General features: G+C 72.5%; 57 protein-coding genes and 1 pseudogene (2 of these 58 only partly in view). 31 read left to right on the forward strand and 27 right to left on the reverse strand.

All coding sequences use genetic code 11. The annotated features are described in order from the left end of the window. Window positions 1-483: the 5' portion of a DUF2243 domain-containing protein gene (locus LRP67_RS18790; RefSeq protein ID WP_231271682.1), read on the reverse strand. It extends 51 nt beyond the left edge of the window; the window shows 483 of its 534 coding nt (coding positions 1-483); the start codon lies at window positions 481-483; its stop codon lies off the left edge, out of view. 165 nt (window positions 484-648) lie between these two features. On the opposite strand from LRP67_RS18790, the gene LRP67_RS18795 reads away from it, so the two are divergent. The 3 genes from LRP67_RS18795 (at window position 649) to LRP67_RS18805 (ending at window position 3,480) form a co-directional block, all read left to right on the forward strand. Then, window positions 649-1,092 carry a GreA/GreB family elongation factor gene (locus tag LRP67_RS18795; protein ID WP_231271683.1) on the forward strand — a complete coding sequence of 148 codons (444 nt, stop codon included), beginning with the start codon at window positions 649-651 and terminating at the stop codon, window positions 1,090-1,092. A 57-nt stretch (window positions 1,093-1,149) separates the two neighbouring features. Further along, window positions 1,150-2,610 (forward strand): serine/threonine-protein kinase, encoded by a 1,461-nt coding sequence (locus LRP67_RS18800; protein WP_231271684.1) that lies wholly within the window; start codon window positions 1,150-1,152, stop codon window positions 2,608-2,610. Between the two features lie 63 nt (window positions 2,611-2,673). Beyond that, window positions 2,674-3,480 carry a thioesterase family protein gene (locus tag LRP67_RS18805; protein ID WP_231271685.1) on the forward strand — a complete coding sequence of 269 codons (807 nt, stop codon included), beginning with the start codon at window positions 2,674-2,676 and terminating at the stop codon, window positions 3,478-3,480. A gap of 28 nt (window positions 3,481-3,508) precedes the next feature. Here the strand turns inward: LRP67_RS18805 and LRP67_RS18810 are convergent, their stop codons facing one another. Further along, complete coding sequence (locus LRP67_RS18810) at window positions 3,509-4,585, reverse strand: hypothetical protein (RefSeq protein WP_231271686.1); 1,077 nt, start codon at window positions 4,583-4,585, stop codon at window positions 3,509-3,511. A 42-nt stretch (window positions 4,586-4,627) separates the two neighbouring features. On the opposite strand from LRP67_RS18810, the gene LRP67_RS18815 reads away from it, so the two are divergent. Further along, window positions 4,628-5,302: a (deoxy)nucleoside triphosphate pyrophosphohydrolase gene (locus tag LRP67_RS18815; RefSeq protein WP_231271687.1), complete on the forward strand. Its 675-nt coding sequence runs from the start codon at window positions 4,628-4,630 to the stop codon at window positions 5,300-5,302. On the opposite strand, the gene LRP67_RS18820 is transcribed toward LRP67_RS18815, so the two are convergent. Further along, the gene (locus LRP67_RS18820; RefSeq protein ID WP_231271688.1) at window positions 5,303-6,370 is read right to left on the reverse strand and encodes a hypothetical protein; all 1,068 of its coding nucleotides are present in this window, start codon (window positions 6,368-6,370) and stop codon (window positions 5,303-5,305) included. Between the two features lie 25 nt (window positions 6,371-6,395). On the opposite strand from LRP67_RS18820, the gene mshB reads away from it, so the two are divergent. The 3 genes from mshB to LRP67_RS18835 are packed head-to-tail and all read left to right on the forward strand — an operon-like array spanning window position 6,396 to window position 9,446. Next, window positions 6,396-7,310: an N-acetyl-1-D-myo-inositol-2-amino-2-deoxy-alpha-D-glucopyranoside deacetylase gene (gene mshB / locus LRP67_RS18825; protein ID WP_231271689.1), complete on the forward strand. Its 915-nt coding sequence runs from the start codon at window positions 6,396-6,398 to the stop codon at window positions 7,308-7,310. 3 nt (window positions 7,311-7,313) lie between these two features. Next, window positions 7,314-7,661, forward strand: a complete 348-nt coding sequence (locus LRP67_RS18830) for a hypothetical protein (protein ID WP_231271690.1) — start codon at window positions 7,314-7,316, stop codon at window positions 7,659-7,661. Between the two features lie 9 nt (window positions 7,662-7,670). Continuing rightward, on the forward strand, window positions 7,671-9,446 hold the full coding sequence (locus LRP67_RS18835; protein ID WP_231271691.1) for a VanW family protein: 1,776 nt from the start codon (window positions 7,671-7,673) through the stop codon (window positions 9,444-9,446). A gap of 195 nt (window positions 9,447-9,641) precedes the next feature. Here LRP67_RS18835 and LRP67_RS21960 read toward each other — a convergent pair whose 3' ends face one another. Continuing rightward, on the reverse strand, window positions 9,642-10,580 hold the full coding sequence (locus LRP67_RS21960) for a GNAT family N-acetyltransferase (protein WP_231271692.1): 939 nt from the start codon (window positions 10,578-10,580) through the stop codon (window positions 9,642-9,644). Window positions 10,581-10,643: 63 nt separating this feature from the next. Between LRP67_RS21960 and fdxA the strand changes: the two genes are divergently transcribed. Continuing rightward, a complete protein-coding gene (gene fdxA, locus LRP67_RS18845; RefSeq protein WP_231243332.1) occupies window positions 10,644-10,970 on the forward strand; it encodes a ferredoxin in 327 nt (108 codons plus the stop codon). Between the two features lie 7 nt (window positions 10,971-10,977). Further along, window positions 10,978-12,087 (forward strand): succinyldiaminopimelate transaminase, encoded by a 1,110-nt coding sequence (gene dapC / locus LRP67_RS18850; RefSeq protein ID WP_308189786.1) that lies wholly within the window; start codon window positions 10,978-10,980, stop codon window positions 12,085-12,087. Between the two features lie 39 nt (window positions 12,088-12,126). On the opposite strand, the gene LRP67_RS18855 is transcribed toward dapC, so the two are convergent. Together LRP67_RS18855 and LRP67_RS18860 are read right to left on the reverse strand one after the other, a co-directional pair. Then, on the reverse strand, window positions 12,127-13,386 hold the full coding sequence (locus tag LRP67_RS18855; protein WP_231271693.1) for a calcium-binding protein: 1,260 nt from the start codon (window positions 13,384-13,386) through the stop codon (window positions 12,127-12,129). Between the two features lie 31 nt (window positions 13,387-13,417). After that, entirely contained in the window at window positions 13,418-14,380 is a 963-nt protein-coding gene (locus tag LRP67_RS18860; protein ID WP_231271694.1) for a hypothetical protein, read from the reverse strand. A 150-nt stretch (window positions 14,381-14,530) separates the two neighbouring features. Between LRP67_RS18860 and LRP67_RS18865 the strand changes: the two genes are divergently transcribed. After that, complete coding sequence (locus LRP67_RS18865) at window positions 14,531-15,091, forward strand: LemA family protein (protein WP_231271695.1); 561 nt, start codon at window positions 14,531-14,533, stop codon at window positions 15,089-15,091. Between the two features lie 41 nt (window positions 15,092-15,132). On the opposite strand, the gene LRP67_RS18870 is transcribed toward LRP67_RS18865, so the two are convergent. Further along, window positions 15,133-15,993 carry an aldo/keto reductase gene (locus tag LRP67_RS18870; protein ID WP_231271696.1) on the reverse strand — a complete coding sequence of 287 codons (861 nt, stop codon included), beginning with the start codon at window positions 15,991-15,993 and terminating at the stop codon, window positions 15,133-15,135. Window positions 15,994-16,039: 46 nt separating this feature from the next. Beyond that, window positions 16,040-16,654, reverse strand: a complete 615-nt coding sequence (locus tag LRP67_RS18875; RefSeq protein WP_231271697.1) for an alpha-ketoglutarate-dependent dioxygenase AlkB — start codon at window positions 16,652-16,654, stop codon at window positions 16,040-16,042. 112 nt (window positions 16,655-16,766) lie between these two features. Here LRP67_RS18875 and LRP67_RS18880 point away from each other — a divergent pair, with 112 nt between their 5' ends. The 3 genes from LRP67_RS18880 to LRP67_RS18890 all read left to right on the forward strand — a co-directional run bounded on the left by LRP67_RS18880 (window position 16,767) and on the right by LRP67_RS18890 (window position 20,867). Next, window positions 16,767-17,543, forward strand: a complete 777-nt coding sequence (locus tag LRP67_RS18880; protein WP_308189787.1) for an ABC transporter ATP-binding protein — start codon at window positions 16,767-16,769, stop codon at window positions 17,541-17,543. A gap of 5 nt (window positions 17,544-17,548) precedes the next feature. Next, the gene (locus LRP67_RS18885; RefSeq protein ID WP_231271698.1) at window positions 17,549-20,077 is read left to right on the forward strand and encodes an ABC transporter permease; all 2,529 of its coding nucleotides are present in this window, start codon (window positions 17,549-17,551) and stop codon (window positions 20,075-20,077) included. A 76-nt stretch (window positions 20,078-20,153) separates the two neighbouring features. Next, window positions 20,154-20,867, forward strand: a complete 714-nt coding sequence (locus LRP67_RS18890; protein ID WP_231271699.1) for a GntR family transcriptional regulator — start codon at window positions 20,154-20,156, stop codon at window positions 20,865-20,867. 27 nt (window positions 20,868-20,894) lie between these two features. Here the strand turns inward: LRP67_RS18890 and LRP67_RS18895 are convergent, their stop codons facing one another. Next, window positions 20,895-21,245, reverse strand: coding sequence for a hypothetical protein (locus tag LRP67_RS18895; protein WP_231271700.1), 351 nt, complete (start codon window positions 21,243-21,245; stop codon window positions 20,895-20,897). Between the two features lie 90 nt (window positions 21,246-21,335). Between LRP67_RS18895 and LRP67_RS18900 the strand changes: the two genes are divergently transcribed. Both LRP67_RS18900 and LRP67_RS18905 read left to right on the forward strand, forming a co-directional pair. Continuing rightward, on the forward strand, window positions 21,336-22,046 hold the full coding sequence (locus LRP67_RS18900; RefSeq protein WP_231271701.1) for a copper homeostasis protein CutC: 711 nt from the start codon (window positions 21,336-21,338) through the stop codon (window positions 22,044-22,046). Continuing rightward, window positions 22,043-22,303, forward strand: a complete 261-nt coding sequence (locus LRP67_RS18905) for a DUF4031 domain-containing protein (RefSeq protein ID WP_231271702.1) — start codon at window positions 22,043-22,045, stop codon at window positions 22,301-22,303. Before LRP67_RS18900 ends, LRP67_RS18905 begins: the two co-directional genes overlap by 4 nt. Here the strand turns inward: LRP67_RS18905 and LRP67_RS18910 are convergent. Continuing rightward, window positions 22,244-22,882 carry a hypothetical protein gene (locus LRP67_RS18910; RefSeq protein ID WP_231271703.1) on the reverse strand — a complete coding sequence of 213 codons (639 nt, stop codon included), beginning with the start codon at window positions 22,880-22,882 and terminating at the stop codon, window positions 22,244-22,246. The two genes, LRP67_RS18905 and LRP67_RS18910, sit on opposite strands and share 60 nt — an antisense overlap. 46 nt (window positions 22,883-22,928) lie before the next feature. Next, window positions 22,929-23,789, reverse strand: a complete 861-nt coding sequence (locus tag LRP67_RS18915; protein WP_231271704.1) for an oxygenase MpaB family protein — start codon at window positions 23,787-23,789, stop codon at window positions 22,929-22,931. Window positions 23,790-23,922: 133 nt separating this feature from the next. Here LRP67_RS18915 and LRP67_RS18920 point away from each other — a divergent pair, with 133 nt between their 5' ends. Then, entirely contained in the window at window positions 23,923-24,465 is a 543-nt protein-coding gene (locus tag LRP67_RS18920; RefSeq protein ID WP_231271705.1) for a hypothetical protein, read from the forward strand. Window positions 24,466-24,468: 3 nt separating this feature from the next. Here the strand turns inward: LRP67_RS18920 and LRP67_RS18925 are convergent, their stop codons facing one another. The 4 genes and pseudogenes from LRP67_RS18925 to LRP67_RS18935 form a co-directional block, all read right to left on the reverse strand. Continuing rightward, window positions 24,469-26,109, reverse strand: a complete 1,641-nt coding sequence (locus tag LRP67_RS18925; RefSeq protein ID WP_231271706.1) for a DNA repair helicase XPB — start codon at window positions 26,107-26,109, stop codon at window positions 24,469-24,471. A 27-nt stretch (window positions 26,110-26,136) separates the two neighbouring features. Continuing rightward, a complete protein-coding gene (locus tag LRP67_RS22075; protein ID WP_374107431.1) occupies window positions 26,137-26,457 on the reverse strand; it encodes a CGNR zinc finger domain-containing protein in 321 nt (106 codons plus the stop codon). Next, window positions 26,458-26,760, reverse strand: a pseudogene (locus LRP67_RS22080) (ABATE domain-containing protein); the annotation flags it as partial. Between the two features lie 24 nt (window positions 26,761-26,784). After that, window positions 26,785-29,049: a helicase C-terminal domain-containing protein gene (locus tag LRP67_RS18935; protein ID WP_231271708.1), complete on the reverse strand. Its 2,265-nt coding sequence runs from the start codon at window positions 29,047-29,049 to the stop codon at window positions 26,785-26,787. 42 nt (window positions 29,050-29,091) lie between these two features. On the opposite strand from LRP67_RS18935, the gene LRP67_RS18940 reads away from it, so the two are divergent. The 3 genes from LRP67_RS18940 to LRP67_RS18950 are packed head-to-tail and all read left to right on the forward strand — an operon-like array spanning window position 29,092 to window position 32,391. Further along, a complete protein-coding gene (locus LRP67_RS18940) occupies window positions 29,092-29,913 on the forward strand; it encodes a PP2C family serine/threonine-protein phosphatase (RefSeq protein WP_231271709.1) in 822 nt (273 codons plus the stop codon). After that, on the forward strand, window positions 29,910-31,166 hold the full coding sequence (locus LRP67_RS18945; RefSeq protein WP_231271710.1) for an FHA domain-containing protein: 1,257 nt from the start codon (window positions 29,910-29,912) through the stop codon (window positions 31,164-31,166). The genes LRP67_RS18940 and LRP67_RS18945 overlap by 4 nt, the downstream gene beginning before the upstream one ends. 16 nt (window positions 31,167-31,182) lie before the next feature. Continuing rightward, on the forward strand, window positions 31,183-32,391 hold the full coding sequence (locus tag LRP67_RS18950) for an RDD family protein (RefSeq protein ID WP_231271711.1): 1,209 nt from the start codon (window positions 31,183-31,185) through the stop codon (window positions 32,389-32,391). A 67-nt stretch (window positions 32,392-32,458) separates the two neighbouring features. Here the strand turns inward: LRP67_RS18950 and lepB are convergent, their stop codons facing one another. The 3 genes from lepB to LRP67_RS18960 form a co-directional block, all read right to left on the reverse strand. Beyond that, entirely contained in the window at window positions 32,459-33,187 is a 729-nt protein-coding gene (gene lepB, locus LRP67_RS18955) for a signal peptidase I (RefSeq protein ID WP_231271712.1), read from the reverse strand. Window positions 33,188-33,260: 73 nt separating this feature from the next. After that, the gene (locus LRP67_RS21645) at window positions 33,261-33,395 is read right to left on the reverse strand and encodes a hypothetical protein (RefSeq protein WP_269211812.1); all 135 of its coding nucleotides are present in this window, start codon (window positions 33,393-33,395) and stop codon (window positions 33,261-33,263) included. Between the two features lie 38 nt (window positions 33,396-33,433). Then, on the reverse strand, window positions 33,434-35,557 hold the full coding sequence (locus tag LRP67_RS18960) for a S8 family serine peptidase (protein WP_231271713.1): 2,124 nt from the start codon (window positions 35,555-35,557) through the stop codon (window positions 33,434-33,436). Window positions 35,558-35,651: 94 nt separating this feature from the next. On the opposite strand from LRP67_RS18960, the gene LRP67_RS18965 reads away from it, so the two are divergent. Then, window positions 35,652-36,266 (forward strand): HAD family hydrolase, encoded by a 615-nt coding sequence (locus LRP67_RS18965; RefSeq protein WP_231271714.1) that lies wholly within the window; start codon window positions 35,652-35,654, stop codon window positions 36,264-36,266. 50 nt (window positions 36,267-36,316) lie between these two features. Continuing rightward, entirely contained in the window at window positions 36,317-36,712 is a 396-nt protein-coding gene (locus LRP67_RS21650) for a cold-shock protein (RefSeq protein WP_269217231.1), read from the forward strand. A gap of 7 nt (window positions 36,713-36,719) precedes the next feature. On the opposite strand, the gene LRP67_RS18975 is transcribed toward LRP67_RS21650, so the two are convergent. Then, window positions 36,720-38,120, reverse strand: a complete 1,401-nt coding sequence (locus tag LRP67_RS18975) for an MFS transporter (protein WP_231271715.1) — start codon at window positions 38,118-38,120, stop codon at window positions 36,720-36,722. 78 nt (window positions 38,121-38,198) lie between these two features. Between LRP67_RS18975 and LRP67_RS18980 the strand changes: the two genes are divergently transcribed. Beyond that, window positions 38,199-38,987: a DUF3027 domain-containing protein gene (locus LRP67_RS18980; RefSeq protein WP_231271716.1), complete on the forward strand. Its 789-nt coding sequence runs from the start codon at window positions 38,199-38,201 to the stop codon at window positions 38,985-38,987. A gap of 66 nt (window positions 38,988-39,053) precedes the next feature. On the opposite strand, the gene LRP67_RS18985 is transcribed toward LRP67_RS18980, so the two are convergent. After that, window positions 39,054-39,605: a Dps family protein gene (locus tag LRP67_RS18985; protein ID WP_231271717.1), complete on the reverse strand. Its 552-nt coding sequence runs from the start codon at window positions 39,603-39,605 to the stop codon at window positions 39,054-39,056. Window positions 39,606-39,662: 57 nt separating this feature from the next. Further along, window positions 39,663-39,986, reverse strand: coding sequence for a DUF2530 domain-containing protein (locus tag LRP67_RS18990; protein WP_231271718.1), 324 nt, complete (start codon window positions 39,984-39,986; stop codon window positions 39,663-39,665). Window positions 39,987-40,045: 59 nt separating this feature from the next. On the opposite strand from LRP67_RS18990, the gene LRP67_RS18995 reads away from it, so the two are divergent. From LRP67_RS18995 to trmB, 8 genes are all read left to right on the forward strand, one after another. Beyond that, complete coding sequence (locus tag LRP67_RS18995; protein WP_231271719.1) at window positions 40,046-41,503, forward strand: NCS2 family permease; 1,458 nt, start codon at window positions 40,046-40,048, stop codon at window positions 41,501-41,503. Between the two features lie 122 nt (window positions 41,504-41,625). Then, window positions 41,626-42,072: a MarR family winged helix-turn-helix transcriptional regulator gene (locus LRP67_RS19000; RefSeq protein ID WP_231271720.1), complete on the forward strand. Its 447-nt coding sequence runs from the start codon at window positions 41,626-41,628 to the stop codon at window positions 42,070-42,072. Next, window positions 42,069-43,322, forward strand: coding sequence for an MFS transporter (locus LRP67_RS19005; protein ID WP_231271721.1), 1,254 nt, complete (start codon window positions 42,069-42,071; stop codon window positions 43,320-43,322). Before LRP67_RS19000 ends, LRP67_RS19005 begins: the two co-directional genes overlap by 4 nt. 197 nt (window positions 43,323-43,519) lie before the next feature. Next, a complete protein-coding gene (rpsL, locus tag LRP67_RS19010; protein WP_028644777.1) occupies window positions 43,520-43,894 on the forward strand; it encodes a 30S ribosomal protein S12 in 375 nt (124 codons plus the stop codon). Then, window positions 43,894-44,364 (forward strand): 30S ribosomal protein S7, encoded by a 471-nt coding sequence (rpsG, locus tag LRP67_RS19015; RefSeq protein ID WP_134738135.1) that lies wholly within the window; start codon window positions 43,894-43,896, stop codon window positions 44,362-44,364. Before rpsL ends, rpsG begins: the two co-directional genes overlap by 1 nt. A 74-nt stretch (window positions 44,365-44,438) precedes the next feature. Next, a complete protein-coding gene (gene fusA / locus LRP67_RS19020; RefSeq protein WP_308189789.1) occupies window positions 44,439-46,550 on the forward strand; it encodes an elongation factor G in 2,112 nt (703 codons plus the stop codon). Between the two features lie 79 nt (window positions 46,551-46,629). Further along, window positions 46,630-47,823 (forward strand): elongation factor Tu, encoded by a 1,194-nt coding sequence (tuf, locus tag LRP67_RS19025; protein WP_231271722.1) that lies wholly within the window; start codon window positions 46,630-46,632, stop codon window positions 47,821-47,823. A 149-nt stretch (window positions 47,824-47,972) separates the two neighbouring features. After that, window positions 47,973-48,695 carry a tRNA (guanosine(46)-N7)-methyltransferase TrmB gene (trmB, locus tag LRP67_RS19030; protein WP_231271723.1) on the forward strand — a complete coding sequence of 241 codons (723 nt, stop codon included), beginning with the start codon at window positions 47,973-47,975 and terminating at the stop codon, window positions 48,693-48,695. Window positions 48,696-48,706: 11 nt separating this feature from the next. On the opposite strand, the gene LRP67_RS19035 is transcribed toward trmB, so the two are convergent. Further along, the gene (locus LRP67_RS19035) at window positions 48,707-49,513 is read right to left on the reverse strand and encodes an RDD family protein (RefSeq protein WP_231271724.1); all 807 of its coding nucleotides are present in this window, start codon (window positions 49,511-49,513) and stop codon (window positions 48,707-48,709) included. Window positions 49,514-49,587: 74 nt separating this feature from the next. On the opposite strand from LRP67_RS19035, the gene LRP67_RS19040 reads away from it, so the two are divergent. Beyond that, window positions 49,588-50,583: a stage II sporulation protein M gene (locus LRP67_RS19040; RefSeq protein WP_231271725.1), complete on the forward strand. Its 996-nt coding sequence runs from the start codon at window positions 49,588-49,590 to the stop codon at window positions 50,581-50,583. Window positions 50,584-50,694: 111 nt separating this feature from the next. Here the strand turns inward: LRP67_RS19040 and LRP67_RS19045 are convergent, their stop codons facing one another. The 5 genes in view from LRP67_RS19045 to LRP67_RS19065 are tightly spaced (at most 27 nt apart) and all read right to left on the reverse strand, a layout consistent with a single transcriptional unit that may run on beyond the window. Continuing rightward, window positions 50,695-51,987, reverse strand: coding sequence for a DUF58 domain-containing protein (locus tag LRP67_RS19045; protein ID WP_231271726.1), 1,293 nt, complete (start codon window positions 51,985-51,987; stop codon window positions 50,695-50,697). 27 nt (window positions 51,988-52,014) lie between these two features. Continuing rightward, window positions 52,015-53,007 (reverse strand): MoxR family ATPase, encoded by a 993-nt coding sequence (locus tag LRP67_RS19050; protein ID WP_231271727.1) that lies wholly within the window; start codon window positions 53,005-53,007, stop codon window positions 52,015-52,017. After that, window positions 53,004-54,155 (reverse strand): DUF4350 domain-containing protein, encoded by a 1,152-nt coding sequence (locus LRP67_RS19055; RefSeq protein ID WP_231271728.1) that lies wholly within the window; start codon window positions 54,153-54,155, stop codon window positions 53,004-53,006. The genes LRP67_RS19050 and LRP67_RS19055 overlap by 4 nt, the downstream gene beginning before the upstream one ends. Beyond that, on the reverse strand, window positions 54,152-54,790 hold the full coding sequence (locus LRP67_RS21965; RefSeq protein WP_231271729.1) for a DUF4129 domain-containing protein: 639 nt from the start codon (window positions 54,788-54,790) through the stop codon (window positions 54,152-54,154). The genes LRP67_RS19055 and LRP67_RS21965 overlap by 4 nt, the downstream gene beginning before the upstream one ends. Further along, window positions 54,787-54,985: the 3' portion of a hypothetical protein gene (locus LRP67_RS19065; RefSeq protein ID WP_231271730.1), read on the reverse strand. Its footprint extends 752 nt past the window's final position; 199 of the gene's 951 nt are visible here — the last part of the coding sequence; the start codon falls outside the window, past its right edge; it ends in the stop codon at window positions 54,787-54,789. Before LRP67_RS19065 ends, LRP67_RS21965 begins: the two co-directional genes overlap by 4 nt.

Here is a 54,985-nt window from a genome sequence, read left to right on the forward strand (position 1 = left end):
CGCCCAGGCGCGGGCTCCGCTGCGGTGGAGCAGCCACCCGACGAGGACAAGGAGAGCGCCTGAGGCCAGGAAGCCCAGGTCCCACGACAGCGGTGCCCCGAGGTCGTCGCGGACATGGTGGACACCCAGGAGCTGGTGGTTCACCAGGCCCTCGGTCAGGTTGAACAGGCCCCACCCCGCGAGCATCAGGCCGAGGTGGAAGCGCCAGGTGGGGGCCAGGCGCCCGCGCTGCCACGTGGAGATGGCGAGGACGGTGGCGGCGAGCAGGCACACCCAGGTGGCCACGTGGAACAGGCCGTCGGCCAGCGTGTTGGCCTCCAAGCCCGCGACCGTCGTGGTCGGGTACTCAGCGACGTCGCTGACCATGTGGTGCCACTGGAGGATCTGGTGGAGCACGATGCCGTCGACGAACCCGCCGAAGCCGATGCCGTAGAGCAGTCCGAAGGCCCTCGGAGGTGGCGGGGGAGCGGCGTTCTCGGTCACAAGCGGCGGTACCCACGCCCCGTCCCGTCATGCGCCGGGGAGCCTCGGCCCCGCTGCTGAGCCACTGGCACAATTGCCTCGCCTTTCGGGGCATAACTCGGGACCCCAGGCGGTTGAGGCGGGACCGGGCGATCCCCGGACCCACCTCCGTGCGAAAGAGCCACCATGACGATCACCAGCGCCACTGCCAGCACCGAGATCCTCACCGATCGCCTCGCCGCCCTTCGTGGGGAGCGCGACCAGGTACGGGCCGAGAGCCTCATCGTCGCTACTGGGGACGCCGCCGACCGCGCCACCAACGTGGAGGCCACGATCCGCCTCCAGCTCCTCGACGAGCGGATCGCCGCGGTCGAGAAGGAGATCGAGGAGAGCCGGCGCCGCCGGCACACCGACGGCGTCGTGTCCGTGGGCGACGTCGTCACCCTGGACCTGGGCGACGGCCCGGAGAAGTACCTGATCGGCTCGGTCGAGACCGCCTCCGCCGGTGTGGACGTCGTGACCCCGTCGAGCCCGCTCGGCCGCGCGATCGTCGGGACGCGGGTCGGCGACACGGTGACCTACAAGCCCCGAGGCGGCGTCACGCTGGAGGCGAAGGTGCTCGGGGTCTGAGTCCGGGGTCACGACACGCCGAGGACTGATCGGCGGCCGACTGGGTAGAGGGGCGTCATGGACTCTCCAGGAGACGCCGCGCCCCCGGAGCCCATCGGGGGGCGCTACCGCGTGGAGCGGGAGGTGGGCCGCGGCGGCATGGGCAGCGTGTGGCTCGCCTACGACGAGCGGCTCGGGCGACAGGTCGCGGTCAAGCGGGTCGGTCGCCTGCCCGGAGAGTCGCTGCCCCACCTGGCCCGCGCGATGCGTGAGGCTCGCTCGTCCGCCGCCCTCAACCACCCCCACGTCGTCTCGGTCTACGACGCGGTCGAGGAGGGCGAGCACCTCTGGCTGGTGATGGAGTACGTCCCCGGGCGCACCCTGGCCGAGATCGTCGCCGCCGAGGGGCCCCTGCCGGCCGAGCGGGTGGCCGCGATCGGAGCCCAGGTGGCCGAGGGGCTGGCCGCGGCACACGCGGCGGGCACCGTCCACCGCGACGTCAAGCCGGGCAACGTGCTGGTCGGCGACGACGGCGTCGCCAAGATCAGCGACTTCGGCATCGCCCGTAGCCAGGGGGACGACAAGCTCACCCAGACCGGGCTGATGACCGGCACACCGGCGTACTTCGCCCCGGAGCTGGCGCGGGGCGGCGACGCGACGCCCGCCTCGGACGTGTGGGGGCTCGGGGCCACGCTGTACGCCGCTGTGGAGGGCCACTCGCCGTACCCCTCGCAGGAGAACCCGCTCGCGCTCATGGCGCGGATCGCCCACGAGGAGCCGCCGGCGCCGCAGAGCGCCGGCCCCCTGCGAGCGCCGATCGCGCGGATGATGGACCCCGACCCCGAGCGCCGTCCCACCATGGCCGAGTGCGCCCAGGTGCTCCGCCGGACGTCGTCGGGTCCGACGACCACCGCCGCGCGCGCCCCCGCCCCGCAGCCCGAGGAGACGCCCGAGGAACCGGTGGTCGCCCCCGCGCCCCCGGTCGAGGAGCCGCACCGCCGGCGCGGCCCGCTGATCGTCGCCGGGCTGCTCGCCCTGCTGCTGATCGTCGGTGGCGCCGCGTTCCTGCTGCTGCAGGGCGACGGCGACGACCCGTCCGCCGACCCCGACGAGTCGAGGTCGGCTGCGCCGTCGAAGAGCGGCGGCGCTCAGACGCCGGAGGCGTCCACCGACCCGCCGAGCAGCGCCGGCACCCCCGAGTCGACCGAGGAGACGTCCGAGGTGCCGGCACCTCCCGCCTCCTCCGACGCCGAGGCGTTCGCCGAGGACTACTACGCCGCCCTGCCCGCCGACACCGACCGCGCGTGGCAGCTGCTCGCGCCCCCGTTCCAGGACCAGGTGGGCCGCGACTCCTTCGAGGGCTTCTGGGGCGGCGTCGACGACGTTGTGGTCGAGGGCACCGAGGAGTCCGAGCCCGGCACCGTCGACGTCACGCTCACCTACACGACCGGAGGCGTGGTCAAGACCGAGGTGCGCCGGCTCTACCTCGAGCAGGCGGGCGACGGCCTGCTGATCGCCGACGACGAGGTCATCGGCTGAGTGGCGCTCACGGAGGCGCGACCCAGCCGGCAGGGCGAGCGTGAGCGGCCCTAGGCTCTCCGCATGCCATCGGTGTTCGACAAGACGACCGCGGTGACCCCCGAGGGCGACGGGCGCTACGCCGCGGAGCTCGACCCCGGCTGGCAGGTCGGCGGCGCCGTCAACGGCGGCTACCTGCTCGGCGTGGTGGGCAACGCCATCCGCGCGGCGCTGCCCGACAAGCCGGACCCGCTGGTCCTGAGCGCCTACTTCCTGAGCGCCGCGACCCCCGGCCCGGCCACCGTCGACGTCGACGTACGGCGCTCCGGCGGCAGCACCTCGACGGTCGCCGCGAACCTGTGCCAGGACGGCCACGGCCGGATCACCGTGCTGGCGACGTACGGCGACCTCGAGCGCCACGGGCACGACGTCCGCACCACCGCCCGGCCCTTCGACCTGCCGCCGCTCGAGGACTGCGTGCCGAGCTCGATGGCTCCGGAGGAGATCCGCCGGATCGCGCCGCTGATGGGTCGCTTCGACATGCGCTTCCACCCCGACCAGGTCGGCTGGGCGGTGGGGAAGCCCAGCGGGCAAGCCGTGATGAGCGCCTGGTTCAAGCTCGAGGACGGCCGGGAGCCCGACCCGCTGTCGCTGCTGATGGTGCTCGACGCGCTGCCGCCGGTGACCTTCAACATCGCCGGCCCGGGCTGGGCGCCGACGCTGGAGCTGACCGCGCACGTGCGGGCCAGGCCGGCGCCGGGGTGGCTGCGGGTGCGCCACGAGAGTCGCAACGTGGCCGGCGGGATGTTCGAGGAGGACTGCGAGGTGTGGGACTCCGCGGGCCGCCTGGTCGCGCAGAGCCGCCAGCTCGCGCTGCTCCCGCGCGTCTGACTCGCATGGAGCGACGAAGCCGCTCCGCTCAGTCGAACCATGACCTCCGCATCGAGAAGATCCAGCGCCGCCACGGGTGCTCGGTGACCGACCACAGCAGGTCCGTCTCGGGCCAGTAGGCGAGGTCCTCCGGGCCCATGGGCGTGGCCAGCCGCCGCTCGCGCCAGCGCCCGGGGGTCCCGGCGAACACCGACCCGAGCCAGTACGGCGTGCGCGACACCGTGACGTGGTAGCGGCCGCGGGCCACGACGGCGCCCTGCATGTGTCCCACGCCCTCCTCCATGTCGCTGGGGAGGGAGCGGCCGTCGTGGCCGGTCTCCAGGAGCGTGGTCTCCGGGTCGATCGGGAACCGCGCCAGACGTCGGGTGCGCCCCCGCGTGGCGTACTCGCCGGCCACCAGCGCCGGCGGCGAGGAGCCCCGGTCCAGCGACAGGAAGGAGTAGCGCAGGCGCTCCTGGCCCTCCTCGGCGTGGGCGCGGTAGGAGAACCGGACCGGGAGCACGTAGCGGTAGCCGTAGGACGCCACGCGGTCGCCCTCGACGCCGATCGCGCCGCGCTCACCCGCGACCTCGTCGGGCACCTGCATCAGGTCGCTCATGCGGCAGGTCATGAAGCCCTTGGCCGTGGCGGCGACGTGCAGGTGGTCGCCGAACCACACGATGCCGCCGGCGTGCACCCGCAGCGGCGACAGCCTCAGCACCCCGTCCTTCATCGTCGGCACCACGAGCAGGACGTGGCGGTAGCGGCGGCTGTCCAGGTCGAACAGCGTGATCCGGGCGCCCTGGCGGCCGGGAGGGTCGCCGGGCAGCTGCTTGGCGTACCAGGCGACGACGACGAGCCTGCGGCCCTCGGCCCGGCCGGTGCCCGAGGCGTCGGCCGACGTGGTCACGCCCTGCGGCCACCACCGCCGGTCGCGTCGGTCGGGTGCGTCGAAGGTGAAGGCCTCGTGCACCGCGCGCCCGGGAGCCCAGGTGCGCCGTCCCTGCCGGTCGAGGTCGGACAGGACGCCGCTGAGGGGCACGCGGCCGCCCAGCAGCCGCGCGAGCGCGTCGATCTCGACGACGTTCTCGTCGGTCCGCGTCAGGTGGACGCCCTCGCCGGTCATGGGCCGACGGTACCCAGGGGAGCGGGGCCTAGGCTCGGGTGCGTGAAGCAGGTCGTCGGAGCCGCCCTCGTGCGCCACGCGCGGGTGCTGGCCGCACGTCGTACGACGCCGCCCGAGGTCGCGGGCCGCTGGGAGCTGCCCGGCGGCAAGGTGGAGGACGGCGAGCTGCCCGGCGATGCGCTGGTGCGCGAGGTCGCCGAGGAGCTCGGCTGCACCGTCGAGGTCACCGACTGGCTGAGCGGCCGGGTGCCGATCGGCGACACCCACGAGCTGAGCGTCGCGCTGGTGCGGCTGGTCGCGGGTGAGCCGGAGCCGACCGAGCACGACGAGGTGCGGTGGCTCACGCGCGACCAGCTCGCGGACGTCGACTGGCTCGAGCCGGACCGGCCCTTCCTCTCCGAGCTGGCCGCCCGCCTCGGAGCGCCGGAGCCCTTGCTGCGCGCTGTCTTCTTCGAGGAGGACCACGCGCGCAGCGCCGCCCGCCGCCTGGCGCGCGACGGCTACGAGGCCGGCGTCGTGCGCGAGCGACTGCAGGGCGAGGACGACGACGAGGACCACCCGTGGGCGGTCGTCAGCGACGCCCCGGCGTTCGTCGTCGAGCTGCTCGTCGACGAGTTCGACGGCTGGCTGGACGTGGACTCACCCGCGCCGGAGGCCGCCGCCGAGCCGGTCGAGCTGCCGACGCAGCCCAAGCGGCGGTTCCGCGACGCCCCGTAGCTACGGGGCACAGAGGGTGAAGCCGTCGCCGGCCAGAGCCGCCCGCGCGGCCATGTCGACCCCGTCGTCGAACGCGTGGTCGATCCGCACCAGCGAGTCGTCGGCCTCGACGCTCCAGTCGGCGATGTCGTCGATCGGCTGCTGGGTGCGCAGCAGCATCCCTCCATCCTCGAGCCACGCCTCGCGCGCGCTCGCGTCGGCCTCGGCCGTGTCGGCGTCGTCGAAGGCGAGCACGGTCGTCGTCTCGGCGTCGTCGCCGTGGACGAGGAAGGCCGTCGCCTCCGGTCGCTGCAGGTCCTCGAGCCCTGCCTCAGAGGTCATCGACTCCGCCTGGCCCGAGTCGTCCCCGCCCGTGGCGCCGCCGAGCGCGGCGGCACAGTCGAGGTCGCGCTGCAGGTGGGCGAACTCGGGGTCGTCGACGGCCCCCACGACCGTCTCGAAGTCCTGGGCGTCGACCAGCGAGTCCTCGTCGTCCGTCACGACGTCGAGCAGGGTCTCGGGGTCCGCGCCGGTGAGGATCAGGTGCTCGTCCGGCACGAGGACCACCTGGTTCATGACCGCGACCGGGTAGCGCCCGCCCACCAGCTGCGTGTTCGGGTCCGCAGAGCCGAGGTCGGCGGTGAACGCCCGCTCGCCGCCCATCTCGGACTCCTCGTAGCCGGCATCGACGAGGTCGTCGCCGACGTCGTCGAGGTCGAGGTCGTCGTTGATCTTCCAGGCCGTCCACGGCCCGTCGTCGGCGCCGGAGGCGACGACCTCCCACTCGACGTCGAGATCGGTGAACGCCGCCTCCTGCATCGTTCTCAGGTGCGGGGTGAGGCGCGTGAACGCCGCCGTCGTCGCGGCCTCGAGGTACCGCTCGAGCTCCTCGTCGTCCGCGCCGGTCACGACGTCGTCGACGCCCTCCCGCTCGGCGAACGCGGCGCGACCGACGTAGGTGACGGTGGTGGCGTCGGCCGGCATCACCTCGAGGGCCTCGTCGAGGTCGGAGGAGCCGGGCAGCAGCCCGCATCCGGCCAGCGAGCAGGCGGTGACCAGGGCGAGGGCTGACACGGGGAGACGGCGCATGGGCTGCATCATTACGCTTCCGGACATGACTGAAACCCCGCGTCACCGGATGCTGCTCGTGCACGCCCATCCCGACGACGAGTCCATCGGTCAGGGCGCCACGATGGCCAAGTACGTCGCCGAGGGCCGCGGGGTGACGCTGGTGACCTGCACGGGCGGCGAGATGGGCGAGATCCTGGTGCCGGAGCTGGAGCACCTGGCCGCCGACCGCGACGACATGCTCGGCGAGCACCGCCGGGGCGAGCTGGCCGATGCCATGGCGGCGCTGGGCGTGACCGACCACCGCTACCTCGGCGGCTTCGGCACCTACCGGGACTCGGGGATGAAGTGGCACGAGGACGGCCACGCGGTGCCCGCGGACGACGTGCACGAGAGCGCGTTCTGGAACGCCGACCTCACCGAGGCGGCCACGCACCTGGTCGAGGTGATCCGCGAGGTGCGCCCGCAGGTGCTGGTCACCTACGACGAGTTCGGCGGCTACGGCCACCCCGACCACATCCAGGCGCACCGGGTCGCGATGTACGGCGCGGCGCTCGCCGCGGTGCCGTCGTACCGCCGGGACCTCGGCGAGGCCTGGGACATCGCGAAGATCTACTGGGGGGCGATGTCGGAGAGCCGGATGCGCGAGGGGCTGCGTCTCCTGCGGGAGTCGGGGGACACCACGACCTTCGAGGGCATGGACCCCGACGGTCCGCTGCCGCCGTTCGTGACGAGCGACGAGAACCTCGCCGCCGCCGTCGACGCGCAGGACTACCACGAGCAGAAGATGCGGGCGCTGGCCGCGCACAAGACCCAGATCACCACCGACGGGCCGTTCTTCGCGCTGTCCAACAACGTGGGGTCGCCCGCCTGGGGGATCGAGTACTTCCGCATCGCCAAGGGCGTCCAGGGCGAGGTCGGCGAGGACGGGCTCGAGACCGACCTCTTCGCCGGCGTCTGACGCGTGCGGGCCCTGGCGGCGGTCGGCCTGCTGGTCGCGGGCGCGGCCACGGCGGTGGCGTCGGTCGCCCTGCACCAGGCCTGGTGGGGGCTGCTCCTCGCCGTCCTGGCCACCACCGCCGCGCTGCTCGCGCTGCCCGCGGGCTGGTGGTCGCGGACGGCGTACGGCGTCGGCTGGGCGGCCATGGCCGGCTACCTCTCAGTGCCGCGGGGCCGCGGCGGCTACCTCATCTCGTCGGACGTCAACGGCTACTTGTTGCTGGCCCTGGGGTTGGTGGTGACGGTGGTGTCGGTGGCGACGCTGCCGCGGCCGGGGCGCGCAGATGCCGGTCAGGGCCCGCCTGCTTCGTAGGATGCGTGCGTGACCCTGTGGGACGAGAAGACCGCGACCGAGCAAGAGCCGCGCCGCGAGCGCGAGGGCGGGCGACTGGTCCTGATGCTCCTCGTGGGCCTCGTGCTGCTGCTCGCCGGCGGCTACACCGCGGCGTACCTCGTCGCCGGTGACAAGGTGCCGCGCGGCACGACGGTTGCGGGCATCGACATCGGCGGACGCAGCCAGGACGCCGCGGTCACTGCGCTCGAGGACGGGCTCGCCGACCGGGACGATGCGCCGCTGAGCGTCGAGGTCGGCGGCCGCACCGAGGTCGTGACGGCGAACGAGGCGGGGCTGTCGGTCGACTATCAGGCGTCGGTCGCCGCGGCGGGCGGCGAGCAGAGCTGGGAGCCGGGGCGGCTCTGGGACTACTTCACCGGTGGCGACGACCTGGACGCGGTGGTCGACGTCGACGAGGCGGCCATGACCGCGCTGGTCGGGCGCCTGGGCGAGGATCTCGGCTCCGAGCCGACCGACGGCGAGGTGCGCTTCCGCAAGGGCGAGATCGTCGTGACCGACCCCGTGGTCGGGGAGGCGATCGACCCCGAGGCCCTGCGCGAGGCGCTGGTCCCGGCCTACCTCTACGGCGACCCGGTGCCCGAGCTCAGCCTGACGCCGGCCCAGCCCGACATCGACGACGCCGACGTGCAGCGGGCCCTGGACGAGTTCGCCAACCCGGCCCTCTCCGGCCCGGTCACCCTGGTCTTCGGGGACTCGCGGGTGCGACTGCAGCCGCGGCAGTTCGGCTCCGTGCTCGGCATGAAGGCCCAGGATGGCGAGCTCGTGCCGGAGCTCGACACCGACAAGCTGACCCGGCTCGTCTCGAACGGCATCAGCGAGGACGGCGCCCCGGTCGACGCGACGTTCAAGGTGGTCGACGGCAAGCCCCGCGTCGTGCCGGCCAAGCCCGGTGTCACCTACGAGCCGGCCGACGTCACCGACGCCTTCCTCGCCCTCGTGGTCAAGCCCGAGGGGGAGCGCGAGATGAAGGTCGAGGCGACGGTCGCCGAGGCAGACTTCACCACCGAGGAGGCGCGCGCGCTCGGGATCAAGAGGCAGGTCTCGTCGTTCACGACGTACTTCCCCTACGCGGAGTACCGCAACACCAACATCGGGCGCGCCGCCGAGCTGGTCGACGGCACCCTGCTCGAGCCCGGCGAGACCTTCTCGCTCAACGACACCGTCGGTGAGCGCACCCGGGAGAACGGCTTCACCGAGGGCTTCATCATCAGCAACGGGATCTTCAAGGAGGACCTGGGCGGCGGGGTCTCGCAGATGGCCACGACCGTGTTCAACGCGATGTTCTTCGCCGGGCTCAAGGACATCGAGCACAAGCCCCACTCCTTCTACATCGACCGCTACCCGGTCGGGCGTGAGGCCACCGTCGCCTGGGGTGCGGTCGACCTGCGCTTCCAGAACGACACCGACCACGGCGTCCTGATCAAGGCCACGCTGAACCCGAGCACACCGTCCAGCCAGGGCGAGCTCACCGTGTCGATGTACTCCACCAAGACCTGGGACATCACGACCCGGACCAGCGAGCGCTACGCCTACGTCCCGCCCAAGACCCGCACCCTCGACACCGCCGACTGCTACCCCAACACCGGCTACTCCGGCTTCCAGGTCGACGTCTGGCGCTACTTCAAGAAGCCCGGCTCCGACGAGCTCGACCACGAGGAGAAGTTCCACACCGTCTACACCCCCTCCGACACCGTCGTCTGCAAGCCGCCTGCGCCCGAGCCGAAACCGAAGCCCGACCGGTGACGCCACGGGGTGGATGGATACCCGGCTGACCGGGTATCCATCCCCCGAGCGACGCCCGCTACGACCGCCCCAGGTCGGCACCGAAGCGCGCGAGGACCAGCCGCTCGCAGGCTGCGTCGGGTGGGCCATGGCCAGAGAGCAGGGAACCCCTGTTTCAGGGATGTGGTGCGCGGCGCGCCGCCCGGGAGCGCCGGGTCAGCGGGCGAGGTAGCGGTAGCGGTGGTGCTCGCGGAAGCCGAGGCGCGCGTAGAGCGCGAGCGCCGGCTCGTTGTCGCCGAGGACCTGCAGGTACGCAGTCGTGGCGCCCCGCTCGGCGCCCCAGTCGAGCAGCTCGGCCATGACCACGAGCGCCAGCCCGCGGCGCCGGTGGGCCGGGGCCACCTCGAGGCTGCGGAAGCCGACCCAGTCGTCGGCGTACGCCGCCACGCCGCCGCCCACCTGCTCCCCGTCCAGCATCAGCCGGGCCGTGGCCTGATGGCCGGCGATGTCGAGGGCCACCTCCACGGCGTCGGAGCCGACGCCGCGCAGCGACCGCGAGGCCTGGCTGACCGCGGCGAGCTGGAAGACGGTGTCGGCGTCGTGGCTCTCGAGACCCCAGCCGTGGTCGCGGAACAACGCCTCCTCCTCCGAGCCCGGGAGCACCGCGGCGATCGGCCGGGCGCCGTGCGCGTCGTAGAACGCCACCACCTCGTCGTAGGCGTCCGAGACTCCCGCCGGCCCGAAGGCCAGCACCGAGTTGGCGCGGCGGGCGGCGGCGGTGGGGGAGCGGCGCAGCACCCAGCCGCCCAGGGATCGGGTCTCCAGGTCGGCGAACAGCGCGAAGCCGCGCCGCTGCGCGTCTGCGGGCGGCACGCGCTGGCGCACCGAGGGCCGGGGCGGCACCGGCTTGCCCGACACGATGTCGGCGAGCGGGATCCGCACCGGCGCCCCGGTCTCGGGCTGGACGACGCAGGCGTCGTCGCCCCACGCCGTACAGACGCCGAGCAGGTCGGTCAGGGCCGCACCGCCCGACGGCCCGGTCTCGCCCCGCACCACCCGGCGCACGACCACGCGCTGACCCACGATGTGCGGCCCGAGCATGTGCCGGCCGCCGGTGCCCTCGCTCACATGGTGGGGTTCATGTATCTGTGCCACGGCGGGATACTAGGCTGAGCACGCTCTCGCATGCTCGGACCGAACCGTCCTCAGGAGGAACCGGTGACCTACGTCATCTCCCAGCCGTGTGTCGACCTCAAGGACCGTGCCTGCGTCGACGAGTGCCCGGTCGACTGCATCTACGAGGGCAAGCGGATGCTCTACATCCACCCCGACGAGTGCGTCGACTGCGGTGCGTGCGAGCCGGTCTGCCCTGTCGAGGCGATCTTCTACGAGGACGACGTGCCGGAGCAGTGGAAGGACTACTACACCGCCAACGTCGGCTTCTTCGACGACCTCGGCTCGCCCGGCGGCGCGGCCAAGATGGGGGAGATCGACAAGGACCACCCGATCGTCGCCGCGCTCGAGCCGCAAGAGCACGACGAGTGACTGCTGCGTGACGCTGCCCCCCCGGCCCCTGGTCTCCTCGCGGCTCCCCGACTTCCCCTGGGACAGTCTCACCACGTACGCCGCTCGGGCGGGAGCGCATCCTGACGGCATCGTCGACCTGTCGGTCGGCACCCCCGTCGACCCCACCCCCCAGGTGGTGCAGCAGGCGCTGCGCGACGCCGCCGACGACCCGGGCTACCCGATCACGGTGGGCCTACCCGAGACCCGCCAGGCGTGCCTGGACTGGCTGGCGCGCCGCCACGGCGTGACCGGGCTGGGCCTGGACCAGGTGCTGCCGGTGATCGGCTCCAAGGAGCTCATCGGCACGCTCGCCGCCCACCTCGGCATCGGCGAGGGCGACCTGGTCGTCTACCCCGAGCTGGCCTACCCCACCTACGAGGTCGGGGCCAAGCTGGTCGGCGCCCGCGCCGTGCCGAGCGACTCCCTCACCGCGCTGGGCCCCGAGATGCCGGCGCTGCTGTGGCTCAACTCGCCCTCCAACCCCACCGGCCGGGTGCTGCCCGTCGAGCACCTCAAGAAGGTCGTCGACTGGTGCCGCGAGCGCGGCACCATCCTGGTCTCCGACGAGTGCTACCTCGAGAGCGGCTGGGACGTCTCGCCGGTCTCGGTGCTGCACCCGGACGTGTGCGGGGGCTCGTCGGAGGGGATCCTGAGCGTCCACTCGCTGTCGAAGCGCTCGAACCTGGCCGGCTACCGCTGCGCGTTCGTGGCCGGCGACCCCGCGCTCGTCGGCGAGCTGCTCGCCGTACGGAAGAACCTCGGGCTGATCATGCCCGGCCCCCAGCAGCGCGCGATGGTCGCAGCCCTCGACGACGACGTCCACGTCGCCGAGCAGCACGCGCGCTACGCCGCCCGCCGTACGGCGCTGCGGTCCGCACTCGAGGGCGCCGGCTTCAGGATCGACCACTCCGAGGCGGCGCTCTACCTGTGGGCCACGCGCGACGAGGACTGCTGGGAGACCATCGCGTGGCTGGCCGAGCGCGGCATCCTGGCCGCCCCCGGCGCGTTCTACGGCGCCGCCGGCACCCGGCACGTGCGGGTGGCCTTCACCGCCACCGACGAGCGGGTCGCCGCGGCCGTGTCCCGCCTGGGCTAGAGGTACTCCGGTTCGTCGTGCGCACCTGTTCGATGTCGGTCAGCCGCGCCGTTCGATGGACTGGAAGCGGTCCCGGCCGCCGCGACCCCAGCCGGTGTCGAAGCCGGGTCCGCCGCGCAGGACGTCGCCCCGCGCTGACCCGCGCAGCATGTCGTTGCCGCCGCGGCCGATCAGGACCGCGCCGTGGTCGGCATCGACCTCCAGGAGGTTGTTGCGGTGCGTGCCGACCAACGTCCAGCGCCCGGTGGAGGAGATGCCCGCCCCTTCGATGCCTTCGAGCCGGACCCGCACCATGCCGCGCCGCCGATGGAAGCGGGCCACCTGGGAGGCGAGCTCGACCCGGCCCCGGAGGATCTCCGATCCCGTGCCGCGCCATGCGACCGGCGCCGTCAGCGATGCCCGGTCCCAACCCGGTCCGCCCCGGAGGAGATGGGGACCACCAGACGCGATCGTGTTGAACAGTATGTCGCGGCCGGGGCCGCCGAGGAGTGTCCGGGCCCGGTTCCCATCCACGAGGTCGTCGCCGGTCCCACCCGCGAGCCGGTCGCCGCGGCCGCCGTTCAGCCAGTCGTCGCCGGCGCCGCCGTCGGCGCTGTCGCGGGCGCCGTCGTTCACTCCGTCGGCGCCGTCCTCGTCGTCGTCCTCGTCGCTTCCGGTCAGGACGTCGTCGTCGCCCGGACCCCCCGAGATCGTGTCCGCGCCGCCGCGTCCCACGAGGGTCTCGCCGTGGGCCGCGCCGGCGATCCGGTCGGCGTGGTCGCTGCCGACGACCTCGTGGAAGTCACCGACGAGCGTGTCGGTCCCCTCACCTTCCGCCGTGCCGGCCATGAGGTCGAGGTCGACCCCTGCGGCGGCGCGCTCGAAGCTCAGCACCTCCCCCTCGTCCCCCGTGTCGCCCCCGGGGTCCGGCCGCGGGTCGTGGCCGGCGTCCAGCAGGTCGTCCCCGGGGCCGCCCTCGAGCATGTCGCCCTCCCACAGCCCCACCTCCTCAAGGCTGATCCAGCCGTCGAGCTCGCCGTAGAGGGAGTCGTCGCCGTCCCCGCCGATGAGCGAGTCGGACCCGCCGCCGCCGCAGAGCACGTCGTCGCCCCCGGCGCCGTCGATGACGTCGTGCCCGCCGAGACCGTCGATGACGTCCGGGCCGCTCGTGCCGGTCAGCTCGTCGCTTCCCGGTGTCCCGAGCATCGTCGGCGAGGCGCAGGGGTCGGTCTCGGCGGCCGCTGTCGACGGCGCTGCCGCGGCCGGAAGCGCGATCAGCGGGAGGGCGACCAGTGCGGCGACGAGTCTCGAGGCGGTCATCGCCGCATGCTACGTCGCGCGAGCGGTCCCGTCAGTCGAAGACGTCGACGTGCACGTGGTCGCGGTGCTCGAGGATCCTGCGGTCGCCGCTGCGCGACGGCGGGTCGTAGTCGCGCCAGCCCTCGTCGTTGCCGGCCCGCCAGATCCGGTCGTCGAAGATGACGGTCTGCACGTCGAGCCGCTGGGCCTGGGCCACCAGGTAGTGCGCGATCGCCCAGCCGCGCTTCTTGTTCTGGGCGCTGATCGGGCGCACGAAGATGTCCACCGCCCGCCCGTCGTAGTGGGCGGATCCCTCCATGTGGCCGTCACGCACCCCGCCGGGCGCGAAGCCGCCCAGCGGGACCTCCCCGAAGACGCCCCGGACCTCCTCGCGCACGTTGTCGGCGCGGGCGGTCAGCCCGGTGTCCACCAGCGCGGGGTCGGTGGCCTCGCTGTCGTCGTCGATGTCGCAGGTGAAGGCGCGACGCGAGTTGCCGGTCAACGCCGAGGCCAGCGCCCGGGCGTCGGCCTCGTGGTCGGCGTACGCCGTGGGGAAGCCGGAGCGCTGCACCTCCTGCGCCGCCGCGGTGATCTCCATCCCCTGGTAGCCGTCGACCTCGACGAGCTCGTCGTAGAACGCGTTGGTCGCGTAGACCGGGTCGAGGATCTCGTCCACGGTGCCCCAGCCCTGGGACGGGCGCTGCTGGAACAGGCCGACGGAGTCCCGGTCGCCGTAGTCGATGTTGTAGAGGTCGGACTCCTGGTAGGCCGTGGCCAGCGCGATCGACGCGGCGCGCGCGGGCAGGCCGCGGCGCACCGAGATGGCGGAGATGAGCGCGGCGTTCTCGGCCTGCTCGACCTCGAGCTCCACGGTGTGCCCGTCGACGGTCACCGAGCAGGTGTCGGCCGCGCCGAGACCGAGCTCGTCGCCCTGCGTGAGCACGCCGTAGCCGACCGCCGCCACGACCCCGACCGCCGCGAGCGCGACGATGGCCGTTCCCCTCCCTCGTCCCATGGGTCCCATTCTCCGGATGGCACCCAAAGGCCGACGGCCGAGGTGTCGCGGGCCATAGGCTCCGACGACGGGAGCCGCGGTGGAGGTGGCGACTCCTGGTGAACACCTCCAGCGGCGCCTGCGCGTCGCACCAACGAAAGAAGGCGCCCCGTGTTGATCCTCATCGTCGTCCTGGTGCTCGTCGTCCTGGTCGTGGGCCTCGTGGTGGTCGGCTTCAACCGGCTGCGCACGGCCGATGTCGGGGCCGAGGAGGCGCTGGGTGGGATCGACGTACGACTGACCCGGCGCGCGGACCTGGTCCCCAACCTGGTCGAGACCGTCAAGGGGTACGCCGCGCACGAGAAGGGCGTCTTCGAGGAGGTCACGGGCGCCCGCGCCGCGGTGCAGACTGCGGCGGCCGGAAACGACGTCGCGGCGAAGGCCGCCGCCGACGCCGCGCTCCAGCAGTCGTTGGTGCGGGTCAACGCCGTCGCCGAGGCCTACCCCGACCTCAAGGCCAACACCAACTTCCTCGAGCTGCAGACGCAGCTCGCCGAGACCGAGGACCAGATATCGTCCGCGCGCCGGGACTACAACGACGCCGTCGCGACGCTCAACAAGCTCGTCCTCACCATCCCGTGGATGTTCCTCACCGGGATCGCCGGCGTGCACAAGCGCGAGTTCTACGACGCCCCCGAGGGCCAGCAGGCCGCGCCCTCCGTCGAGTTCTGAGCGCTGACCCTTCAGAAACTGTCTGACGGGTCAGCGGTTCGTCAGGCGACCTGGGTGAGCTTCTGGAACTCCGCGTCGGTCAGCTCGATGTCGGCGGCGGCGACATTGGACTCGAGGTGGGCGACGCTCGAGGTGCCGGGGATCGGGAGCATCACCGGCGAGCGGCGCAGCAGCCAGGCGAGCGCGAGCTGCGACGGCGTGGCGCCGTGCTCCTGGGCGGCGGTGGCGAGCGGCCCGTCCTCACGTGACAGCTCGCCGGTGGCCAGCGGGAACCACGGGATGAAGCCGATGCCCTGCTCCTCGGCGTACTCCAGCAGCGGCTCGGCGTCGCGCTTGACCAGGTTGTAGAGGTTCTGCACGGTCGCGATCGTGGCGACCTGCTGCGCGGCCTTGGTCTGCTCGACGCTCACCTCGGACAGGCCGATGTGGCGGATCTTCCCCTCTTCCTGCAGCTTCTTGAGCTCACCGACCTGGTCCTCGAGCGGTACGACGGGGTCGATGCGGTGCAGCTGGAAGAGGTCGATCGCCTCGACGCCGAGGTTGCGCAGCGAGAGCTCGGCCTGCTGGCGCAGGTACGCCGGCACCCCGACCGGCGTCCACACGTCCGGCCCCTGGCGGGTCAGGCCGGCCTTGGTCGCGATGACGACGTCGTCGGCGTAGGGGTGCAGCGCCTCCTTGAGCAGTTGCTCGGCGACGACCGGGCCGTAGGAGTCGGCGGTGTCGAAGAAGGTCACGCCGAGCTCGACGGCGCGTCGCAGCACCCGCACCGCCTCGTCGTGGTCCTTCGGAGGTCCCCACACCCCGTCGCCCGTCAGCTGCATGGTGCCGTAGCCGAGGCGCACGACCGGGAGGTCGCCGCCGATCTGGAAGGTGCCGGACGCTGCTGCTGTCGTGGTGGTCATGGTGGGCTGTAACCGGGCCGGGCCCTGAGGTGTTCCCCCCGCGAGGTCAGAACACGTTGAGGGGGCGGAACTGCACCGAGATCCGCGGCCCGGCGTGGGCCACCTTCGGGACGGCGTGCTCCCACGTGCGCTGGCAGCTGCCGCCCATGACCAGCAGGTCGCCGTGGCCCATCTCGATGGAGAGGGAGTCGCCGCCGCCCCGGGGGCGTAGGTGCAGCTTGCGCGGGTCGCCGACCGAGACGATCGCGACCATCGTGTCCTGGCTGCTGCCGCGCCCGATCGTGTCGCCGTGCCAGGCGACGCTGTCGCGGCCGTCGCGGTAGTAGCAGCAGCCGGCCGTGCGGAACGGCTCGCCCAGCTCCGACAGGTAGTGCTCGGAGAGGGCGTCGCGAGCCTCCTCGAGCACGGGATGGGGGAGGGTCTCGCCGATCATGTAGGTGTAGACGAGGCGGGGCACGTCGACGACGCGGTCGTACATCTGACGCCGCTCGGCACGCCACGGCACGCCCTCGACCATCGTCGTGAAGATGTCGTCGGCCTCGGGCACCCAGGAGCGGAGCACGTCCACCCAGGCGCCTCGACCCAGGGCCCGGCGCTCGAGCCCCTCGAAGGACGCGAGCCCGTGCGGCGGCGCCGCGAACAGGGAGGTCTGGAAGTCCATGGGGACACGATACGCGATCCTTCGAACACGCGTTCGATGTCGTGGGTCGTTCCGGCGCGGCCCCGACGAAAGCCTCTGGCGGTCGGCTGGTGCGACGCGAGAGGGTGAGGCCATGACCGACGCCCCCCTCGCCGGTGCTGACGCGACGGCGTCGCGGCCGCCCGCCGCCCGTGTCCAGCACCTCACCAAGACCTACGGCTCCGGACAGGCCATGGTGCGCGCGCTCGACGACGTCAGCCTCGACATCCACGCGGGCGAGTTCACCGCCGTCATGGGGCCCAGCGGCTCGGGCAAGTCGACGCTGATGCACCTGTGCGCGGCGCTGGACACCGCGACCAGCGGCACCGTCGTCATCGGCGACCGCAGCCTGGAGCACCTCTCGGACAAGGAGCTCACCCGGCTCCGGCGCGACGAGATCGGCTTCGTCTTCCAGTCGTTCAACCTGGTGCCGACGCTCACCGCGAAGGAGAACATCCTGCTGCCGCTGTCGATCGCCGGCCGCAAGCCCGACTCGGCCTGGTACGACGAGGTGATCGCGACCGTGGGTCTGGGCGACCGACTCGGTCACAAGCCCAACGAGCTCTCCGGCGGCCAGCAGCAGCGGGTCGCCGTGGCCCGGGCCCTGGTCAGCCGCCCGCGGATCGTCTTCGCCGACGAGCCGACCGGCAACCTGGACTCGCGCTCCGGCGCCGAGGTGCTCGAGCTGCTGCGCAGCAGCGCCGCCGACCACGGGCAGACGGTCGTGATGGTCACCCACGACCCGGTGGCGGCGGCCTACACGAACCGCGTGGTGTTCCTGGCCGACGGCCGCGTGGTCGACGAGCTGCGCCACCCCGACCGCGAGCAGGTCCTCGAGATCATGGCCCGCATGGCCGAGCCGGGGGCCTGAGCGGCATGTGGCGCGCCTCCCTCAAGAGCCTGCTCGGGCGCAAGGTCCGGCTGCTCATGAGCACGTTCGCGATCGTGCTCGGCGTGGCGTTCGTCGCCGGCTCGCTGATCTTCTCCGACACCCTGAGCCGCAGCTTCACCGCGCTCTTCGCCTCCACCGTCGGCGACGTGGTCGTCCGACCGGTCGGCGGTACGACGGCCAGCGGCTCGATCTCCGCGCTCACCCTGCCCGGCTCACTCGTCAAGGAGCTGGGAGAGGTCGACGGGGCGGGCAGGGCCGACGGCAACGTCACCGCGCTGGGCGTCTACGTCGTCGGCGAGGACGGCAAGGTCATCGGCGGCCTCGGCCCACCGGCCCTCGGCGGCAACTACACCACCGCGCCGGCCGCCGGCGGTGAAGGGCTCACGCTGGTCGAGGGCCGCGAGCCGCGGGGCCGCGACGAGATCGTCCTGGACGAGACCACGGCCGAGAACGGCGGCTACGAGGTCGGCGACACCGTGCCGCTGCTGCTGCCACGCGGACTGAGCAAGCTGTCCCCGACCCTGGTGGGCGTGGCCGGCTTCCCCGACGGCGGGTCGTTGAACGGCGCCACCTTGACCATGTTCGACACCCGGACGGCGCAGGAGCTGTTCCTCGACGGCAAGGACGTCTACAACGACGCCTGGGTGACCGCAGAGGACGGCGTCTCCCAGGCGGAGCTGCGCGACGCCGTCGCGAAGGTGCTGCCGGACGAGACCGAGGCGGTCACCGGCGACGAGGCGGCCGACGAGTCGGCCAGCGACCTGCTCGAGGCGATCTCCTTCATCACCACCTTCCTGTTGATCTTCGCCGGGATCGCGCTGGTGGTCGGGTCGTTCCTGATCATCAACACCTTCTCGATCCTGGTCGCGCAGCGCAGCCGCGAGCTGGCGCTGCTGCGGGCGCTCGGCGCCTCGAAGCGCCAGGTCGTGCGCTCGGTCCAGCTCGAGGCGTTCGTGCTCGGGTTGCTGGGGTCCACGCTCGGCCTCGGGTTGGGCGTGCTCCTCGCCATGGGGCTGCGCTCGCTGTTCGCGCAGTTCGGGCTCGACCTCTCCGGTCAGCCGATGATCTTCGGGTGGCGCACTGTGCTCGCGTCCTACCTCGTCGGCGTGCTGGTGACGATGGCGGCGGCCTGGCTCCCGGCCCGCCGTACCTCGCGGATCTCGCCGGTCCAGGCCATGCGCGACGACATCGCGCTGAGCGAGAGCTCGATGACCACCCGCTTCATCCGGGGGGCGGCCCTCGGCGTGGCGGGGCTGGTGGTCCTCGGCCTGGGCCTCTTCTCCGGCCTGCCGTACGGCGGTCAGATGGTCGGCGCGGGGGTGCTGGCGATCCTGCTGGCCGTCGCCGCGATGAGCCCCGTTCTCTCCCGGCCGCTGCTCTCGGCCGCTCGCTCGGTCTATGCGCGGCTGTTCGGCTCGATCGGCAACCTGGCCGGGCAGAACTCCCTGCGCAACCCGCGCCGGACGACCGCGACCGCGTCGGCGCTGATGATCGGCCTGACCCTGGCCTGCACGATGGCGATCGTGGGTGACTCCGCCAAGGCGTCGGTCGACAAGTCGGTGGAGGAGAGCTTCGTCGGCGACTACGTGGTGAGCAACGTCTTCGGGGGCGAGTTCAATCCGGCCATCGCCGACCGCATGGCGCAGCTGGAGGGGGTCGACGCGGTGGTGCGCCAGCGCTACCAGTTCCAGGACTTCGGGGGGCAGGGCATCTCCGCCGTCGACCCGGCCACCGCGGACCGCCTCGAGCTCACCGTCACCGACGGGGACCTGGCCGACTTCGCCGACGGGACCGTGATCGTCCAGGAGTCGCACGCCGAGGACGAGGGCCTCGAGGTGGGCGACGAGGTCGAGGTCGAGACGCCGGCCGGGAAGAGGAGCTGGCCGGTGGTGGCCGTCTACGAGGACAACCCGATCGTCTTCCTGCCGGTCGTGACCACCCTGACCACGATGGAGGAGGCCGGCTACGAGCCCGCCGACAACGCGGTCATCGTCTTCGCCGAGCCGGGCGCCGACGACCTGCAGGCCGGCCTCGACGCGATCGTCGAGGAGCTGCCGATCGTCACCGTCAAGGACCAGGCGGCCTTCGCCGAGGAGCAGCGCGAGCCGATCGACCAGTTCGTGCTGATCATCTTCGCGCTGCTCGGCCTCGCGCTCGTCATCGCGGTCCTCGGGATCGTCAACACCCTGGCGCTGTCGGTGATCGAGCGCACCCGCGAGGTCGGACTGCTGCGCGCGATCGGGGTGTCGCGCTCGCAGCTGCGGTGGATGATCACGCTGGAGTCGGTGGTGATCGCCGTGCTCGGGGCGGTGCTGGGCGTGGTGCTGGGGGTCGGCTTCGGGGTGGCGCTGATGTACGCGCTGCGCGACGAGGGCCTGGAGGTGATCAGCGTGCCGTACGGTCAGCTCGCCGTGTTCCTGGTGCTGTCGGTCGTGATCGGGATGCTGGCGGCGATCTTCCCGGCCCGCCGAGCGGCCAGACTGGACGTGTTGAGGGCGATCGCCACCGAGTAGCGGGTCCCGCCGCAGGTCAGCGCCCTAGTGCCGGATTCGGGGGACGCGAAGGCTCGCCGCGTCCTAGTCTGAACAGGTGGAAGAAGCGCTCCTGGTCGACGGACGGACGCTCAAGCACGTCCAGGTGCGCGAGTACGTCCGGGCCCTCGTCACCGGCTCCGCACCCGGCTCCCCGGCGCCGTCGGAGCGCGAGCTCGTGCACCGCTTCGGGGTCGCGCGGATGACGGTGCGCCAGGCGCTGGACGCGCTGGTCGCCGAGGGCCTGCTGGAGCGGATCCCCGGTCGCGGCACGTTCGTGGCCCGGCCCCGTCAGGCGGTCACCCGGATCTCCGGCTTCACCGAGGAGATGACGCGCCGCGGGCTCCTCGCCGAGTCGCAGACCCTCCTTGCCCGCCGCGAGCAGGCCGGCCCGGGGGTCGCCCGGGCCATCAACGTCTCCGAGGGCGACGCGGTCATCCACTGGCGCCGGCTGCGGCGCGGAGACGGCTCGCCGGTCTGCGTCGAGGACGCCTACCTCAACGAGATCCTGCTGCCCGGCTTCCTGCAGAGCGGCATGCCCACCAGCCTGTATGACGCCCTCGGCCAACGCGGCCTGCGGCCCAGCTGGGCCGAGGACTCCATCACCGCCGACCGGCCCACCGTCGAGGAGTCCTCGCTGCTCGAGCTGCCCGCCGGTGGCGTCGTCCTGCGCCAGTCGCGACGCGCGCTGTCCGGCGAGAAGATCGTGATGGTCTCGCGCTCGGTCTACCGCGCCGACCGCTTCACGATGTGGGTGCAGCTCGGCGGCTGAGCGCGCTCGTCCGCGGCCGCCGGCCGCTCAGCTCTCGCTGAGGTGCCCGAGCGCGGCCACGACCCGGCCGGTCTCCTCGCACACCCAGACCGGGTCCGGACCGCCGAGGTCGGGCTGGATGTAGAGCGAGTGGACCGGTCCGTCGTGGCAGCTCAGGCACAGCGGCCACCGACCCGAGCCCTCGAAGAGCGCGTCCTGCACGTCCTGGGCGACCAGCCCGGCGACGTACACCTCGCCCTCGGGCCACTGCTCGGCCCACCACCGGCGTGAGGCGCACGCGTCCTCCAGAGCGGACACGGCCTCGCGCGTGGCCGCGCGGCGGGCCTGCAGATCGGCGAGCACGCGGGCGCGGGCGTCGAAGTACAGGGCGTCGTCCACGGACCTATTGTGCCGACGGGCCAAGCAGGCCGGCGGCACGACCTGTTGCGCCTCCCCGGGATGCGGCCCAGCGGCGCCTAGCATGCCCCTATGAGCAGAGGGCTCCTCGAGGTCGCCGTGCTCCACGCGCGCGACGTGCCGGGCTGTGAGCGCGGCGGTGCCGACCGGCTCTCGCTCGCCGTCGAAGGTGAGGGTGAGGGTCGTACGCCGGACCTGGCCACCGCCGCCTCCGTCATCCGGGCCACCGCCCTGCCGGTGCGGGTGATGCTGCGCCTCAACGACACCCTCACGACGACCGGCGGCGAGTTCGTGCGCCTCGTCGGCCTGGGCGAGGAGCTCGTCTCCCTCGGCGCCGAGGGGGTCGAGTTCGGCTTCCTGGACGCCGACCTCGAGGTGGACGTCGAGACCTGTCGCGCGCTCGCATCCGCGCTGCCCGGGGTCCCGTGGACCTTCCACCGTGGCATCGACCGGGTCCTCGAGCCGGCCCGCTCCTGGCGCCACCTGACGGCCGGCCTGCCGGGCCTGAGCGCCGTACGCTCCGGGGGCTCGCCGCAGGGCCTGACCCACGGGTACGACGACCTGCTCGCCCTCGCCGAGGCCGACCCCGACGTGGCGCGGCTGCTGATGCCGGCCGGGGGACTGCTGCCCGAGCACGTGCCGTGGCTGCTGCGCGCCGGGGTCCGCCAGCTGCACGTCGACGTCCAGGTGCGCCCCGGCGCGACCACCCGCTCCTACGTCGACGCCGACTTCGTGCGGTCGTGGCGGCTGATCCTCGACGACGCGGCGTCCCGCTCGGCATGACGGTCCTGATCGACCCGCCCAACGCTGCGGGCCACGGCCGCCTGTGGTCGCACCTGGCCAGCGACGCCTCCTACGCCGAGCTGCACGAGTTCGCGCGGGGGCTGGGCATCCCCGAGCGTGGCTTCGACCGCGACCACTACGACGTGCCGTCGGAGTGGTACGACCGGGTGGTCGCCTCGGGCGCGGAGCCGGTCAGCTCACGCGAGCTGGTCGCCCGGCTGCTCGCCGCCGGGCTGCGCCGCCGCAAGCCGCGCTAGCTCCGCCTCGACGTTGGCCCGCGCGGGGCCCTCCCAGCGCTCCTGGGCGTAGGCGGTGTGGAAGAGGCGGGGCTTCGAGAGCAGGTCGCGCAGGACCGCCCGCCGTCCGGTGACGAACACCTCGTCGGGGAGGTGGGCGTAGTCGACGCGCACGGCCGCGACGTACTCGGTGTAGCGGGCGTCGTCGGCGGCGAGGATCCCGAGGTCGGCGTCGGAGAGCGCGCACCCGGCGCGGTCGTCCGGCTCCGGGCGATGGGTCTCGGTCAGCCGCACCAACCGCGCGACCTCGTGGACCAGGGGGGCGTCGACGAGGTCCGCCAGTGCCATCTCGGCCCACACCGCCGAGCGCTCCTCGGCGTCGCGCTCGCCGTCGTAGACCGCGTCGTGGAACCACGCGGCCAGCACGACCGGCACGCGCTCGTACGTCGCACCGTGGGCGGCCAGGTCCTCCAGCCGCCCCAGGACCTCGGTGAGGTGCCGGGTGTCGTGGTAGCCGCGCGCCGGGTCGGCGTAGGCGGCGAGGAGCTCGTCGCGCAGGCGGGTGTCGCCGGTCAGGGGCCAGGCCGAGAGGAGGTCCACCCTGACAGTCAAACAGGCATCGCCCACCGGCGCCCGACTCGCCGCGTCAGGACGCGCGTCGCGCGCCCATCGCCCAGCGGATGGTGCCGGTCGCCGCGGTGCCGAGCGCGCGTACGACGGTCCGCTCGGAGACCGGCAGCCACGGCAGGCGGAGGGGGCGCCGGGTCCAGCGCGGCATCAGGCCCACGGCGGCCGCGACCAGCACGCCGTACGGCGCCCGCGCGGCCAGCGGCAGCGGCGGCTTGAGCATCAGGAAGCGCACGGCCTCCCGCGCCTCCGGCGTGCCGCGCAGCTCCGGGCCGTAGGCCGCGAGCGCCTCGGCCAGCTCGGCCTCGGTCATCGGCGGGTCGACGACGCCGAGCCGGCGCGCGACCTCGGCGGTCTGGGCGACGTACTCGTCGCGCCGCGCCTGGTCCAGCGGCTCCTTGCCGTAGACGGAGTGGGCCCGCAGGAAGCTGTCGACCTCGGCCACGTGCACCCAGCGCAGCAGGTGCGGGTCCGAGGCGGCGTACGGCGTGCCGTCCGGCATGGTGCCGACCACCCGCTCGTGGATCGAGCGCACCACGTCGACCGCCTGCTGGGCGTCCTCGGCGGTGCCGAACGTGGTCACCGCCAGGAAGCGGCTGGTCCGGTTGAGGCGGCCCCACATGTCGCCCCGGAAGCCGGAGTGCTCCGAGACCGCGCGCATGGCGGCGGGGTGCAGCGTCTGCAGGAGCAGCGCGCGGATCCCGCCGACGAACATGGACGCGTCGCCGTGCACGCGCACGATCGCGCTGTCCGGGGGGAACCACCGCGGCCCGGGGGTCCCGTGGATCCGCGCCGCGTGCTTGGCACCATCGGGTCCGGCGACCCTCAGGAAGAGCGCGCTGCCCAGCCTTTCGCGTACCTCGCCGACCGTCGCCACCACCCGACCATCGTGGCAGGGGCACCAAAGCGGGCCCCTCCTGCTCGGGGGCGGCGCGGTCGTGCTCAGGGCGCTCGTCTCGATGACGGGGCGGCCGGCACGGTTACGACGCCCGCAGTCGGGGCAGGGTCGGGTCATGACCCAGCCGACGACGCCGCCCCCGCCGCCGTACCAGCCGCAGCCTGCCCCGCAGGTGCCGCCGCACCTGCCGCCCCCGCCCACCTCGCCGCCGCCCAGCGGCCCCCCGTCGGGCGGACTCCCGCCGGTCCCCGCCCAGCAGCGCCAGCCGGCACCGCCGGCCGCCGACCCGAACGCCGGCTACCTCGTGCTCACGCTGCAGGGCAACGTGATGACCAGCAGCATGATCCCGCCGAAGGTCCGGCTCAACGGCTACCCCGTGGCGACGTCGTACGGCCAGAACGTGCTGCCGGTCCCACCGGGGCGCTGGCACCTCGACGTCTCGTGTCAGTGGCTCAAGGAGTTCGGGCAGGCGGCGATCGACGTCGACGTGACCCCGGGGCAGCACGTGCCGATCTTCTACGCGGCGCCGATGCACCAGTTCACGACCGGCAGCATCGGCTTCGAGAAGCAGCCCCGCAAGGGCGTCGCGGTGTTCGCGCTGATGATGGCACTGCTGGTGGTGCTGGTGAGCCTGACGGTCGTGCTGGCGATCCTGTAGCGCTCAGGCCGGCAGGTCCTCCGCGTCGACGATGCGGTAGGCGTAGCCCTGCTCGGCGAGGAAGCGCTGGCGGTTCTGGGCGAAGTCGGCGTCCACGGTGTCACGGCTCACGATCGTGTAGAAGTGCGCCGAGCGGCCCTCGGTCTTGGGTCGCAGCAGCCGGCCCAGGCGCTGCGCCTCCTCCTGGCGGGAGCCGAAGGAGCCGGACACCTGGATCGCGACCTCGGCGGAGGGCAGGTCGATGGAGAAGTTCGCGACCTTGCTGACCACCAGCATCCCGATCTCACCGCTGCGGAAGGCCTCGAAGAGCCGCTGGCGCTCCTTGACGGGCGTCTCGCCCTTGATGACCGGCGCCTCCAGCGCCGCGGAGAGCTCGTCGAGCTGGTCGAGGTACTGGCCGATGACCAGCGTCGGCTGGCCCGGGTGCTGCGCGACGAGGTCCCGCACCACCTGCACCTTGTGGTGGGTGCACGACGCGAGTCGGTAGCGCTCCTCGGGGTCGGCCGTCGCGTAGGCGATCCGCTCGTGGGTGGGCAACGTGACCCGCACCTCGACGCAGTCGGCCGGCGCGATCCATCCCTGCGCCTCGATGTCCTTCCACGGGGCGTCGTACCGCTTGGGCCCGATCAGCGAGAACACGTCGCCCTCACGGCCGTCCTCGCGCACCAGCGTCGCGGTGAGCCCGATCCGGCGGCGGGCCTGCAGGTTGGCGGTCATGCGGAAGATCGGCGCCGGGAGCAGATGGACCTCGTCGTAGACGATCAGCCCCCAGTCGCGGGCGTCGAGCAGCTCGAGGTGCGAGTAGACGCCCTTGCGGCGCGTGGTCATCACCTGGTAGGTCGCGATCGTGACGGGCCGGATCTCCTTGACCGCGCCGGAGTACTCGCCGATCTCTTCCTCGGTGAGCGTCGTGCGGCGCACCAGCTCGTCCTTCCACTGCCGCGCGCTCACCGTGTTGGTGACCAGGATCAGCGTGGTGGCCTGCGCCTGGGCCATCGCGGCCGCGCCGACCAGAGTCTTCCCGGCGCCGCAGGGCAGCACCACGACCCCGGACCCGCCGTGCCAGAACGACTCGGCCGCGTCGCGCTGGTAGTCGCGCAGGTGCCACTCCGACTCGTCGAGCGCGATCGGGTGCGCCTCACCGTCGACGTACCCGGCGAAGTCCTCGGCGGGCCACCCCAGCTTGAGCAGGGCCTGCTTGAGGTTGCCCCGCTCCGAGGCGTGCACCACCACGGTGTCGTCGTCGAGGCGCTCACCGATCATCCCGGCGACCTTCTTGGCGCGCAGCACCTCCTCGAGCACCGGCCGGTCGTTGCTGACCATCACCAGCCCGTGGACAGGGTGCTTCTCCAGGCGCAGCCGGCCGTAGCGCGCCATGGTCTCGGCGATGTCGACCAGGAGCGCGTGCGGGACGGCGTACCGGCTGAACTCCAGCAGCGTGTCGATCACCTGCTCCGCGTCGTGCCCGGCGGCGCGTGCGTTCCACAGCCCGAGCGGGGTGAGCCGGTAGGTGTGGATGTGCTCCGGAGACCGCTCCAGCTCAGCGAACGGCGCGATCGCCCGCCGGCACGCGGCGGCCTGTTCGTGGTCGATCTCGAGCAGGAGGGTCTTGTCCGACTGGACGATGAGGGGGCCGTCGTTCACCTGGTGAGTCTACGGACCGGGTGAGTTTCACCGGGTCCCCGGTGAAACTCCTGCCTCCCGCATGAAGTTTCGTAGAGGAGGCGTGTGTTTAAACCGGGGGCCGGGGTAACTAACCGCACCACCACAAGCCCACAACGCGAGCGCCTCGGCCTGGGCCTTGCGGCGGGCGCGGTACGCCGCCACGTTGGCGCGCGAGGAGCAGCGCTCGGAGCAGTAGCGGCGCGAGCTGTTGGGGGAGGTGTCGACGAAGACGTGGTCACAGGAGGCGGCCTCGCAGACCCCGAGGCGGGTGGGACCGAGGTCGCAGACGAGCTTGGCCAGACCGAGGAGCGCCTCGCCGACGAGCAGCTCGGCGACCGAGGCCGCCTTGGCGGCGACGTGCAGGTGTAGGTCGTCGCCGTCGTGGTCGGAGATCCGCGGGGTGATCGGGTGGCGCACCATCAGCTCGTTGAGGCCGTCGACGACGCCGCGCGTGTCGGCGGCGGCCGACGCCTCGAACACCGGGCCCAGCTCACGCTGGAAGCGCCGCAGCTGCTGGAGGTCGCGCTCGGTGCACTGCTCGTGCAGCCACCCGCGGCCGTCGAGGTGGTCCACGAGCGCCTCGATGTCGCGCAGCTCGGTGTTGAGCAGACCGGCGGAGCGCTCGGCGTACCTGACGAAGTCCGCGCAGCGATTCTACGAACGGCTGTCCAACGACTTCACGTTGGTGATGCGGTGGACGGCGAAGGTGCGCACGTCGTCTGCCCGGTGGTCGCGCGCGGTGAGCTGCCCGCCCTCGACCGAGAGCGGGTCGACGATGCGGTCGGTGGCGGTGCCGTGGTTGTCGACGTAGCCGATGAGCACCGAGCCGCCGGCCTCGATCGCCTCGCGCAGTGCGGCCAGCGAGCCGCTGGGCGACAGGGTGGACCCGGACGCCGGCCGCGACGCCGCAGCCCGGTCGCCGGAGCGCACGGCGGTGATGGTCGCGGCGATCCTGGCCGCCTCGTGGGCCGTCGCGGTCGCCGCACGGCGACCGCGCGGGATGCGGGCGCGGAGCTGGTCGGGCCGGGTGACCCGCACTGTGCCGTCGGCGGCCTCGACAACCGGTGCCGCCCCGAGGTCGCGCAGCCGGGGGAGGAGCACCTCGATCGGGGTGTCGCTCACGATCACCGTCGGCGCCAGCCGCCGCAGCCCGAGTGCTCCGGCCTTGGGGTCGTGCAGCAGCTCGGTCAGGGCGGCCTCGTCGTCGGAGCGCAGGAAGGACTCGGCCTGCCCCACCCGGATCGCCCCGAACGTGCGCACCGTGTCGTCCACGAGGTAGGTCAGCGGCTGTGGGACGGGGGTGCGCGAGACCGTGCCGAGGAACTCGTGCACCTCCGCGGCCGTCCAGCCGAGGTCGAGCGCCCGGCGTACGGACGCCGGCGTGAAGCGGTACGTCGTCGCACCCCCTCGTGACTCCACGTCCGCCACCAGCTGCAGCCGCCGTGCGAGCGAGGACTCCAGCGGGCCCGGCGCCACGGCGGTGAGGTCGGCCTGGATGAGCACGTGGTCGACCGGCTCGGGCAGCAGGGCCGCCATCGTGTCGTGGGGATCGCCGCCGTCGAGCAGGACCCGCGCGTACGACGCCAGGCCGCCCAAGCCGGTGAGACCCAGCGCCGCGGCCTCCTCGACGGCCCAGGCGACCTGCTCGGCCCGCGAGCGCGGCCGCCGAGGACGCAGCCAGGCCAGCCGTGCCACGAGGGACGGAAGCCCGGTGCCGGCGGCGAGGACGGCGCCGGGCGGCAGCTCGGCGAGCACCCGCAGCGTCATGGCCCGGGACTCCGGCATGGTCCGCGCGGCGAGCTCGGGGGTGAGGACGTTCCACGGTTTGCCGGCCGCGTCGCGGCTGCCGACCAGGCCGGGCATCCGCGGGCTCTCCAGCCACGAGCGCGCCACGCTCGCCCACCGGGCCGGCACGTCCTGGGCGGTCCAGGTGTCGAACACGTCGGTCGGCACCCACACCAGGTTGCCGTCGGCGTCGGCCCGCGAGGCGAGGAGCCCCGCGGTGGAGGCGGTCTCGACCAGCAGGGCCGCGGCGCGTTCGTCGACGTGCAGGAAGTTCGCCGCGGCCTTCAGCTCGCGGACCCCCAGTCCGCCGCTGCGCAGGGCAGGCGGAGGGTGGGTGCCCCAGTGGTCGAGCAGCAGCTCGAGGCGGCGTACGAGCTCGAAGGCGGCACCACCCGCGACCCGGTCCACCAGGGCGGGCTCACGCTGCGTGGTCGAGAGCGCAGGGATCTGGTCGACCGGCTCGGTCGTGGTCCGGCCGCCCCGCAGCGCCAGGCCGACCTCGCCGGGCAGGACCACGGTGCCCGTGCCGCGCGGGACCAGCAGCCGCCGGGAGAGCAGCTCCTCGGCGGGAGTCGCGGCCTCGCTCGGCAGCAGTGTGTGGCGCGCGGCACTGGTGGTCGCCTCGCCGCCCTGCTCGAGGACGTGGTCCAGCAGCGCCCGAGCCGGGGCCGACAGCTCGGCCAGACCCTCCTTGACCTGGGCGGGCGTCAGCGGCTCGGCGCTGCGCGGTCGCAGCCCGCTCACGCCGGCCTCCGGACCGCCGGTCAGGGCCTCGGCGACCCCGGTGAGCGGACGCAGCCCGGAGGTCGAGTCCCAGACCAGAGCGAGCCCGCGCAGACGCTCGATGGCCGCCTCCACAGCACCCGGCGCGGCGTGCACGGTGGAGCCGAGTTCGGCCGGTGTGGTTTGACCGCTGACCACCAGGGCATCTAGGACACAGAGCTCGAGACGCGTCAGAGTGTCGAGGGCACGGACGACCGACGTACGCACGGCAGCGCGCGAGGCGAGCTGACCGAAATCATGAGGGGCGGGAGTGGCGAGATCGGGACGCTCGGAGAGCAGGGTCGACAGCCGCTCGTCCGTCCAGCTGCGCAGCTGGTCGGCGAGCGATCGGAACCCCCTCGTCGTACTCATCCTTCCCACGCTATCCGGCCGCGCCATCCCGGGAGGCAGAAGATGACCGGTGTGGAGCTGCACCACGGGGCCGCCACGGACGTGGGGCTGGTGCGTGAGGCCAACGAGGACGCCTTCCTGGTCGCGCCGCCGGTGTTCGTCGTGGCCGACGGCATGGGCGGCCACGACCGCGGCGACGTCGCCTCGGCGATCGTGGTGGAGGAGTTCGCGCGGCTCGCCGACCAGGGCTACGACCCGGCGCGCGGAGCCGCCGTCGTCGCGGAGACGCTGGAGCAGTGCCAGGCCCGGATCGCGGAGTACGACGCCAGCCAGCGTGCGCAGGGCGCTCCCGACTTCTCGGCTGGCACCACCGCGGTGGTCGCGCTGCTGATCGAGCAGTCAGGCGAGCCGAAGTGGCTGCTGGCCAACGTCGGCGACTCGCGCGTCTACCGCTACAACCACGGGGCGCTCGAGCAGGTGAGCGTCGACCACAGCCTGGTGCAGGAGCTGGTCGACTCCGGTGCGATCACCGCCTCCGCCGCCGCGGTGCACCCCGAGCGGCACGTGATCACCCGGGCGCTCGGCGGCTCCGGCAGCACGGAGGCCGACTACTTCGTGCTGCCGCTGTCCGCCGCCGAGCGCCTGGTGCTGTGCTCCGACGGGGTCAGCGGGATGATCGACGACCGCCGGATGGAGGAGATCCTGGGCGCCGCGGACGACCCTCGCGACGCCGCCGACCAGATGGTCGCGGCCGCGGTCGCCGCGGGTGGGCGGGACAACGCGACCGCAGTGGTCGTCGATGTGGTGGGATTGGTCGCCGAGACCCCGTACGACTCCGAGCGCCAGCGGGTGAGTCTCGAGGAGAAGTTGGGAGCCCTGCCATGACCCAGGACGTCAGCACGTGGTCCTACCGGCCCGGAGACTGGCTGGCGATCTTCGGCGCCGCCACGACCCTGCTCCTCCCGGCCAGCGAGAAGGCCAGGGCCGCCCAGCTGTGGGACAAGGTCGACGGAGGCGCCGGCTTCGCCGAGACCCTCGACGGGGTGGTCGCCCCGGGTCTGAGCGCGCTGCCGGCCTTCGTGCTGATCGGCACCGGTGAGGGGCCGACCAAGGTGATCGTCCGCGGCGCCGGCGTCCGCGCCACACTGTCGACCTCCGAGGACACCGTCGTCCTCGACGGGTCGACGGCCACCATCTGGCACGAGCGCTCCCTGGAGGGGGTCACCGCGCTGAGCGTGGAGGTAGAGGACGCGCCGTCGGGCCCCGACTACCGCATCGAAGGCGGCCTGGTCCGGGTCTCGCGCCTGGACCTGCCCCCGCACGGCGCAGACGCGCCCGCCCCGCCCGCCGTCGTCGAGCAGCCCCAGACCGAGCGCCTCGACGTCCCGGCCCATGCCGCCGCTCTGGACGGCGAGGAGGAGCCGGCGGACGCCGACACCGGCGACCTCGGCGACGGGGAGAGCCGTGGCCTCAGCCTCATGGAGCCGGTGCCGGAGGCCGACTCGGAGCCGGACACGTCCGGCCTCGTGTGGGCCGACGAGGGTGGCAGCGAGCCGATCGGGGCCGCGGACCCCTCGGGAGGCCCGTTGCCTCCCCTGCCTCCGCCGCCGATGCCCGGCGTCGCTCCGGTCCCCGGGCCGCCTCCGGCCGACGCGACGACGCCACCCGCGTCCGCCGCCCCGCACACCGACCACGACGGGCTGACCCAGGCGGGGGCGTCCACCGGCGAGTTCGCCCGCGAGCAGCCCGGCATCCCGGGCCAGCCGCCCGCGCCCCAGGTGACCCGGCCCGTGGCCCGGCTGGTGATCTCCAACGGCGACACGGTCGAGGTCGACCGTGTGGTCCTGATCGGGCGGGCGCCGGAGGCTCGCCGGTTCACCGCGACCGAGCAGCCCCGGCTGATCACCGTGCCCAGCCCGCTGCACGAGATCTCCTCCACCCACGTCGAGGTCCGGCCCGGCTCCGGCGCCGACCACGGCAGCGCCGTCGTCACCGACATGGGCTCCACCAACGGCACCGTCCTGGTCCAGCCCGGGCTGGGGCCCGAGGACCTCAAGCCGGGCATCGCCGTGCAGCTCATCCCGGGGGCGATCATCAACCTCGGCGACGGGGTGACCATCCAGGTCACCAACCCCTGACCCGAGAGACGGACACATGAGCGTGCCGCAAGACGCCACGACGTACCCGCCTGCCGAGCTGGACCGTCGCTTCTACGCCTTCACGATCGATCGGCTGCTCGCGTGGAGCCTGTACGCCGCCGCGTCTTACGCCGCCTACATCTGGCTCCTCGAGCCGGGCAACGTCGCCGGTGGGGTCGCCCTGATCGCCGGCACCGTGCTGCTGCTCGGTCTCCTCTCCGCGCTGCTGCTGGGGCTCAAGGGCACCTCGCCCGGCAAGGCGCTCGTCGGTCTGCGGGTGGTGGAGGACGAGTCCGGCAGGCCGATCGGCGTGGCCCGTGCGCTGCTGCGCACGCTCGTGCTGGGCATCGCGACCCTGCCCACGGCCGGGCTCGGCGTCGCGACGCTGGCCTGGACCGCGGTGATGGATCCGGCCAACCAGCGCCGCGGGTGGCACGACCACCTCAGCCACGGGGTGGTCGTGGACGTCCGGCCGGCGCCCGAGGTCGAGGAGGAGGAGGATGTCCGTCCACGGCAGCTCGTGAACCTCACCGCCATGCGCCTGGTCCCCGCCCCCGCCGCAGCTCCCGTGTCCACCCCGGCGCGCGCGCCGAAGCCGACCTCGCCGCCCGCACCGCGGGCCCCGCGACCCGCCGCGCCGCCTCCGGCCGCCCCCGTGGCTGCTCCTGCTGCCCCTGCTCCGCCTCCGGCTCCTCCGGCACCGGCACCGGCACCGGCGCCTCGCCACGCGGCCCCTGTGGCGGCGCCTCCCTCGGCCGCCCCTGCGCCGCAGGCCGCCCCGCCAGCCGCCCCGCCCGCCCAGCCGGCCCCGGCCCGTGTGCCGGCAGCAGCGCCGGCCGCGCCGACCCGGGTGTCGCAGCTCGGTCCGCCGCTGGTGCCCGAGCCCAGCCAGGTGCCGAGCTGGCGGGTCACCTTCGACACCGGCGAGACCTTCGTCGTCGAGGGCCTCGCCCTCGTCGGGCGCCGGCCCGAGGCACGGGCGGGGGAGACCGTGGCGCACCTGGTGCCCCTGCGCTCCACCGACATGTCCCTGTCGAAGACCCACGCCCAGTTCCAGGCCACTCCCTCCGGGGCGCTGGTGGTGATGGACCGGGGCTCGACGAACGGCTCGGTCGTCATCCGGCAGGGGGTCTCCAAGGCGCTGACCGCCGGGCGGCCCACGACGCTGCTCGCCGGCGACACCGTCCGCTTCGGTGACCGGCAGATGAGGGTCGAGCGCGCCTGACGCGACCCGTCAGAAGCTGACCGTCCACCCCGCTGACCCGTCACAGGCTTTCTGACGGGTCAGCGGTTCACTCGGCGTCGGGGACGTCCTCGAAGATGTCGGGGCGGCCGACGAAGTGGGCCCGGTCGAGGGGCCAGACGAGGGCGAAGACCTTGCCGACGACGAGGTCGACCGGGACGAACGCGCCCTCGGGGTCGCACGCGCCCCCGCGGCCGACGCACAGCCGGGCCGAGGAGTCGGCAGACGCGCTGCGGTTGTCGCCCATGACGAACAGCTCGCCCTCGGGCACCGGGCCGGCGGTCCAGTCGCAGGCCGGCCCGGGCATCGGCCCGTCGCACTTCTGCGGCTGGATGAAGCCGTCCTCGTCGAGCGGCTCGCCGTTGACCTCGAGGCGCCCCGCCTCGTCGCAGCAGACGATGGTGTCGCCCTCGACGCCGATGACCCGCTTCACGAGGTGGCCGCCGCTGGGATACAGACCGATCTTCGTGAGGGCCTTGACCAGTGGGCTAGTCGGCTCCGGAGCCACTCCGCTGAGCCAGCCACCCGGGTCCTCGAAGACGACCGCGTCCCCGCGGGACGGGGAGCCGCCGAACCAGTACGACACCTTCTCCACCAGGATCCGGTCGTTCTCGACCAGACCGGGCTTCATCGAGGCGGACGGGATGTAGAACGCCTGGACGAAGAAGGTCTTGATGACCAAGGCGAGCACGACCGCCACCGCCAGCAGGATCACGGTCTCGAGCCACAGCGGGAGCTTGCGCTTCGCGGGCTCCGGGGGGGTGGTGGCGTCGGACACGCCTGGACCCTACGCCAGCCCTCCACCCCGGCTGGCCAGCCGTGCGTCATCGGGACAGGTCGTCGGCCTCGGTTCAGGGCTTGCGTCCGCGCCGTGCCTTGGCCTTGTCCACGGCGGACTTGATCTTGGCCTGGTTGTGTGGCTTGCGGGCCTCGTCGTAGACCTTCTTGGCGATCCCGATCGCGGCCGCGCCTCGTAGCAGCTTCATGAGCCACCAGTACCCGGTCGGCGCCGGCCGCACACGCGTCAGCGGAGGATGATGGGGACCCGGGTCTCGGTGCCGCCGGCACCCCGCCAGACGAGGTGGCCGTCGTCGGAGCCGCGTCCGGCGGTGTGGACGGTGTAGGTGCCGGTCTCGCCCGGCTGCAGGCGCAGGGCGGCGGGGGTGATCCACACGTGGCGTCGCGTGAAGCCGCGGGCGCTCGAGGAGAAGTAGAACGTGCGCCGTCCCACATTGGTGACGGTGCGTGTCACCGCGCGCTGACTCGGACCCATGACCACCGACGGGGTGTTGAGGAGGCGCCGGCGGTCCTCCCACCAGGCGCGGTAGGCGGCCGGGTCCTGGTCGTGCACCAGACCGGGACGCTCGGCAGCGCTGGGTCTCAGGAGGCCGGAGCCCGCCCGGGTCACCGGCGTACGGCGGACCTCGGAGGCCGTCGTCGCGAGCGCGGAGCGGGTCGCCACGGCCGACCAGCCGTGGCGGGCGCGGAGCACCGCGGCGGCGCCGCTCACAGCGGCGGTGGCCGCCGACGTTCCGGTCACGAAGTCCCAGCGGAGCCCGGCGACCGACGGCGGCACCGCCCCGAGGACGCCGCCCGCCGGGGCGACCAGGTCCGGCTTGACCAGGCCGGTGGCCGCATCCCCGGCACCGGACCACGGGGCCACCCGTGCCGGGCCTCGGGTCACGCCCGCTGGCCGCAAGGAAGCCCGGGAGCCGGGGTGACCGGCCAGCCAGCGCAGGAGCACCCGCCCTGCCGCGCGGTCGAGATGGACGGTCGGGACCCGGTGGAAGTCGGCGTCGATCGAGCCGGGCCGGACGTTGACGAGGACCATGCCGACGCCGCCGGCCAGCGCCACGGCCTCCGACTTGTCGACGCGCCCGACCCCGCCCCGCTCGCACACCACGAGGCGCCCACCGACGGCCGCGGCGTCGAGGCTGCCGGGGGTGCAGGTCCTCGCCTGGCGCTGCGAAGCCTCGGTCGTGCGCGCGCTGGCTCCCCGTACCAGGCGGGCCGGTGAGGTGGGCCTGGTGGCGATCATGGCGCCCTCCAGGTCCGGTGCGCCCGGGAGGACGACGGTGCCCCGGCGGCGCTCGCCGAGAGCCCCGCCGACCGTGGTGACCCAGGGGCTGCGGTGGGCGGCCGAGCCGTCGTTACCCGCCGCCGCCACCACGGCGATGTCCGCCTCCGCGGCGCCGAGCAGCGCGAGCTCAACGGTGTCGATGCGTGGGGGGCCGTCGACGGCGAGGCCGAGCACGTCCACGCCGTCGCGGGTCGCCTGGTCGACCGCGGCCACCACGTCCGCGGTGGCGCACCCGTCGTCAACCGGGTCGGGAGCGCTCCAGCACGCCTTGTAGACGGCTAGCCGGGCGCGCGGGGCGACGCCGCTGTAGCGCTCCAGGCGCAGGTCGTGGACGCGGACGTCGACGCCCGCGTTGCCGGCCGCGACCGCGGCCATCTGGGTGCCGTGGCCGTCGTCGTCGCGCGCCGAGAGATGGGAGGCGTCGCGAACCCGGCCGGCGCCGAACCCGTCGACGTACCAGCGTGCGGAGACCAGCTTGCCGTTGCACACCGGGGCCGCCTCACCGGACTCGCAGGCCCAGCCCCGGCCCGCCAGACCCCGTCCCAGCTGCGGCACCCGCGCGAAGAGGGGGCCCTCGGGGGCGATGCCGCTGTCGACCAGGCCGATGACCGCCCCCGCTCCGCCCGTCGTACGGCGTGAGGCCGCGGGCCCGGCCGCCGTCGGCCCGGCCGGTCGGGGAGCGGACGCCGTCAGCCGGCGCACGGCGTTGCGCTCGACGAGAGCGACCCCGGGGTCCTCCGCGAGCGCGTCGGCCTGGGCCGCGGTCAGGGCGACCGCGACTCCGTTGAGGGCGGTGGTCCAGCGATACACCGGCTCGGCCGCGCCCACTCGCCGCAGGAGCCGGTCCTGGCGGGCGCGCATCGTGGCGGGGGTGAGCCGGTCGGCGTCCGGGTCGCCCGCGGTGCCCGGCCCCGCCAGGGTCACCAGGTACAGCGCGGTGGCGGGCTCCGCGCTCTCCGAGGCGGCACGACCGGGGGCCGAGAGGCCGGCAAGCGCGGTGGCGGCGAGCGCGACGAGGACGGCCAGACGCGACGCGCGCCGGCCGTGGCGTCGTCCTGCTCGGCGCACGGTGCCCCCTGTTCCACCTCGGTGATGTCGTCCATTCTGTCTCGCCCACCTCGGCAGTGACACCCTTTCCCACACGGCCCCCTACGCTGAGGGCGTGCCTGCCTCCCCCCTCGTGGTCGGCTTCGACCTCGACATGACCCTGATCGACACGGTGCCCGGGTTCGGGGCCGTGCTCGAGGTCCTGGGCGCGGAGCTGGGCGTGGCCTTCCCCGTCGCGGAGATGTCGGCCCGCCTCGGGCCGCCACTCGAGACCCTGCTCTCCGGACACCTCGACGAGGAGGCGGTCGGGCCGGCGGGCGACCGCTTCCGCGAGCTGTACCCCGACCACGCCATCGCGTCGGTGCCCGTCCTCTCGGGGGCCCACGAGGCCCTGGCCGCCGTACGCCGCCACGGCGGCCGCACGGTCGTGGTGACCGGCAAGTTCCCGGCCAACGCCCGCCTCCACCTCGACCACCTCGGCCTGGACGTGGACGTGCTGGAGGGGTGGGTGTGGGGGGTCGGCAAGGCCGACGCCCTGCGCCGCGAGGGGGCGTCGGTCTACGTCGGGGACCACGTCCACGACGTCGAGGGCGCGCTCGCCGCGGGAGCGCTCAGCGTGTCCGTGCTGACCGGCGGCTGCACCCGCGAGGAGCTCCTGGCCGCAGGCACCCACGTGGTGCTCGACGACCTGCGAGGTTTCGCGTCGTGGCTCGACGCCCACATGGCCTAGTCTTCCCAGTCGTGCTCGGAAACGCCGGGCGGTGCTCGAGAGGTGGAGCCGTGCCCACAGGCAAGGTGAAGTGGTTCGACGCCGGCAAGGGCTTCGGCTTCCTGTCCCAGGAGGACGGACCGGACGTGTACGTCCACTCCGACGCGCTCCCGGAGGGGACGACGAGCCTCAAGCCCGGCACCCGGGTGGAGTTCGGGATCGCCCAGGGCCGTCGCGGGGAGCAGGCCCTCCAGGTGCGGGTGCTCGACGCCCCCACCTCGGTCTCCCGCAACCAGCAGCACGCCAAGCGTCGTCCTCCCGAGGACATGGTGACGATCGTCGAGGACCTGATCCGCCTGCTCGACGACCTCGGCGAGGGCTACCGCCACGGCCGTCACCCCGACGCCCGCACCGCCAAGCCCACCGCCAAGCTGCTGCGCGCGCTCGCCGCCGAGCTCGAGCTCTGAGGACCCCTCAGGCCGGCGCCGCCTGGGCCGCGGCGCGTCCGCTCCGCGGCCGGCTCGCGAGCACGAAGAAGGCCCACGCGGCGAGCACGACCGCGGCGACGCCCAGTCCCAGGCGCGGGTAGAGCGGCAGCGCGATGCCCACGAAGCCGCCGATCACCCAGGCGAGCTGCAGCGTGGTGTCGCTGCGGGCGAACGCGCTGGCCTGCACCTGCGGGCGCACGCCGGACTGGATGGTCGCGTCCAGGGACACCTTGGCCAGCGACTGCGCGAGGCCGGCGGTGAGGCCGATCAGGGCGAGCATCAGGATCCCGTAGAAGAGCCCCGCCAGCGCGATCACGATCGCGTCGGCCAGCAGCGCCACCACGACGGTGATGGCGGGGTTGATCTTCTTCAGCAGCGAGGCACACACGATGCCGAGGGTGTTGCCCAGCCCGGCCCCGCCCACCACGACGGCGAGCAGCAGCTCGGGGGCGTAGTCGCCGATCGGGTTGTCGCGAAACAGGAACGCCATGAACATCGTGAGGAACCCCGACAGCCACCGGGGGCCGCAGTTGGCGCGCAGGGCGAAGGACACCTCGGGCGGGATCCGGGTGCCCCGGCGCCCGGCGCTGTCGCCACGCCGCAGAGTCATCTCCTGCTCACCGGCGCTGGAGTCGACCTTGGCCGGCAGCCGGATTGCGGCGATCGTGCCCAGCACGAACACCAGGAACGCGAAGCGCAATGACCACTCGGCGCCGAAGGTCGCGGCCAGCCCGGCGAACGGCGCCGCCACCCCCGCGCCCACCACGCCCGCCAGCGAGACCCGGCCGTTGGCCTTGACCAGGGTGACCTCGTCGGGCAGCAGCCGGGGGACGGCGGCCGCACGCGTCACGCCGTACGCCTTGGAGGTGACCAGCACCCCGAGCGTGGCGGGGAACAGCCAGATCGAGTCGTTGGCGACGGCGTCGGCCAGGACCCAGCACAGGAAGCCGCGCAGCGCGAAGGTGCCGCCCATGGCCCACCGGCGACCGTGGCTGAAGCGGTCCAGGAACGGGCCGATCAGCGGGGCCACGATGGCGAACGGCAGCATCGTCAGCCCGAGGAACAGCGCCACCTGCCCGCGTGCGTCGCTGGTCGCGCCGGCGAAGAACAGGGTCCCGGCCAGCGAGATCACCACGGCGGCGTCGGCAGCGGCGTTGCACGCGTGCAGCTCGATCAGCCGCGACAGGCCGGACTTGTCCGCCCCCTGGGCGTCGGCGGCGCGACGCGCCTGTCGCACCGTGAAGGAGCCGGCGCGGCCGGTGACCCGGGCGGCCACCCGTACGCCGCGGCCGGTGACCCGCGCGCTCGCTCCGAGGCCGCGGCCGACCGCCCGCGCCCGGCCGCCGGCACCCGGCGTCGGAGGGGGCTCCGGGGGCGGCGTCGTCATGGGCCCATCCTGCCCGTTCGCGCCCGCGCGTGTGGTGGACACCCCGGCCCGACCTGACAGCCGAGGTGGGAATGAGTCATGCTGTCGCTCGTGGCGATCATCGTGCGCAGCAAACCGGACCCCGTGAGCGCGGCCGCCGTCGACGAGGCCCGCTCGGCCCTCCTCGAGGACGTGCCCGCCTCCGACGTGGGGGAGCACCTCGGCTCCCAGGCGGAGGGCGAGCGCGTCGTCACGCACCTCTTCGCGTGCAACCGCAAGGGCTACGTGGGCTGGCGCTGGTCGGTGACCGTCGCCAGGGCGTCGCGTCAGAAGACCGTCACCATCGACGAGATCGTGCTGATCCCCGGCGACGACGCCATCGTGGCGCCCGAGTGGGTGCCCTACCGCGAGCGGCTGCAGCCCGGCGACCTCTCGCCGGGTGACCTGCTGCCGGTCACCGACGAGGACCCGCGGCTGGTGCCGACGTACTCGTTCGGCGACGACCCGCTGGACGCCGACGACAAGGCCCAGATCCGCATGGTCGCCAAGGACCTGGGGCTCGGCCGGGTGCGCACGCTCTCGCCCGAGGGCCGCGACCTCGCGGCGCAGCGGTGGTACGACGGCGACGCCGGCCCCGGCTCGCCGATCGCCCAGGCAGCACCCGACCACTGCCACAGCTGCGGATTCCTCGTGCGGCTGGCGGGCCCGCTGTCGGAGACCTTCGGGGTCTGCGCCAACGGCGATGCCAACGACGACGGCCGCGTGGTCTCCTTCGACCACGGCTGCGGCGCCCACTCCGAGGTGCGCCTGGCCAAGAAGCACGAGCGCGAGCCGATGCCCGAGCACGCGTTCGACACGCTCACCAGCGACGACTACGAGCTCATCTGAGCGCTGCACCAAAGCAGGGGCCCGACCGGTGATCCGGTCGGGCCCCTGCTGCGAGTGAGCGGAGAGCTACTTCGCGGCTGCCGCGGCGGCGTCGGCCTCGGTGTCGGCGCCCTCGGTCGAGAGGTGGCCGCCCTTGTCCTCGAGGTGGGCACGGACGAACCAGTGGAACAGCTCGAGCTGCTCGGTCTGCCCGATGAACACGTCCTCGGTGACGGGGTCCAGCTCGCCGAGCTCCTTGATGCCCTCGCGGTAGCTGCCGATGACGCCCTGGTAGACGAGATCGAGCGCGCCCAGGTGCTCCTGCGTGGTGGCCCGGCCGATCGAGTACTCGTCCCAGTCGCGGGCCTTGACGAGGGCACCGGGCGTGCCCACCGGGGAGCCGCCCAGGGTGGCGATGCGCTCGGCCAGGGCGTCGGCGAAGCCACGGACGGCCTCGACCTGCGGGTCGATCATCTCGTGGACCGCGATGAAGTGCGGGCCTACGACGTTCCAGTGCACGTGCTTGAGGGTCAGGTGCAGGTCGTTGCAGGCGTGCAGGCGGCTTTGGAGGAGAGCGACGACCCGCTTGGCGTCGGTCTGGCTCATGCCGGGGACGGTGTAGTGCAGCTTCGAAGTCATGCTCGCCGGTTACCCGCCAGGTGCGGCGTCAAACCATGGGTCGTGCGGCTCACACCGTCAGGGCGTGGGCGCGTCGTCCGGCCGGCCGGCCGGCTCGTCGAGCACCTCGCGCTCGGTGCGGGTCGCGCGCCGGCGCTTGCAGTACTCGAGCCCGAAGAGGCCCAGCGCCACCCCGCACAGGCACATCCACAGCCACCAGGTGCGGTCGTCCTCGGCCAGCCGGCCGTAGAACGGGAGCAGGGCCACGAAGGCCAGCAGGAACAGCGCCGTGCCGACCTGGACGGTCCGGACTCCGTCGACGTCGAGCGGCTCCACGTCGGCCAGGAGGTAGGTGCGGCTCCTGAACTCGTGTGCCATGGGTTGGTCGTCGCGCAGCTCCACGGTCTCACGGTAGTCGATGGGGTAACGACCCTCGCGGATGTCTGGAATGCTCAGCCGCTGTGACGACCAGCACTCATGCCCCGCGCGGCGGGATCGACGGCTACTTCAAGATCAGCGAGCGCGGCTCCACCGTGGCACGGGAGGTGCGCGGCGGCGTCGTCACCTTCTTCACGATGGCCTACATTGTGGTCCTCAACCCGCTCATCCTGGGCTACGCGAAGGACATCGACGGCAAGTACCTCGGTGGCGGCGACGACCCGAACCTCGCGGTGATCGCGGCCGGCACCGCGCTCGTGGCCGGTGTGCTCACGATCCTGATGGGCGCGGTCGCCAACTTCCCCCTCGCGATCGCTACCGGGCTGGGGCTCAACGCCTTCCTCGCCGTGGCCGTCGCCTCGCAGATGACGTGGGCCGACGCCATGGGACTGGTCGTCCTGGAGGGGCTGCTGATCCTGCTGCTGGTCCTGACCGGTTTCCGCAAGGCGGTCTTCCACGCCGTGCCGGCGCAGCTCAAGGTCGCGATCTCGGTGGGCATCGGGCTCTTCATCGCGCTGATCGGCTTCGTCGACGCCGGCTTCGTACGCCGGATCCCCGACGCCGCGAACACGACTGTCCCGGTGCAGCTCGGCCAGACCGGCCAGCTGGCCGGGTGGCCGGTGCTCGTGTTCGTCCTCGGGCTGCTGCTCCTGATCGCGCTGTGGGTGCGTCGGGTCCGTGGGGCCATCCTGATCTCGATCGTGGTCATGACGCTGGTGGCCATCGTCGTGGAGACGATCGGCGACCTGGGCGCGTCCGACAAGAGCCCGACGGGCTGGGCGCTGACCGTGCCGTCGTGGCCGGGGGACCTCTTCGACCTGCCCGACCTCGCGACGCTCGGCGAGTTCTCGCTGCTCGGCTCCTTCGAGTCCGTGGGGATCGTCTCGGCCATTCTGCTGATCTTCACGCTCATGCTCGCGGACTTCTTCGACACCATGGGCACGATGACCGCCATCGGCGCTGAGGCGGGCCTGAACGACGAGGACGGCACCCCGCCGCACGCGCAGCGCATCCTCATCGTGGACTCCCTGGCCGCAGTGGCCGGCGGCGCGGCCGGCGTCTCGTCCAACACGTCGTACATCGAGTCCGCCTCCGGCGTGGGCGAGGGCGCCCGCACCGGGCTCGCGTCGGTCGTGACCGGCGTATTGTTCCTGCTCACCGTCTTCTTCGCCCCGCTGGTCGCGATCATCCCCTCGGAGGCCGCGGTCCCCGCGCTGGTGCTCGTGGGCTTCCTGATGATGCAGCAGGTCCTCGGCATCCAGTGGGCCGACGTCGAGATCGCCATCCCGGCCTTCCTCACGATCGTCCTGATGCCGTTCACCTACTCGATCTCGGCGGGCATCGGCGCCGGCTTCGTCTCCTTCGTGCTGATCAAGCTCGTCGTCGGCAAGGCCCGCCAGGTCCACCCGCTGCTGTACGGCGTCGCGGCGCTGTTCGTCGTCTACTTCGCGATCCAGCCCCTCACCGACTGGCTCACCTGAGCGTCCAGCCGTCACCACGCTGACCCGTCAGAGACTTTCTGACGGGTCAGCGTGATCGAGGCCTCACCGCGCTCGGAGCGAGCTCGGAATAGTTAGCACGGGTAATGACTTACGCTAACGATATGCCTACCGCTGAGAAGGCCGCGCGCACAGACGCCGGACTTGCCTCCGAGCTCCGGCTGTCGGTCATGCGTCTGCGCCGGCGGCTGGCCACCGAACGCCACCCCGACAACGAGCTGAGCATGAACACGATGTCCGTGCTCGGCGCGCTCCACCGGCACGGCGACCTGACGGTCGGCGAGCTGGCCCGCATCGAGATGGTGCAGCCCCCGAGCATGACCCGCACCGTCAACTTCCTGGTCGACGGCGGCTTCGCGAGCCGGCACCCCCACGAGACCGACGGCCGCCAGGTGCTCGTGGCCCTGACCGAGCGCGGTCGCGAGACCCTCCTGGCCGACCGGGCCCGCCGCGACGAGTGGCTGGCGACCCGGCTGCGCACTCTGACCCCCGACGAACGCGCCGTGCTCCGCAGTGCGGCCCCCATCCTCGAAAGGCTGGCATCTGGTTGAGCCCCACCTTCCGCTCGCTGCGCAACCCCAACTACCGGCTGTACGCCGTCGGCAACCTGGTGTCCAACGTCGGCACCTGGATGCAGCGCGTCGCCCAGGACTGGCTGGTCCTGCTGCTGACCGCCAACAGCGCGGCCGCGATCGGCATCACCACCGGTCTGCAGTTCCTGCCCTTCCTCCTGCTCTCGCCGGTGGCTGGCCTGGTCGCCGACCGGATCCCCAAGCGCCGGCTGCTCCAGATGACCAACATCGGCATGGCCGCCCCCGCGCTCGTGCTCGGTGTGCTCGCCATCACCGGCACGGTCCAGATCTGGCACGTCTACGTGCTGGCACTGGTGCTCGGAGTGGCCTCGGCCTTCGACGCCCCGGCGCGCCAGTCGTTCGTCTCCGAGATCGTCGACGCCGACGACCTCACCAACGCGGTGGGCCTCAACTCCGCCGGCTTCAACTCCGCGCGCCTGCTCGGCCCGGCGCTTGCCGGCGTCTCGATCGCCCTGCTCGGCTCCGGCGTCGTCGCCACCGGCTGGGTCATCCTCCTCAACGCGTTCACCTACATCGGCCCGATCGTCGCCCTCGCCCGCCTCGACGGCAGCACGCTCCATGTCGCTGACCTCGTACGCCGCCAGCCCGGTCAGATCCGCGCCGGGGTGTCGTACGTGCGCCAGCGCCCGGACCTGATGCTGATCCTCGGCATCGTGTTCTTCGCCGGCACCTTCGGCCTCAACTTCCAGATGACCTCGGCGCTCATGGCCACGCAGGTCTTCGACAAGGGCTCCGCGGAGTTCGGGATGCTCGGGACGTTCCTCGCGGTCGGGTCGCTGACCGGCTCGCTGCTGGCCGCCAGTCGGGAGCGGGTCCGACACCGCCTGGTGGTGGGCGCCGCGGTGGTGTTCGGCCTCGTCGAGATCGTGGCCGGGCTCGCGCCGTCGTACCTCACCTTCGCGCTCCTGTGCCCGGTCCTCGGCTTTCTCGCCCTGACCATGGTCACCAGCGCCAACGCCTTCATGCAGCTCAACACCGACGCGGGAATGCGCGGGCGGGTGATGGCGCTGTACATGATGATCTTCATCGGGGGGACGCCGCTGGGTGCGCCCGTGCTCGGGTGGGTCGGAGAGGTGTTCGGGGCCCGATGGACGCTCATCGGCGGTGGCGCCATGACCGTGGCCGGTGTCCTGTTCGCGAGCGCCGTCTACCTGCGGGCCAAGGCCCACCGCGAGGGACGCCCGGCCCGCGACCTGGTCCACGCCTGAGACCCGGACGGCCCCGCCCCGACGGCGTTTTGACCGCGTTCGGGGCGCCCGGTAATCTCGGTACTTGTGTCTGGCACGACCAGACCGTTGCGCGTGCCCAAATCCGGGCGCACTCACCACAGGCACAGAGAACCACTGCAATACGCGTGCCCGGCAAGGCGCCGAGCACTGAGAGCTACATGAAAGGGAACCACCAGGTGCCCACGATCAACCAGCTGGTCCGCAAGGGCCGACAGGACAAGGTGTCCAAGAGCAAGACGCCTGCCCTGAAGGGTTCGCCCCAGCGCCGCGGTGTCTGCACCCGCGTCTACACGACCACGCCCAAGAAGCCGAACTCCGCCCTTCGCAAGGTCGCCCGCGTGCGCCTGTCGAGCGGCGTCGAGGTCACCGCCTACATCCCGGGCGTCGGTCACAACCTCCAGGAGCACTCCATCGTGCTCGTGCGCGGCGGCCGGGTGAAGGACCTCCCCGGTGTGCGCTACAAGATCATCCGCGGCACCCTCGACACCCAGGGTGTCAAGAACCGCAAGCAGGCCCGCAGCCGCTACGGCGCGAAGAAGGAGAAGAGCTAATGCCCCGCAAGGGTCCGGCCCCGAAGCGGCCGATCGACATCGACCCGGTCTACGGCTCGCAGCTGGTGTCCCAGCTCGTCTCCAAGGTCCTGCAGGACGGCAAGAAGCAGGTCGCGCAGCGCATCGTCTACGGCGCGCTCGAGGGCTGCCGCGAGAAGAACGGCACCGACCCGGTCGTGACGCTGAAGCGCGCGATGGACAACGTCAAGCCGTCCATCGAGGTCAAGTCCCGACGCGTCGGTGGGGCCACCTACCAGGTCCCGATCGAGGTCAAGGGCACGCGCGGCACCACGCTCGCGCTGCGCTGGCTCGTCGGCTACGCCGCCGACCGTCGCGAGAAGACGATGTCCGAGCGGCTCATGAACGAGATCCTCGACGCCTCCAACGGCCTCGGTGCCGCGGTGAAGAAGCGCGAGGACACCCACAAGATGGCCGAGTCCAACAAGGCCTTCGCCCACTACCGCTGGTGACCTGTGCGTGAGGGGTACGCCGTACCCCTCACGCCACCAGCACCCCAACAACTTCCGAGGGACTGAGACTTTCAGTGGCTGTCGACATCACGACCGACCTCAACAAGGTCCGCAACATCGGCATCATGGCGCACATCGACGCCGGCAAGACCACCACCACCGAGCGCATCCTCTTCTACACCGGCATCACCTACAAGATCGGTGAGGTCCACGAGGGCGCGGCCACGATGGACTGGATGGAGCAGGAGCAGGAGCGCGGCATCACGATCACGTCCGCCGCGACGACCTGCTGGTGGAAGGACCACCAGATCAACATCATCGACACCCCCGGGCACGTCGACTTCACCGCCGAGGTGGAGCGCTCGCTGCGCGTCCTCGACGGCGCGGTCGCGGTGTTCGACGGCGTCGCCGGCGTGGAGCCCCAGACGATGACCGTCTGGCGCCAGGCCAACAAGTACTCCGTGCCCCGCATGTGCTTCGTCAACAAGCTGGACCGCACGGGCGCCGACTTCTTCCGCTGCGTCGACATGATGGTGGAGCGCCTCAACAGCACCCCGCTGGTCCTCCAGCTCCCGATCGGTGCCGAGGGCGACTTCCTCGGTGTCATCGACCTGGTCGGCATGCGCGCGCTCACGTGGCGCGGCGAGACCAAGATGGGCGAGGACTACGACGTCGAGGGGATCCCGGCCGAGCTGGCCGAGCAGGCCGCCGAGTACCGCGAGAAGCTGCTCGAGACCCTGTCGGACGCCGACGACGCGATCATGGAGAAGTTCCTCGACGAGGGCGACTTCACCGTCGAGGAGCTCGAGGCGGCGATCCGCCGCGCGACCCTGGCCGACAAGGTCAACCCGGTCCTGTGCGGCACCGCGTTCAAGAACAAGGGCGTCCAGCCCCTGCTCGACGCGGTCGTCAAGTACCTGCCCTCGCCGCTCGACATCGACGCGATCATCGGTCACTCCGTCAAGGACGAGACCGTCGAGATCAAGCGCCTGCCCTCCGACGACGAGCCGTTCTCGGGCCTGGCCTACAAGATCGCGACCGACCCGCACCTCGGCAAGCTGATCTACGTGCGCGTCTACTCCGGCAAGCTCGCGGCCGGCGCGACCGTGGTCAACTCGGTCAACGGCCGCAAGGAGCGGATCGGCAAGGTCTACCAGATGCACGCCAACAAGCGTGAGGAGATCGCGTCGGTCGGCGCCGGCCAGATCGTGGCGGTCATGGGCCTCAAGGACACCAAGACCGGTCACACGCTGAGCGACCCGCAGCACCCGGTCATCCTCGAGTCGATGACGTTCCCGGCCCCGGTGATCGAGGTCGCGATCGAGCCCAAGACCAAGAGCGACCAGGAGAAGCTCGGAACCGCCATCCAGCGGCTCTCCGACGAGGACCCGACGTTCACGGTCAAGGCCGACGAAGAGACCGGCCAGACGATCATCGCCGGCATGGGCGAGCTCCACCTGGAGATCCTCGTCGACCGCATGAAGCGCGAGTTCCGGGTCGAGGCGACCGTCGGCAAGCCGCAGGTGGCCTACCGGGAGACCCTCCGCAAGGAGGTCACCAAGCACAGCTACACGCACAAGAAGCAGACCGGTGGCTCCGGCCAGTTCGCCAAGGTCGTCGTCTCGCTCGGCCCCAACATCGACCCCGAGACGGGCACCGGTGCGGGCTACGAGTTCGTCAACAACGTCTCCGGTGGCCGCGTGCCGAAGGAGTACATCCCCTCGGTGGACCAGGGTGGCCAGGAGGCCCTCGAGTTCGGCGTCCTCGCCGGCTACCCGATGGTCGACGTCAAGTTCACGCTCGAGGACGGCGCGTACCACGACGTCGACTCCTCCGAGCTGGCGTTCAAGATCGCGGGCAACCAGGCCTTCAAGGAGGCCGCCCGCATGGCCAAGCCGGTCCTGCTGGAGCCGATGTTCGCCGTGGAGGTGACGACCCCCGAGTCGTTCCTCGGCACCGTCATCGGCGACATCAACAGCCGTCGCGGCCAGATCCGAGCGCAGGAGGAGCGGCACGGCGACATCGTCGTCAACGCCCTCGTGCCGCTCTCCGAGATGTTCGGGTACGTTGGCGACCTGAGGTCCAAGACCTCCGGCCAGGCTTCGTACTCGATGGAGTTCGACTCGTACGCCGAGGTTCCCACGAACATCGCCGACGAGATCATCAAGAAGGTGCGTGGGGAGTAACCCCCGCACGGGCCACACGCACCACGCACCACCACGTCAAGTACGAGTCAAGTAACAACCACACCAGGAGGAGCCCACAGTGGCTAAGGCGAAGTTCGAGCGGACCAAGCCGCACGTCAACATCGGAACCATCGGTCACATCGACCACGGGAAGACGACGCTGACCGCAGCAATCACCAAGGTGCTGCACGACAAGCACCCGGACCTCAACGCTGCTTCGGCGTTCGAGGACATCGACAAGGCTCCCGAGGAGCGTCAGCGCGGCATCACGATCTCGATCGCGCACGTCGAGTACCAGACCGAGGCGCGCCACTACGCGCACGTCGACTGCCCGGGTCACGCCGACTACATCAAGAACATGATCACCGGTGCGGCTCAGATGGACGGCGCGATCCTCGTGGTTGCCGCCACCGACGGCCCCATGCCGCAGACGCGTGAGCACGTGCTGCTCGCCCGCCAGGTCGGCGTTCCGGCCCTGGTCGTGGCGCTCAACAAGTGCGACATGGTCGACGACGAGGAGCTCATCGAGCTCGTCGAGATGGAGGTGCGCGAGCTCCTCTCCGAGTACGAGTTCCCGGGCGACGACGTCCCCGTGGTCCGCGTCGCTGCCTTCCCGGCCCTCCAGGGTGACGAGAAGTGGGGCGAGTCGATCATGGAGCTCATGAACGCGGTCGACGAGTACATCCCGACCCCCGAGCGTGAGACCGACAAGCCGTTCCTCATGCCCGTCGAGGACGTCTTCACGATCACCGGTCGCGGCACGGTCATCACCGGCCGCATCGAGCGGGGCATCATCAAGGTGAACGAGGAGGTCGAGATCATCGGCATCCGCGAGAAGTCGCAGAAGTCGACGGTCACCGGCGTCGAGATGTTCCGCAAGCTGCTCGACGAGGGCGAGGCCGGCGAGAACGTCGGTCTGCTGCTTCGTGGCACCAAGCGCGAGGACATCGAGCGCGGCATGGTCGTCATCAAGCCGGGCACGTCGACCCCGCACACCAACTTCGAGGCCTCGGTCTACATCCTCTCGAAGGAGGAGGGCGGTCGTCACACGCCGTTCTTCAACAACTACCGTCCGCAGTTCTACTTCCGCACCACGGACGTGACGGGCGTCGTGACCCTTCCCGAGGGCGTTGAGATGGTCATGCCGGGTGACAACACCGAGATGTCGGTCGAGCTCATCCAGCCCATCGCCATGGACGACGGTCTGAAGTTCGCGATCCGTGAGGGTGGCCGCACCGTCGGTGCCGGCCGCGTCACCAAGATCACGAAGTAAGTCCGTGATCGCCGCCGGTCGCTGACCGGCTTGATCCACCGCTGACCCGTCAGAGACTTTCTGACGGGTCAGCGTCATTTGCGGTGGGTGAGTTCGTGACGGGTCACCTCGGGCAGGACCGAGGGTAGGGAGCAGCGAGAATGGTGGGCATGAGCGAGCAGGTGACGGCGCGACCGCACATGAAGCTGACCGAGGACGGTCGGCGGCTGCGTCAGGTGCTGAGCTACTCGCGTCGGGGGAGTCGGTTCACCCCGAGCCAGCAGGAGGCGTGGGACGCGCACCACCGCGACTGGGTCATCCCGGACGAGGCGGTGGACGAGCCCGGGTTCAGCTGGGCCGAGGTGTTCGGGCGTGAGGCGCCGCTGGTGATCGAGATCGGCCCCGGCGTGGGCGAGGCGACCGGCGTGCTGGCGGCGGCGCGGCCGGACTGCAACGTGGTCGCGTTCGAGGTCTGGCTGCCGGGCGTCGCTGCCGGTCTCGCGGAGGTCGCGGCGGCGGGTGCCGAGAACGTGCGGTTCTGCTCCGTGGACGCCGCGTGGTCGCTCGAGCACCTGGTGGCGCCGTCCTCGGTGCGCGAGCTGTGGACGTTCTTCCCCGACCCGTGGCCCAAGACCAAGCATCACAAGCGCCGGCTCGTGACGCCGGAGTTCGCCCGGCTGGTCGCCTCGCGCCTAGAGCCGGGCGGTGTCTGGCGCCTCGCGACCGACTGGGCGGCGTACGCCGTGCAGATGCGCCAGGTCCTCGACACCGAGCCGGGTCTCGAGGGTGGGCAGGTGCCGCGCTGGGCGGAGCGACCCGTGACCAAGTTCGAGCGCAAGGGCGTGGCCGTCGGGCGCGACATCGTGGACCTCGCCTACCGGCGCGTCCGGTAGCCCGAGGTGGGTCAGCGGCGCGACGTGAGCCGGTGGCGCAACTGCGCCTCGCGACGCAGCCGGGCCTGGTCCCGCTCCCGTCGCGAGGCCACCACGGCGGCCATGAAGTCCTCGGGCGGCGTGCCCGCGGGCGGTCCGGGGGCCACGTAGCGACGTACCTCGGTCGCGAGCTGCGTCGCCACTGCGGTGCGCGACTGCGGGTCGAAGGTGTGGTAGCGGCCGAGGAACTGGCGCACCGCCAGGGCCAAGCCCGTCGGGAGCGTGGTGATGTCCGCCGTCCGCGCCCAGGGGGCGAGGTGGTGGGGCATCTGTGAGGGCACGGTGAGCCGGAGCGGCACCCGGTCGCGGACGACGTAGGTGCCGGCGGCGAAGTCGCCCAGCCGCTTGCCGCGCGAGCTGACGAGCGCTGAGAAGAACGCCGGCGCCCCGCCGAAGGCGTAGATCTCGACGAAGCCGACCAGGGCGCGGGTGAACGCGTGCTGGAAGGAGATCGGACCGCCGTCGTCCCGCACGGTACGCAGTCCCATCGCGAGCTTGCCGAGCGAGCGCCCGCGGGTCAGCGTCTCGAGCGTCGTGGGGATGACCAGGAACCCTGTGATCAGGGAGCCGACCAGCGCTACGTGGGTGAGCGCGGCGTCGGTGTTGACCGACGCGAGCAGGAACAGCATGAAGACGGCCACCAGCGACAGCACCGTCACGAGCACGTCGATCAGCCCTGAGCCGATGCGCGCGGCCAGGCTGGCGGGCGGCAGGTCGAGTGCGACCGCCTCGCCGGTGACGAGGTCGTCGGTGGTGAGGGTGGCGAACTCCGGGGTCATCGCGGTCAGTGTAGGTGCGAGTCTGGTCCGGCTCGTCCAGCCACGTGCCGCCTGTCCACACCTAGAGTGTGGGCGTGGACCTGGATGCGTACGTGCTCGCGCACGCCCACGAGTGGCAGCGGCTGGACCAGCTGGTCCGCACCCGCCGGCTCACCGGGGCGGAGAGCGACGAGCTCGTGGAGCGCTACCAACAGGTGGCCACACACCTGTCCGTCGTACGGACCTCGGCGCCGGACGCCTCCCTCGTCGGTCACCTGTCCTCACTGCTCTCGCACGCGCGCAACAAGGCGGTCGGCACCCGCGTCGGCTCCTGGCGTGGCGTGCGGACCTTCTTCCTCGAGCGGTTCCCCGCAGCGCTGTACCGGTTGCGCTGGTGGTGGTTGGGGTGCGTGGCGGTGAACGTCATCGTCGTCGCGGTGATGATGTGGTGGTTGCTGGACCATCCCCAGGTGGAGCAGTCCCTGATCCCGCCCTCGGAGGTCGACCAGCTCGTCAACGAGGACTTCGAGGGCTACTACAGCGAGTACGCCGCCAGCCACTTCGCCGCGCAGGTGTGGATCAACAACGCCTGGGTGGCGGCGCAGTGCGTCGCGCTCGGCATCCTGGGCTTCCCGGTCGTGATCCTGCTCTTCAACAACCTGCTCAACGTCGCGATGCTCGGCTCGATCATGACCCGTCACGACCGCGGCGAGCTGTTCTGGGGCCTGATCCTCCCGCACGGCCTGCTGGAGCTGACCGCGGTCTTCGTGGCCGGCGGCGTTGGCCTGCGGCTCTTCTGGTCGTGGGTCGAGCCCGGTGGCCTCACCCGGACCCAGTCGATCGCCCGCGAGGGACGCACGGCCGCCACCGTCTCGCTCGGCCTGGTGGCCGTGCTCGCCGTCAGCGGCGTGATCGAGGCCTTCGTGACGCCCTCCGGCCTCCCCACCGCGGCCCGGATCGGGATCGGCATCCTCGCCGAGCTGGTCTTCTTCGCCTACGTGTTCGTGCTCGGCCGCAACGCGGCGCGCCGCGGCTTCACCGGCGACGTCGACGCCGCGCTGCTCGAGGACCGGGTGGCCACGCAGCTCTAGCGATGCCGCGCGGAGTGACGGGACCCAGCTACCGGGGATTTCCCTGACGTTCTGGGCCAGAACTCCGGCCCAGAACGTCAGGGTTATCAGCAGACGCTGAAAAACCTGCCCCTACAGCAACCCCCGCGCCTTCAACTGCAGATAGTGGTCGGCGAGGGCGGGCGGGAGACGCTCGGCGTCGGAGTCGACGACGTCGATGCCGAGGGCGTGCAGCAGGTCGGCGGTACGGCGGCGTCGGGCCAGGACCTGCTCGGCGGCGGCGGCGTCGTACACATCGTCGATCGTGGCGCGGGCGGCGGCGAGGCGGTCCAGGGCGGGGTCGCGGACAGAGGCGAGCACGACCCGGTGATGGCGGGTGAGCGCGGGCAGGACGGTGAGCAGCCCTTCCTCGATCGCGGACGGCTCGAGCGGGGTGAGCAGCACGACCAGGGCCCGCTGTCGGCCCATGCCCTGGACGGCGCCCACGAGGGCGTCCCAGTCGGCCTCCGCGATGACCGGCTCCAGGTCCGCCAAAGCCTCCTGCAGGCGGGCGGCGACGTCCAGGGAGCCGGCGGAGCGCAACCGGGAGCGGACCCGTCGGTCACCCGCGATGAAGTCGATCCGGTCGCCGGCGCGGGCGGCGAGGGCGGCGAGCAGCAGCGCGGCGTCCATGGCGGAGTCGAGCCTGGGCACGTCCTCGACCCGGCCCGCGGACGTGCGCGAGGTGTCGAGGACGAGCACGACGCGCCGGTCTCGCTCGGGCTGCCAGGTGCGGACCACCACGTTGCGGTTGCGGGCCGAGGCCCGCCAGTCGATCGAGCGCACGTCGTCGCCGCGGACGTACTCGCGCAGCGAGTCGAACTCGGTGCCTTGCCCCCGCACGCGTACGGCCGACCGGCCGTCGAGGTCGCGGAGCCGGACCAGCCGTGAGGGCAGGTGCTTGCGGGACTCGAAGGGCGGGAGGCTGCGGACGGTCCCGTCGACCCGCACGGTCCGCTGGCGGTAGGCGAGGCCGAGAGGCCCCCGCGTGCGGACGGTGACGCCCACCGCGCGGAGGTCACCGCGCCGGCGCGGCCGCAGGGGAGTGCGCAGCAGCGCACGGTGGCCGGGGTCGAGACGCACGCGGTGGCGGTTGTCGGTCGCGCCCGCGCTCGGCTGCCACGCGTCGCGCACGAGCGCGCGGACGCGGCGGCGCGAGGCGTTGGAGGCGACGAGCGTGGTCTCGGTGGGGTGGCCCATCCGCACCGCCCCGACCGGCCGGCGCTCCCACGACAGCACGCTCGTCCGCGGCGCCGCCAGCCAGTCGGCCGCAGCGAGCAAGGCGACCACCAGCAGCCACAGGAACACGGTACCGACGGTCGGCCGGAGCACCACTGGGACGAGTCCCAGCAGGAGGAGCAGCGGCACCCGCCCCGAGATCGCCATCAGCAGGTCACCATCGGCGTGTCCGGCTCACCGGGGGACCGGCACCGAGCCGAGCGCCGAGGCCAGCACCTGGGCGACGTCGACCCCCTCGAGCTCGGCCTCCGGACGCAGGCCCAGGCGGTGGACCAGGGTGGCGTGGGCGAGCGACTTGACGTCGTCCGGAGTCACGAAGTCGCGGCCGACCAGCCAGGCCCACGCGCGAGACGCGCGCAGCAGCGCGGTCGCGCCGCGTGGGCTGACGCCCAGGCTGAGCGACGGCGACTCCCGCGTCGCCCGTGCGATGTCGACGATGTAGCCGGCCACCTCGGGGGAGACCTGCACCTTCGTGACGGCGGCCTGGCCGGCGGCGATGTCGCCCGCGCCGGCAACCGCGGTGACCCCGGCGCCGGAGACGTCGCGCGGGTCGAAGCCCGAGGCGTGCCGGCGCAGGATCTCCAGCTCCTGCTCCCGCTGGGGGATCGGCAGCACGACCTTGAGCAGGAACCGGTCCAGCTGGGCCTCCGGCAGGGGGTAGGTGCCTTCGTACTCCACGGGGTTCTGCGTCGCGGCCACCAGAAACGGCCGAGGCAGTGCGCGCGAGACGCCGTCCACCGACACCTGGCCCTCCTCCATCGCCTCGAGCAGCGCCGACTGCGTCTTGGGCGGCGTCCGGTTGATCTCGTCGGCGAGCAGCAGGTTGGTGAACACCGGCCCTTCACGGAAGCTCAGCTGGCCTTGGTGGCTGTCGATCACCATGGACCCGGTGATGTCGCCGGGCATCAGGTCGGGGGTGAACTGCACCCGTCGGGTCTCGACGGACAGCGCGGCGGCGAGCGTGCGCACCAGCAGGGTCTTCGCGGTCCCGGGCACGCCCTCCATGAGCACGTGACCGCCGCACAGCAGGGCGACGAGGAGGCCGGACACCGCGGCGTCCTGGCCGACGACGGCCTTCGCCACCTCGGTGCGTACGGCGGACAACCGCTCGCGTGCCCGGTCGTCGTCGACGCGCGGGACCGCGTCCTCGCTGGTCGTCTCGGTCATGTGCGGCGTACCTCTCTGTCGAGCTCGGCCAGGTGGGAGGCCAGAGCGATCAGGGCTGCGTCGGTGGCGGGGGCAGCGGCGTGTGGACCGATCAGGGCGTCGACCTCGGCCTCGGCGCGGCCGATGTGGCGGGCGACGTCGCGCACCAGCGCCTGGGGGTCGCGCGACGCGCCCCGGCCCAGGCGTTGGGCGGCGCGGTCGCGCGCGGCCCGGCGCAGGGCCTGGGCGGCGTGCTCCCGGTCGCCGGCACGGCGGTAGAGGCGACCGCGGCTGAGGGTGGTCTCGATCGCCTTGACCACCACCGGCATCGGCTCGGTGGCGAGCGGGCCGAGGCGGCGGCCGCGCCACAGGACCAGCCCGAGGACGGTGAGCGCGAGCAGCCAGATCGCCGGGCGGATCCAGTCGGGGAGCAGGGTGCCGAGGCTCACCTCGTCCTCTCCCACCAGGTCCTCCACCTGAGGCACGTACCAGACCAGCCGCCGGTCCTGGCCGAGCAGCCGCAGCACCACCGCCGCGTTGTCGGCGCGCAGCACCTGGTCGTTGGCGAGCGCGTCGCCGGCGCCGAAGAGGCGCACGTCGTCGTGCTCGACCAGCAGGGCCCCGCCGTGCCCGTCGCCGAAACAGCCGCTGCCGGGATACGAGAGGCCGCTGTCCACCTCGATCGTGAGCCCTTCGAACAGCGGGTCGTCGCAGTCGGCCTCGCGGCCGCTGCCCAGCGGGTCGGAGGACCCGCCAGCGCCCAGCCCCAGCGCGTCGGTCACCGCCACGCCAGGGTCGACGAGGACCAGCCGGGCGCCGCGGGCGTGGGCGAGGAGCCGGTCGAGGGTGCTGCCGCCGAGGCTCTGCGTCGAGGTGACGACGACGGTCGTGCCGGGGCCGGCCTCCGTGCGCTTGAGCTCGGCGGCGCCCCGGACGACGCTCAGGTCGACCCCCTGGTCCTCCAACACCCGCGCCACGGCGCGCGCCCCCTCGGCGTCCGGGTTGGCCGGGTCGAGGCGTGCGTGCGTGCGCTCCTCGCCGCTGGTCCACAGGACCACGGCCACGGCCACCACCAGCGCCGCCGCGACCAGCAGCGCGCCACGGTGGCGCCGAAGGCGGCCGGCTCGACCGCTCCTGCCCTGCGCGGGCGGTGCCTGCGTCGCGCTCATCGCACGCCCGCCAGCTCGTCGTCCAGCGCGAGGACGCCGGCGGCCTGCTCCTCGGTGGCCGGCCGGTCGCCGTACCGGACGGCGTCGAAGAGCCGGGCGCCCAGGTCGACCCGGTCGCGCTGGTGGGGGTACTCCACGACCAGGGCCAGCGCGACCTCGTGGGCGGTGGCCCCGGGAGCGTCATCGAGGCGGCCCCGCTCCACCTGGCGCAGGGCCAGGGCGCGGAACCCGTCGACGAGCGCGTCCTCGTAGCGCCCCTCGGCCATCGCGGTCACGGCGCGAGCGCGCAGCACGGCCGCGGTGACGTCCTCGCCGGTGAGGACCGGCTGCTCCTCGTCGTCGCCCCGGGCGGTACGCCGGGCGCGCGAGAGCAGCAGCGCCAGCCCGCCGAGGAGCAGCACCGCGACCAGCATCACCGCCAGGGTCTGCAACGGCGGTGCGTCGCTCGCGCTGCTGACCCCGCCGTCGATGCGGCGGGTCAGCCAGTCGACGAGGCGCTGGAGCAGGTTCTCCTCGTGGTACTCCGGTGCGAGCAGCTCTCGGCGCAGGCGGGAGCGCGCCTCGTCGGGGGTCGGGTCCAGCGGCGGATCCGCCAGGAGACCGACGAGCGCGGCCGGCTGAGAGTGGAGGCTCACGACTCGAGGACCCCGGCACGAGACATCAGCTCGACGTCGTAGCCCTCCTTGCGCATGCGCAGGTCGACGTACTGCAGCGAGGCGACGGCGGCGGTGAACGGCGCGACGAATGCGGCGGAGAGGACCGTCGAGAGCGCCTGCCCGAGCACCAGGCCGAGCGCGGCGTACTCCGGCCACACCAGCCCGGCGCCCTGG

This window comes from Nocardioides sp. cx-169 (genome assembly GCF_021083605.1).
In the GTDB taxonomy this organism is placed as follows: domain Bacteria; phylum Actinomycetota; class Actinomycetes; order Propionibacteriales; family Nocardioidaceae; genus Nocardioides.

What these genes read in the sequence shown, in the direction of transcription:
- LRP67_RS18950 (WP_231271711.1), top strand. Translation starts at nt 31,183, where the DNA reads ATGAGCGTGCCGCAAGACGCCACGACGTACCCGCCTGCCGAGCTGGAC.
- LRP67_RS18820 (WP_231271688.1), bottom strand. Translation starts at nt 6,370, where the DNA reads ATGCGCCGTCTCCCCGTGTCAGCCCTCGCCCTGGTCACCGCCTGCTCG.
- LRP67_RS19045 (WP_231271726.1), bottom strand. Translation starts at nt 51,987, where the DNA reads ATGGCGATCTCGGGGCGGGTGCCGCTGCTCCTCCTGCTGGGACTCGTC.
- LRP67_RS19055 (WP_231271728.1), bottom strand. Translation starts at nt 54,155, where the DNA reads ATGAGCGCGACGCAGGCACCGCCCGCGCAGGGCAGGAGCGGTCGAGCC.
- LRP67_RS18860 (WP_231271694.1), bottom strand. Translation starts at nt 14,380, where the DNA reads ATGGGACGAGGGAGGGGAACGGCCATCGTCGCGCTCGCGGCGGTCGGG.
- LRP67_RS18980 (WP_231271716.1), top strand. Translation starts at nt 38,199, where the DNA reads ATGCTGTCGCTCGTGGCGATCATCGTGCGCAGCAAACCGGACCCCGTG.
- LRP67_RS18880 (WP_308189787.1), top strand. Translation starts at nt 16,767, where the DNA reads ATGACCGACGCCCCCCTCGCCGGTGCTGACGCGACGGCGTCGCGGCCG.
- LRP67_RS18920 (WP_231271705.1), top strand. Translation starts at nt 23,923, where the DNA reads ATGACCCAGCCGACGACGCCGCCCCCGCCGCCGTACCAGCCGCAGCCT.
- LRP67_RS18800 (WP_231271684.1), top strand. Translation starts at nt 1,150, where the DNA reads ATGGACTCTCCAGGAGACGCCGCGCCCCCGGAGCCCATCGGGGGGCGC.
- LRP67_RS18900 (WP_231271701.1), top strand. Translation starts at nt 21,336, where the DNA reads ATGAGCAGAGGGCTCCTCGAGGTCGCCGTGCTCCACGCGCGCGACGTG.
- LRP67_RS18985 (WP_231271717.1), bottom strand. Translation starts at nt 39,605, where the DNA reads ATGACTTCGAAGCTGCACTACACCGTCCCCGGCATGAGCCAGACCGAC.
- mshB (WP_231271689.1), top strand. Translation starts at nt 6,396, where the DNA reads ATGACTGAAACCCCGCGTCACCGGATGCTGCTCGTGCACGCCCATCCC.
- LRP67_RS18940 (WP_231271709.1), top strand. Translation starts at nt 29,092, where the DNA reads ATGACCGGTGTGGAGCTGCACCACGGGGCCGCCACGGACGTGGGGCTG.
- LRP67_RS21645 (WP_269211812.1), bottom strand. Translation starts at nt 33,395, where the DNA reads ATGAAGCTGCTACGAGGCGCGGCCGCGATCGGGATCGCCAAGAAGGTC.
- LRP67_RS19035 (WP_231271724.1), bottom strand. Translation starts at nt 49,513, where the DNA reads ATGACCCCGGAGTTCGCCACCCTCACCACCGACGACCTCGTCACCGGC.
- LRP67_RS19000 (WP_231271720.1), top strand. Translation starts at nt 41,626, where the DNA reads ATGCCTACCGCTGAGAAGGCCGCGCGCACAGACGCCGGACTTGCCTCC.
- LRP67_RS18875 (WP_231271697.1), bottom strand. Translation starts at nt 16,654, where the DNA reads ATGGACTTCCAGACCTCCCTGTTCGCGGCGCCGCCGCACGGGCTCGCG.
- LRP67_RS18945 (WP_231271710.1), top strand. Translation starts at nt 29,910, where the DNA reads ATGACCCAGGACGTCAGCACGTGGTCCTACCGGCCCGGAGACTGGCTG.
- trmB (WP_231271723.1), top strand. Translation starts at nt 47,973, where the DNA reads ATGAGCGAGCAGGTGACGGCGCGACCGCACATGAAGCTGACCGAGGAC.
- LRP67_RS18975 (WP_231271715.1), bottom strand. Translation starts at nt 38,120, where the DNA reads ATGACGACGCCGCCCCCGGAGCCCCCTCCGACGCCGGGTGCCGGCGGC.
- LRP67_RS18935 (WP_231271708.1), bottom strand. Translation starts at nt 29,049, where the DNA reads ATGAGTACGACGAGGGGGTTCCGATCGCTCGCCGACCAGCTGCGCAGC.
- LRP67_RS18795 (WP_231271683.1), top strand. Translation starts at nt 649, where the DNA reads ATGACGATCACCAGCGCCACTGCCAGCACCGAGATCCTCACCGATCGC.
- LRP67_RS18805 (WP_231271685.1), top strand. Translation starts at nt 2,674, where the DNA reads ATGCCATCGGTGTTCGACAAGACGACCGCGGTGACCCCCGAGGGCGAC.
- LRP67_RS18855 (WP_231271693.1), bottom strand. Translation starts at nt 13,386, where the DNA reads ATGACCGCCTCGAGACTCGTCGCCGCACTGGTCGCCCTCCCGCTGATC.
- LRP67_RS18870 (WP_231271696.1), bottom strand. Translation starts at nt 15,993, where the DNA reads ATGACCACCACGACAGCAGCAGCGTCCGGCACCTTCCAGATCGGCGGC.
- LRP67_RS18885 (WP_231271698.1), top strand. Translation starts at nt 17,549, where the DNA reads ATGTGGCGCGCCTCCCTCAAGAGCCTGCTCGGGCGCAAGGTCCGGCTG.
- LRP67_RS18810 (WP_231271686.1), bottom strand. Translation starts at nt 4,585, where the DNA reads ATGACCGGCGAGGGCGTCCACCTGACGCGGACCGACGAGAACGTCGTC.
- LRP67_RS19050 (WP_231271727.1), bottom strand. Translation starts at nt 53,007, where the DNA reads ATGACCGAGACGACCAGCGAGGACGCGGTCCCGCGCGTCGACGACGAC.
- rpsG (WP_134738135.1), top strand. Translation starts at nt 43,894, where the DNA reads ATGCCCCGCAAGGGTCCGGCCCCGAAGCGGCCGATCGACATCGACCCG.
- LRP67_RS18905 (WP_231271702.1), top strand. Translation starts at nt 22,043, where the DNA reads ATGACGGTCCTGATCGACCCGCCCAACGCTGCGGGCCACGGCCGCCTG.